The organism is Bifidobacterium sp. B4142 (assembly GCF_026537325.1).
GTDB lineage: Bacteria > Actinomycetota > Actinomycetes > Actinomycetales > Bifidobacteriaceae > Bombiscardovia.
On the sequence record NZ_JAFNMJ010000004.1, the window covers coordinates 115,343 to 159,996 of the forward strand.

Here is a 44,654-nt window from a genome sequence, read left to right on the forward strand (position 1 = left end):
ATTCTGATCTTAAGACAAATGCAGCGATTGCTCATCAGCTCATACGGGACCTGTTTGAGCTATGAAGCAATCGCTCGTCTTATCGGCAGGGTTTGGTTAAGCAACCCCTGCAGTCGCATTCTGAGAATAGGATCAAACCCAGCCTTTATCGCCCGAACGATTGCCATTATTTGGGGATTGATCCTTCTCCAAGAGAATGCCAACAATACGGTCCATATCTTCTGGCGAAGAAAATACGATTTCTATTTTCCCGTGCTTTTTAGTCCCCTTAATAGCCACCTTCGTATCAAAGTGACTTTCCAGGTCCTGGCGTACAGGGCTATCGGCCCAGGCGTTTACTCTAGGCTTTTTTGCTTTCTTCTTCGCCTGTCCGGTCTGCAAGGCGACAAGTTCCTCGGTAGATCTTACTGACAATCCCTCAGCGATGATCTTGTCTGCCAAAGCAGTCATGGACTTTTCATCCGGTAAAGTAAGCAAGGCGCGGGCATGTCCAGCTGACAACACACCTGAGCTGACTTTTTTCTGAACACTGGGGGGTAACTTCAACAAGCGAAGTGTGTTGGTGATCTGAGGTCTGGACTTGGAAATTGACTTAGACAAACCGTCCTGAGTCAAGCCGAACTCATCGATCATTTGCTGATAAGCTGCTGCTTCTTCCAGAGGATTAAGAGCTACTCTATGGAGATTCTCGAGCAAGGCATCACGCAACATGGTGTCATCGCTCGTCGTTTTAACAATTGCAGGTATGGTATCTAGGCCAGCCAACCTAGTAGCACGCCAACGACGCTCACCCATTATGATTTCATAATGAGTTGTTTGCCGCAGATTCACGTCTCTTCGGTTTAAAAGCTGTCCCGATCGCTCTGCACCGGTCTTAGCGTCAACAACTTTTGATTTACTGCCTGCGCTGACAACTGAGGTTGTTTTATCTCCAGTTGTTCTTGGATAGTCTGCAAGAGTCGATCTTCGCACCACTATCGGCTGCAATACACCAACTTCCTTGATGGAGCGGGACAGCTCCAACAGTTCATCTTCATCGAAGATCTGCCTCGGTTGCTGTGCGTTGGGCCTAATATCGTCCACACGCACTTCAGCCAAGTACCCGCCTTGGACGGGTTCCAGCTTCTCTTGGGTATTGCCTTCTGCCTTATTTAGCTCAGTATCATTGCCAACAGGAACTGCACGGTTAACGCTTTGCCGAGCCTCTTTTGTCCTATCGTCGACAGCATCACTCGATTTCATCATCGACGATGTTTCACGTGAAACATTCGTCGTCGTAGGGCCAAAGAATAAATCACTAGGATGTTCCAAGCTGCTGATGGAGGGAACAGACCGACGCTTGGTGGTCCTCTTCGACGTTAATGTTTCACGTGAAACATCGTCGGCGATTGACTTGGAAATACTGACTCGCTTTTGTCCTGCGTTGGTACGTTTACGACCACTCTTAGAGGACTTTGCTGAATCCGCTAGCTCTGAGCCAGCACGATCCGAATGCTGAGTACTTCTTTCTGATTTTGCCTTGCCTTTTGTTGTGTCGTCCTTCTCTAGGCGCTTTTGTCCATTTGATTCCGCACCCAAACCTTGAAAAATCGGCTGCTTATTGCTTGAATTTGGTACTTTGTTATCTTGTCGCCGACTATTATTGTCAGCATTGTTTTCATCATCTTCACCTGGCAAAGCGGGGAATAGAGCCCCCAAGCCCTTGCCTAACCGTGAACGGCTTGTCATGTCCTCACTCCCCCTGTCTTCTATTGGCAATATGTTCCAGTACCTGGTTCGATCTCTGGGCGATTTCTAACGCTGCCTCCTCATAAGCAATAGCACCGGCTCCTTTAGGGTCGTAGGTGACAACGCTTTGCCGGAAGCTGGGAGCTTCAGAGATTTTGACTGAACGCGGAATGGTCGTATTAAGCACTATCTCTGGATAATGTTCCTTGACCTGATCAAACACTTCTTTGCTTAACAGTGTTCGCCTATCGTACATCGTCAACAACATTGTCGAGATTACAAGGTAAGGATTATAGCTTTGCTGAACAAGCCCTATGGTATGCAGTAGCTGTTGCAGTCCTTCAAGCGCATAGTATTCAGCTTGTACTGGGATCAATACCTCATTGACTGAACACATGGCGTTCAGAACTAGCAATCCGAGACTAGGTGGGCAATCAACGAGAACATAGTCATAATGCTGATGGCAGACTTTAAGATAGTCAGCAACTGCTTTTTTCATTAGCTGATTGCGGTTGGGCATATCCGCAACTTCCAGCTCAGCTCCACTTAAGTCAATGGAAGATGGGACAACCTCAAGATTGGGGAATTCAGGGGAAACTACCTTAACGTCGTCAATCCCAAGACGGCCTTCAAGTACATCATACGTTGATGGAGTCCCGGACTCATGAGCTACTCCCAATGCAGTAGAAGCGTTGCCTTGTGGATCCATATCGATGACCAACACACGCTGATTGAATTCAGCAAAGGCGCATGCCAAATTAACTGTAGTTGTGGTCTTCCCTACCCCGCCCTTTTGATTTGCAACGGCAATGAAGCGAGTTTTTGAAGGATGAGGGAATTCAGCCTGGCGTAAAGCCTGATAGCGTGCAGAAAGATCTGCCATTTCCGCACCTGACACCGAACCTGTCCCGTCAGCGAATATTCGATTCAGAATATCCGTTGCCGACTCCATACCTGATGCGTTCGGCGTACCTTGCTCACCGATATCCGAGGTATTTCTCGAAACGGGTTTCACCTTCTTCGATGCGGTCACGAACCATCCTCCTTTTGATAACAAATCAATTTTCCCGTCCTAGTTGGACATGTCAGAACCAATCGCTAGTTACACACAGTCACTGTTCATAACTGTGGATAAGTGTGGATAGGCCCAATAACGGATCTGTCACCGACCCTCCCCTTAAATTATTAGCTTTGCCTTGTGATTATTGGCAATTCTGCCTCTTCCTGCACCACATCATGACTCACCAAGCATAATGTGGATAATTCATTTGTCAGGTCTCAATTGTGCATAACTTTAAAAAACCGCGTATCAATAAATTAACTACGCCTCATCAGCACGAAGCACTATTCATAGTTATTATCAATGATTAGTCCACCTACTGAGAAGTCTTAATAACACTGCTACAAATGTCTAATTAAACTCATAGACAAATTCTTATACAACTGTACTGCAGGATAGTGTTTCACGTGAAACAGCTCAATTGTTCAGGAAGTTCCATCTCATTTTTGCTTGTTAGCTTACACAGTTCGGTGTCTCAGTTCTGCCCACTCTATATTCTAAGGTGGTTTATACGCAAGCAAGGACTACCACGTATTTAGCGGACAGCACTAGTCGCAAAATTATGAATTTAATCTGTTTCATTGTTAAGCAACCGGCATCAGTATACTGATAGGTGTTCCACTATACTTCATGAGAATATGGTTGAAAGAAAATAGCTAAAATAAAGTTCAAGGGCCATTTCTAATCAAAATATAGAGGATATCGTGATTCCCTTTCATTTATACTCAAATACCCGTGATCAAGATTATTGAATTCCATGTCAATGGTTTCACGTGAAACATTGCATCTGATCTCTAGTTAGGAGTCATCCACTCAGAGCAGCAAGGCAGAATAATGTCAGATACAAGATGCTGCAGGATAAAGCCGTCTTGCATGGACTTACTCGCATATAACATACCCTCAGCTCTTTGTGAATGGGTGAATTTGTAACACTATAAGTGGCGAAGTGCGCAACATGCCACACACTAAAACAGATGTTGATTACGCAATGTTTCACGTGAAACTATCTTTAGTGCACGCACTAGAAACTGTGGATGGCCTCTTGTGCTAAATTCAGCTATCCCTCCATACCCGACATCAAAAAGGCATAGTCAGCGTTGAAACCGATTTAGAAATTGCTTCTGGTTGTATTAACCGATTAATCAAGCACTCGCATATACATTTGCAAAGATCGACAGCGCTCTATGAGTATTAATGAAGATACAACGCAGATCAACACACAGGTTAGACAAACCAAACTGCACTTATGCAATGGGAACCTGTAAATAGAAACAGCAGGGCGGGCGTAAATAAGACGAATTAGCACATGAAACAGGTAAATTGCTAGGTCACTGAGTATCAAAGGACGGCATCACCAGAGTTGGCTAATCAAGCATCCTAAAGTTGGCGGTATATCCCGTTCTAAGCTATAACCCTACACAATCGGCACAACAATGTTTGAAAGACAAAACCAGTAGGAAATAAGCCTTATAGCAAAGCAGTCGGAAGAGACGGGGCGATGTGTTTGATCTCAAATGAAACAGCTTTACTATTTCAAATATTATACTCATATGTGACTTATGATGGCTTTGCTCTGCGGACAGATTAGATACTGGAGGATCAAAGTCGTTAAAAGCCTCGGACTGCAAACCATTCTTAAAAAAGTCATATAGGATTTCAAACATACTTTGTACTCTCCTTAACTGAGCATGTCATCCCTTCCGATTAGGTGGCAGACACTTTAGTTGCAGTCCGGCAAATGCAGGTTCGATCTAGTAGACAGAATCAGTCATTTCTGGTCATTTTCGACAAGGCTCTGTTTAGAAATTGATAATTTATTCTCTAATTTAGCAGAGTCTTATCTCGCTGTTGTGCAAAGACGCTGACAACGAAGTTATTAAATTGTGCCCTATCAATATCGTGCTTTAGCTTTTGTCCACAAGAACTACGTGAGTGTCCTCAAGACCGGGTGCAACAGGGGCTTGACGAACCCGTGGATTCGCTCCATGATATTTTTTTATCTCTTTAGCAGCTTTATCAAGCTCATTTTGCGCCGAACGACCTTTAAGAGCAATAAGCTGACCTCCTGACCTCAAGAGAGGTAGAGTCCACCCAGCGAGCTTGGTCATAGGTGCTACAGCCCGACAGGTCACGGCATCAAAATTCTGAGGAACTGAAGGCGCGAAATCCATATTTGCCGGACTTGCTCCGCCCATCACAGCCGAGGATTCGGTCCCATTCGCAACTTGCTGACTGTCACCACTCCTGGTGGTGACCAAAGTCGAAGAACCGTGGCCAGAAACGGAACTAGACACTTCCTCGCTTCGGCGACGACCATGACGGTGGCTATGTGAACCTTTTTTGTTGCGCCGATTTGATGCATGAGAGGATTGCGGAGCCAGATCCTCTGCACGTTTGCGAAGCACTGACACATTAACCAGTTGCAACTCATCAATGACTTCCTGCAACCAGAGCACACGCCGCTCCATTGGCTCGACAAGTACCACAGTGCACTGCGGAAGACACGCAGCCAGTACAATACCAGGGAAGCCCCCACCGGAACCTATATCTACCACTGTCGCTGTCTGACCATCAGTAGTCAATCGTTCACGCACAAAAGGCACAATGGCAGCTGAATTGAGTATATGCCGCTCCCAAATAATGTCTTCATCGCGGGGGCCAATGATTCCTCTCTCCACGCCCTCACGTAGGAGCTTGTCGTGAAAACGCTGCATGGGTACTAAAGCATCGCCGAGAACCTGCCTCAAAAGGGGACTATTGTTCAACTCATCATCCACAACAGCCATTTCAACTCCTCACATCTGCATTCGGCACACAATTAATCACAGCCACAGACCTTGACAGCGTCATACTGTCTTGTATCTCGTATCAAGCGGCATCTCACCCTGTCAGAATCGAAAACCTCTGGACTCCGAAGCCAGCCCATTTACCAACGTATGGTTTTCAACCACAAAAGAGCGTCAAAGGCACACATCAATATCCTAACGGAAACAGCATAGAAGGAAGCCTCTTATAGAGGATCACGAACCAAGAGCATTCCGAATTAAGCAGCATGGCAAACTAAGCACCATCATGAGCCAGACAAGACAACATACCTGCCGAATAGCGCTACACAGACCGATAACAAAACGGACTTACACAGTATGGCCGCACCAAACAATGGAGCAATCCAAAAAGGCCGACATCACAAATACTTCATCGGAGCATAGCTCTACTTGGCTCTACTGTCACTCCCTGTCCGCGTCAGCAGGATCGTCATCAGCCCTGTAGTCAGCCGAATCCTCGACCTGATCAGCGTCATCCGCGTCCCGCGGGACGTCATACCCGACTGGCTCGTCCTCAACGTCGTCAGGCAGGTCCTCGTCTTCGTTCTTGGCCTTCAGGTAGACGGTGACGTACCGGTGAGGCTCCTCACCGTGGGAGCGTGACTTCAGCCCCTCCTCACGAACCATGTCATGGACAATCTTGCGCTCGAAAGAGTTCATAGGCTTCATATTCATGGGATCGCCAGTCTCACGGACCTCGTCAATCACATCCAGAGCCTGCTCGCGAAGATGTTCGCGCTTGCGCCTTAGGAAGCCGTCCACATCCACAATCAGATGGGAGCGCTCCCCTATCTTCTGCTGCACGGCCAGCCGTGTCAGCTGTTGAAGAGCATCAACCACCTCGCCATCCTTGCCGATCAGATGTTTGATGTCCGTATCGTCGTCAGCCACAATCTGCACGGTCGGACGGTGGTTGCGCACCCCCATCTCAATATCGCCCTCGTAATCGACGATGTCCAGCAACCCCTCCAGATAGTCGGCGGCGACATCCGCTTCCTCATTGAGTTGCTCGATGGTCTTTCCCTGGTCCAGAGACTGAGACATCTATGCTCTCCTTACACGCGTTTACATCCGATTCATAACCTCAGACCCACTGGATTCCTGGTCACCAATCGAGTGTCCAGTATTGAGGATACACGGACGTGATGATTGCAGACTACTCCAGTATCCGCCCGACCGAAAGCTGGGTCACCGCGCCAGCCATTACTGCCAATAGCTGCATCAACGACCGCGACGCTTGCGGTGGGGCTGAGAACGCTGGTGGGAGACGTTCTTGTTGTTGCGGGCTTCCTCCTCCAGCCGCTTGGCCTCCATCAGCTGCTCCTCCTCCAAAGAGGGCAGCCCCTGGCGCTTGCGACGAGCGTTCTCATGGCGGTGATCCCGCTCCTCCTTGCTCTCTGCAGCCGGCGAGCCGGGAGTGGGCATATGGTGGACCTGGAAGAGGGTTCGGCCCAGATTCCAAAGGTTGTTGGTCAACCAGTAAATCAGCACGGCGAAGGGGAAGTAAATACCCGAGAAAATATACATGACCGGGAAAATGAAGGCCATCATCTGCTGCATCTTGTACTGCTGTCCCTGCATGGCCGACCTGGGCATGTTCCGTCGGACGTTGTGGAACTGCGAGTAGAACATGGCCAGGCACATAAGCACGATGAAAACCACAATGACTATGCGGCCCGCGCCATGGGCGGACATGAAGTTGTCCGAAATCCGCAGCCCGAAGAAGGTGGTCTCTTCGAATTCTCGCGCCACCTGTCGATTGAAGGCCCCCAGGGGTGCCCGCTTGCCCCGGGCGATGAAGGGCACGGCCGAAAGCACATAGAACATTGTCATGAAGACCGGGCCTTGGACCAGTGCGGGCAGACAGGACCCCATGGGGTTAGCATGGTTGTCCTGATAGACCTTCATGGTCTCCCGGCTCATGGCCTCTCGGCTCGCCGGATCCTTCTTATTGCGGTACTTGTTCTGGATCTTCATCAGCTTGGGCTGCAGGGCCTGCATCTTTTGCATGGATCGCAACTGCTTGATGAAGAGCGGCAGCACGCACAGGTTGACGACCAGCACCAGCATCACTACCGAAAGCGCCCAAGCCACGCCGGGACCCTTGTGGAACCCGATCAGGGTCAGGAACTTGTGACAGTAGGTCATGATGTAGGTCATGAGCCACTCGATGGGATACAGGATCTTGTAGAAGAAGCCGTATATGCCCGTATCGAAAGTGAAAGTGTCGTTGTTCTGGAACATTATCAGGCCGTCTCCTTGTCTGGGGCCATGGGGGTCAGCCGGGCCTCCTCATGGGCCGTGGACCACGAGAACCGATAGAAGATGGAAAATCTTTGGGGCACGTCATCGATTCCGCCGTTGTTGAATGGCGTGCAACGCAATAGCCGCAGAACGGCCAGGATAGTTCCACGCAAGGCCCCGAACCGCCTCAGAGCGGTCAAAGCATACTGGGAGCAGGTCGGGTAGTAACGACAGCTCGGCGGCGAAAGGGGTGAGATGTGGCGCTGATACCAGCGGACTGCACCCTGCAGAGCCCGGGAGGCCAGGCCACTCATGCCCTGCACCCTTCACTGGCTTCCACATGTTGAACGGGTTGACGCTTGGACCCGGCAAGCTGCAGCTCTGACTGTCCCTGTGCATCGAGGCCGCCGGCAGTCTTCCCGGTCTTGCGCATGAGGTCACGGAAAAGCCTGTCGACTTGTTCCTCCAGCTGCTTGTATGTGGCTGTGGCAGCGCTGGGTTTGGCGCGCATGACCAGATCACAGGAGGATGGCAGCAGGTCCTCCTTAGATCCGGCAAGCTGCCTGAATCTGCGTTTGACCTTATTCCTAGTCACGGCCTTGCCCACATTTTTGGATACAGCGAGCCCCATGCGGCGTCTGCCTGCAGGCAGGATGTCATGCCGCCCTTCGCGCTCAGCCGATGTCACCGGCAGCAAGGTTGCTGTTCGGTCAGATCCAGGTATCGAATAATGTATGACCAGATCCCTGCTGCTGACCCAATGGCGTCGCCTGAGCACCGCCGTGAACTCCCGGTGGCTTCTCAGCCGTTCCACCTTCTGAAAAGGGATTGGATCCGACTCAGGCAGAGAGGGTCCGACGGCCCTTGGCCCGGCGCCGGTTGATCAGGGCACGACCGGAGCGGGTGCGCATACGAGCGCGGAATCCGTGCTTCATGTGACGACGGCGATTGTTGGGCTGGAATGTCCTCTTCATAATTCGTTGCTCCCGTGTGTAGACATACTCGAGTACGGCTCGTTATGAGTCAAGCTATATCACGGTACACATGAGCCGAGACGGAGTCAAACAGGCTTCCGCCATCCAGCTGGTGAAGACCGCTCCATACCCTGTGCAAACCCTGTCATAGCAGGAGAATAGGCCTCCTTACTTATCCACAAATTACATCACTGTTATTCACATTCATCGTAGATACAACACGCTATCCTGTGGATAACCGCGCAAAGTCGGTGTAACAATGAGCTACTGTCTACTCTGAGAGAAGCAGGAAGACCGGGAAATCCGTCGTCGAGAAGAGAGGAGCACACTGATGGCGCAGGATCCGCTGGATGCCGCTGCCCAGGCCAAGAGAATCTGGAATTCGGTCCTGCAGGTGCTCCGCTACAGCAGCTCATTGACCTCCAGAGACAAGGGCTGGCTGGAGGACATCACCCCCGAGGCGGTTTTCGGCACCACCATCGTTCTCAGGGTCTCCTCCAAGGCCACTCAGGAGGCTGTGCAGGGACCGCTCAGCCAGCCGCTCCTCAATGCATTGCAGCTGGTCACCAACCAGGAAATGTTCCCGGCCATCAAAATCGTCTACCCAGAGCAAATGGCCAAGCAGAAAGCTGCCGATCAACAGAATGACCAACGCGCGTCCGCCATGGCTGGCTCTGTCCCGGGCAGCGGCGAGTTCCGTCAGGTTCCCGGTCCTGCTCAGGATCCCTATAGCGACTACCAGCGTCAGGCCGGCATCGACCGATCGCCCGGCTCAGAGACCCACTCGGACTGGCGGACCGAGAACGCTGGAACCTCCAAGTCCCCGATTGTTTCCGTCAATGACTTCCACGAGGGCACCTATGTGCCTATGACCCTGGATATGCAGGCCGAACTGTCCGAGCCCTCCCCCACTGTGAGGTCAACGGCAGGCGCTGATGCCGACCAGCAGAGCGAGGCAGAGAGGACCGCATCCCGACCCGCCTTCACCGTGCCCCGCTTCCCCATGAGCCAGAACCGAGTGGAGCGCGACCCGCAGACCCACCTGAACAAGAATGCCACCTTTGATACCTTCGTCCCAGGCGACTCCAACCGCTTTGCGCGAACCGTAGCCTTGGCCGTGGCCGAAGGGTCAGGCCAGGATTTCAATCCTTTATGTATCTACGGCAGCTCAGGCCTGGGCAAGACCCACCTGCTCAACGCCATTGGCAACTATGCCTTGGTCAAGGATCCTTCGCTCAAGGTCCGATACGTCAACTCGGAGGAATTCACCAACGAATTCATCGACGCCTTGCAGAACTCCACCCAAGGGTCGGGCCAGATCGCGGAATTCAACCGCCGCTATCGGCAGGTGGATGTGCTTCTTATCGATGATATCCAGTTTCTGGGGGGCAAGGAAGCCACCCTGGACCAGTTCTTCCACACCTTTAATGCCTTACATGACGCCAACAAGCGCATCGTCATCGCCTCGGACGTGGCCCCCAAGAATCTGAAAGGCTTCGAATCACGACTGATCTCGCGTTTCGATTCGGGTCTGACTGTGGATGTCAAACCTCCGGACCGGGAGACCCGGGTGGCCATCCTCAGAATGATGGCCTCCATGAACGGGGTCAGCATTCCCAACGAGGTTCTGGATCTGATCGCGGAACGCTTCACCGAGAACATCCGAGAGCTTGAGGGGGCCCTGACCCGTGTCACCGCCGTGGCCAGCCTTAACAATCAGCCGGTCACCACAGCCCTGGCCGAACAGACTCTGCAGGACTTCTTCTCTACGGATGTGGAGATCAAGCCCACTGACATCATCTCCCAGGTGGCCAAATACTTCCATCTGACCTTTGACGATATTGTCGGCCGCACGCGCACCAAGAACATCGCCCTAGCCCGACAGATAGCCATGTATCTGGCGCGGGAGATGACCAGCATGTCCTTGGTAGATATCGGCGAGGTCTTCGGCGGCCGCGACCACACCACAGTCATGCACGCCTATACACGTATCTCCAATGAGATGCAGGAAAAACGAGAGATTTACAACTACGTCATGGAGCTGACCGTCCGGCTCAAACAGCCTCAGGAATGATACGACACGCAGACACCACTGTGGATCGGCAGAAAAAGATATCCACCTACTTATCCCCGGATGTGGGCAAACCTTGGGAATAACCCACTGATTTTTCGGGGATAAATGGTGCATCTTCCGCGAACAAATCACATATTTTTGTGGATAACTAAGCAGAACTCCAGACTTGTGGATAAATTGGCTTTTTAATCACATCGATTACACTACTTATCCACAACACTTAAGTGATGCCTATCCACTGCATTGCAAGGATCTGAGAACTTATCCACACCATCCACCAAGCTTATTACGATGACTCAATGTATATTTATGCAATAGTCACCTTCATACTCAAGCACACCTCTCACTCCAACCACATCACCCGACCTATTCGATAGAATGAATCCAGTTCATTCATCGACAAGAAGGCTCCCATGAAAGTAGAAGTGAATTCATCCGCACTCTCGGATGCAGTGGCATGGACCACCCGCATCATCCCCTCCCGGCCGGCTTCGCCGATCCTGGCAGGCATCAGGATGGAAGCCTCTGACGGAACATTGAAGCTCTCTGCTTTCGATTACGAGGTTTCAGCGAGGAACCACATCGAGGCAGGCATCGACGAATCCGGAACAGCCTTGGTGCTGGGTAAACTGCTGGCTGACATCACAAAATCCCTGCCATCAGAGAAGACCTACCTGTCAACCGAGGGATCCAAGATGACCATTACCTCGGGCAAATCCACTTTTTCTCTGCAACTGATGCCTGACAGCGAATACCCCGACCTCCCTGCCGTTCCTGAGCCCATGGGCCAGGTGGATGCTGAGACCTTCATTCAGTCCATCTCCCAGTCCATCGTCGCTGTTTCCCGGGAAGAGAGCCGTCCGGTGCTGACCAGCGTCAAAACCGAGATCACTGGGGACAAGGTGGTCATGACCGCCACCGACCGTTTCAGGCTCTCCCGTTCGAGCTTCACTTGGACTCCTCGCGATGCCAACTTCTCCACCTCCATGCTTATCCGCGGCTCTTTGCTGCGGGACATCGCCCGTTCCCTGGACGAGCACCAGAACGTGACCATGGATTATGAAGCCGACAACCCCACCATCATGGGCGTGGAAAACGCTGGCAAAATATCCACTACCCAGCTGATCGACGGGGAATTCCCTGCAGTAGATCGTCTCTTTTCAGACGAGTACCCCATCCAAGCTGTCATCGCCCGGCAGGATCTGATCGACGCCATCAAGCGTGTGGCCCTAGTAGCCGAGCGCAATGCCCCAATCCGTATGGTTTTCTCCGGCAACGAGGTGACCCTGAGCGCAGGCACGGCTGACGAAGCGCAGGCCCATGAAGTTCTGCAGGCGGATCTGGACGGTGAGGACATCACAGTGGCTTTCAATCCCAACTACCTGATCGACGGGTTGGGCGCCATTGCTGAGCCTTTTGTCCGCATCAAGATGACTTCGGCAGTCAAGGCTGTAGAGTTCAACGGCCAGCAGGAGCAGGATTCCGAAGAGTCCATGGACTACCGTTACCTGCTTGTGCCCATGCGCTTCAACAACTGACACCTGGGCAGGTTCGAGGAACAATCGCCATGCACATCTCCCGTCTGGTTCTGGATCACTTCCGTTCCTGGGAGCATTGCGTCCTCGATTTGGAGCCCGGGGTGACCATTCTCGAAGGACGGAACGGCCTGGGCAAGACCAACCTGGTCGAGGCCATCGAGGTCCTGTCCGCCGGCGGCAGCCATAGGACTTCATCTTCCCTGCCCCTGGTAGAGCGTGGACAGTCCAAGGCCACCATCAGGGCCAGGGTGAAGCAGGACGGTACCGCCACCGACTATGAGCTGACCATTGCCGCCAAGGGATCCAACCGTGGAAGAATCAACGGTGGGCCGTCCCTCTATCAGCGTGATTTGGTAGGCCAGGTGCCCTGCGTGACTTTCAGCCCCGAGGACCAGCTGATGGTCTCAGGAGAGCCGGCAGCCAGGCGGGCCGTGCTGGACCAGGCCGGCAGCCAGCTTGATGCCGACTACTTCCAAGTTCGGCAGGATTTTCGCCATGTGGCCAGGCAGCGCGCTGCACTGCTCAAGCAGCTCTCTCAGGCGGGCCATGACGCCTCAGGTGATGGGCGCGATGCCGCTCTGTCCGGCCTTGAGATCTGGACTGGGCAGTTTATTCGCACCGGGCTAGATCTGAGCCGGCGACGAGCGGCTCTGGTAGAGGTCCTGGACCAGCCCTTCACCGATTTGTATGGTCGGCTGGCAGGACCTGGTCAGGACGCTCGATTGACCTACCGCCCTTCCCTGGAGGAGATCGGACCCGATAGGCAGACCGGTCCCGAGGTTGCCGAGGCTGTCAGTCGTCACTTTCAGCGGATATACCCGGGAGAAGTGGCCCGGGGCACCAATCTGATCGGTCCCCAGCGCGATGATCTGGCCTTCACTCTCAACGGCATGCCTGCCCGGGAGTTTGCCTCCAACGGTGAGATGTGGACCCTGGCCCTGGCTCTGAGACTGGCTCTGCTGCAGGTGGTCAAGGATCGTCGCTCCTTGGAGCCCATCGTCATTCTGGATGATGTCTTTGCCCAGTTGGATCGGGGCCGCAGGGATCAGATTCTCGACTTTGCCCGCCAGCAGGACCAGGTGCTCATCACCGTGGCCGCCGACAGCGATATTCCCTCCCTGCAGGGCGCCAGGTTGGTGGATGTGTCCAGGTTGAGGCCCTTGCAGCCATCCGATCCGGCCGCTCAGGATCCGGCCATCGCCAGTGCCATGCAGGATCTGCGGCGAACCAGGGGAACGGCCGATGGCGGCTCGGATATGCCGGATGGGCCGGAGGGGAACGACCTGTCATGAAGGCACCCATGGTCGAGACCCTGCACCTGGACCAGCGTCGATTGCCAGCCCTGGTCTTCGAAGGCTGCACGAGACGGGCGGCCACTCGTCGGCAGCGAGAGGATGACTCACGTAAGGCTTGGTATGCATTCGGCAAGCCAGGCCGCGACCCAGCCAAACTGGGAGGCGTGGTTACCAGTCTGGCTGCCGGAAGCGGGTGGACCAGCCATCTGAAGGTGGCCCGGCTGCGCAACCAGTGGGACAGTGTGGTGGGACCCGGTATCGCCGCCCATTCGAGAGTGGTCTCCTACCGGGAGGGCGTGCTGATCATCCAGGCGCAGACCACGGTCTGGGCCACCCAGCTGGCCTACTTGGTCCCCCAGCTCAAGGCGACCATTGTCAAGCGTCTGGGCATGCCGGTAAAGCAGATCCGGGTGACCGGCCCCCACAACTACAGTTTCCGCCGTTCGCGGTTCGATCCACCTGGCCGAGGCGTGCGCGACACCTATGGATGAACCCATAATCTACGAATACCGTCTTCCCAGCTTTCTGTAAGCCTAAAGTCCCCTAGAGCTGGTAATCTATAGGTTATAGGGTCAAACGCTTCCAAGGCCCCTTTATGGACGATTTGGAACCTGGTGACCATGACTTGATCCCCTGTTCGACCACGAACGGAAGCTGCTTTGTTGTCAGTGGCCGACGATAGGGGTGCAGAAAGGACTATCCGTGGCAGATCTCAACACTGACCCGTCCCGGACCCCGCAAGAGGGCCGGGAGCATGAGGAGGACAAGCCTCGGGATGACGGCATGACGGGCCAGGATCAGCTGGACGACGCGCAGCTGGATGACTCGCTCTCCCCCGAGCATTATGATGCCAGCGATCTGAAGGTGCTGGAGGGGCTAGAGGCGGTCCGCGTCCGTCCCGGCATGTACATCGGCTCGACGGGCTCCAGGGGCCTGCATCACCTGGTCTACGAGATCGTCGACAACTCGGTCGACGAGGCTCTGGCTGGGTACGCTGACCATATTGAAGTCACCATCCTGCCCGACAACGGCATCCGTGTGGATGACAATGGCCGTGGCATTCCTGTGGACGAGGTGCCAGGCGAGGGCAAGAGCGGCGTCGAGGTGGTCATGACCAAGCTGCATGCCGGCGGCAAGTTCGGTGGTGGCGGTTACGCGGTCTCAGGCGGTCTGCACGGCGTGGGCATCTCCGTGGTCAACGCCCTGTCCACCCGGATCGACGTCCAGGTGCGCCGGCAGGGCTACCACTGGCATCAGAACTTCCGCAACCAAAAGCCCACCGCTCCCCTATCCAAGGATCAGGCCATGGGGCCGGACGAGAGCACCGGCACCTCGGTGACTTTCTGGGCTGACCCCAAAATCTTCGAGACCACGGTCTACGACTTCGAGACCTTGCGCAGCCGCTTCCAGCAGATGGCCTTCCTCAACAAGGGCCTGAGGATCACCTTGACCGATCTGCGCCCCAATGACCAGGCCGGCGACGAGGTGGCGGGCGAGGAGCAGACCCCGGAGCAGAAGGGCCAGTCCGTCAGCTACCAGTACGCCAACGGCATCAAGGACTATGTGGACTACCTGGTCAAGGTCAGGAAGGCCACGCCTGTGGAGGCCGAGGTCATCGACTTCGAAGCCGAGGACCTGAAGCTGGGCATCTCCGCCGAGGTGGCCATGCAGTGGACTACCGCCTACTCGGAGTCCGTCCACACCTTCGCCAACACCATCGCGACCACCGAGGGCGGCACCCATGAAGAGGGGTTCCGTGCTGCCCTGACCAGCATGATCAACCGCTATGCTAGGGATAAGAACATTCTCAAGGACAAGGATGACAACCTCTCGGGCGACGACGTACGCGAGGGGCTGACCGCCGTGGTCTCCGTCAAGCTGACCAACCCCCAGTTCGAGGGCCAGACCAAGACCAAGCTGGGCAACTCCGAAGCCAAGACCTTCGTCCAGCGGGTCATGACCGAGAGGCTGAGCGACTGGTTCGACGCCCATCCCAGCGAGGCTAAGTCCATCATCCAGAAGGCCATGGAGGCCTCCCGGGCCCGGATAGCCGCCAAGAAGGCCCGCGAGAACACCCGTCGCAAGTCCATCTTCGAGACGGCCGGCATGCCTGACAAGCTCAAGGACTGCCAGTCCAGCGACCCCCAGGAGTGCGAGCTCTTTATCGTGGAGGGCGACTCAGCAGGCGGCTCAGCCATCCAAGGCCGCAACCCCATGACCCAGGCCATCCTGCCCCTGCGCGGCAAGATCCTCAACACGGAGCGGGCCAGTCTGGACCGCATGATGAAGTCCGACACCATCGAATCCCTGATCACGGCTGTGGGCGGCGGATACGGCGAGGACTTCAACATCGACAAGGTGCGCTACCACAAGGTCATCATCATGGCCGACGCCGATGTGGACGGCGCCCACATCGCCACCCTGAATCTGACCCTCTTCTTCCGGTACATGCGGCCCATGATCGAGGCCGGCTACGTCTACGTGGCCATGCCTCCGCTATACCGGCTCAAGTGGACCAAGGGGCCCCACAGCTTCGTCTACACCGATGCCGAGCGCGACAGGGTCCTGGCCGAGGGCAAGGCCTCAGGCCGACAGCTGCCCAAGGGCGAAGGGATCCAGCGCTACAAGGGTCTGGGCGAGATGAGCTACCAGGAACTCTGGGAGACCACCATGGACCCGGAACACCGCATCCTCAAGAAGATCCACATCGATGATGCCGAACAGGCCGACGAGACCTTCACCATGCTCATGGGCGACGAGGTCGAACCCCGGCGTCTGTTCATCCAGCGCAACGCCCACGACGCCCGCTTCATCGACGCCTGAGACGGACGCCCCTCCCTTTTCACCATTTGAGCTAAGGATCGATTTTGGCAGACGATAACAACAACGACAACAGCTCGGACCAGGACGGCCTCAACCTGCCCGACGGGTCTCGCGAGCCACTCAGCCCCCAGGAGATGGATAACACCGATTACGGCCTTCTCCAAGGCGAGCGGATACAGCCCATTGACCTCCAGCAGGAGATGCGGGAATCCTACCTGTCCTACGCCCTGTCCGTGATCGTGGAGCGGGCCCTGCCCGATGTCCGCGACGGTATGAAGCCGGTCCACCGCAGGGTCATCTACGCCATGTACGACGGCGGATACCGGCCAGATCGTGGCTACAACAAGTGCTCACGCGTGGTGGGCGACGTCATGGGCAAGTACCACCCCCACGGTGATTCAGCCATCTATGACACCATCGTGCGTCTGGCCCAGTCCTGGTCCATGCGCTACCCGCTGGTGGACGGTCAGGGCAACTTCGGCTCCCCCGGCGACGATCCGGCTGCCGCCATGAGGTACACCGAGTGCCGCATGGCCCCCCTGGCCATGGAGATGGTGCGCGACATCGACAAGGACACGGTTGACTTCATCCCCAACTACGACGGCAAGACCCAGGAGCCCACGGTTCTGCCTTCCCGCTTCCCCAATCTGCTGGTCAACGGATCAGCCGGCATCGCTGTGGGCATGGCTACCAACATTCCTCCGCACAACCTGCGTGAGGTGGCCAAGGGCGTTCACTGGGCCCTGGAGCATCCCGAGGCCTCCAAGGAGGAGCTGCTCAACGCCCTGATCTCCATCATCAAGGGGCCTGACTTCCCCACTGGCGCCACCATTCTGGGCCACAAGGGCATCGAGCAGGCCTACCGGACCGGGCGCGGCCTAATTACCATGCGGGCGGTGGTCAACACCGAGGAGATCCGTGGAAGGATGTGCCTGGTGGTCACCGAGCTGCCCTACCAGGTCAACCCCGACCGGCTGGCCTCCTCTATTCGCGAGGCCGTGCGCGACGGCAAGATCCAGGGCATCGCCGACATGCGTGATGAGACCTCGGGCCGTACCGGCCAGCGCCTGGTCCTGGTGCTCAAGCGCGATGCCGTGCCCAAGGTGGTTCTCAACAACCTCTACAAGCACACCCAGCTGCAGCAAACCTTCGGGGCCAACATGCTGGCCCTGGTGGACGGGGTCCCCAGGACCCTGAGCCTGGATGCCTTCATCCGCCACTGGGTGGACCACCAGCTGGATGTGGTTGAGCGGCGCACCCGCTATCTGAAGCGTGAGGCCGAGGATCGCGACCATATCCTGCAGGGGTATTTGAAGGCCCTGGACATGATCGACCAGGTCATCGCCCTGATCCGCGCCTCCAAGGATGTGGAGACAGCACGCACCGGCCTGATGGAGCTGCTGGATGTGGACGAGGTCCAGGCCGATGCCATCCTGGCCATGCAGCTGCGCCGTCTGGCTGCCTTGGAACGGCAGAAGATCCTGGACGAGCATGAGGAGCTCATGCGCAAGATCGCCGACTACAACGACATCCTGGCCCACCCCGAACGCCAACGCACCATCGTGGGCGACGAGCTGGATGAGATCGTCGACAAGTACGGTGACGAACGGCGCACCCGGATCGTCCCCTACTCGGGTGAGATGAACGTGGAGGATCTGATTGCTGACGAACAGGTGGTGGTCACTGTCACCCACTCCGGCTTCGTCAAGCGGACCAAGGCCGACGAGTACCGGGCCCAGCACCGCGGCGGCAAGGGCATCCGCGGGGCCAGGCTGCGCGAGGACGACGTGGTGGACCACTTCTTCCTGACCAGCACCCACAACTGGTTGCTCTTCTTCACCAACAAGGGCCGGGTGTACCGGCTCAAGGCCTACGAACTGCCTGAGGGCTCCCGCGACTCCAAGGGGCAGCATGTAGCCAACCTGCTCCAGCTGGGCCCGGGCGAGCGGATTGAACAGGTCCTTTCCCTGCACGGCTACGACGATGCCGACTATCTGGTTCTGGCCACCCGGACCGGACGGGTCAAGAAGACCCGCCTGGCTGAATATGATTCGCCTCGCCAGGGTGGCCTGATCGCCGTGCGGCTGATGGAACTGGGCACCGTCGCCGACGAGGAGGGCCAAGAGGCGCCTAAGAGCGATGAGCTGGTGGGTGCCGCCCTCTGCAATGCCGACGATGAAATCATCTTGGTCTCCCGCAAGGGCATGAGCGTGCGCTTCCCGGCTGACGACTCCACCCTAAGGCCCATGGGACGGCAGACTGCAGGCGTCCAGGGTATGCGGTTCCGCCCCGGCGACGAGTTGCTGAGCATGGACGTGATCGCCAGTGAGTCTGGCGATGACCTGCTAGTGGTCACCGACGAGGGCTTCGCCAAGCGGACTGCTCTGAGCGAGTACCGCTTGCAGGGCCGCAACGGTTACGGAGTCAAGGCCATCGCCATGGTCGAGGGCCGTGGTTCCCTGGTCGGCGCCCTGGTGGTGAACGAGGACGACCAGATCATGGCCATCATGAAGTCCGGCAAGGTCATCCGCTCCGATGTGGCCGAGGTCAAGCGAACTGGACGCAACACTCAAGGGGTAACCCTAGCCAAGCCTGACAAGGGTGACGAAATTCTCTCCATCGCCCGCAATGCCGAACGCGACGACCAGGAGGAGAATGACGGTCAGGTTGACGTGGCTTCTGCCGCTCCCCTGGCGGCCAAGGATCAGCCCATCGCCACCACCGGAACCGGCGACGGCCAAGGTCTGGCCCAAGAGGACTGAGCAGGTCCGCTACCAGTCTGACAAGACTGGTAGCCTCGTAAGAAGTCGTCCAGGTCCTGCGGCGGTATGCGCGGACTGATGAATGCAAGGATCAAGGAGTGCCGATGAGCCAGGATGATCAAAAGCAGGCCAAGGCCGGTACCGGTAAGAAGGGTACAGCAAAGCCCAAAACCGGCAAGACCAAGGCTGATGAATCCAAAAAGGGCGAGTCCCGCCAACCCTTATCGGCCACTCCCCCGGCTTCTGCTGCCGGCAGGACGGCATCAGGGCGTTCCGCAAGAACCACAGCTTCGGCTGCCGCTCCGGTCAAAGCCCCTTCGACGACGCGTCCTCACGTGCCTCGGGCCCGGCGCATGCAGCTGTCCTTGACCCGGCTGGAACCTTGGTCTGTGGCCAAGGTCACCTTCCTGCTGTCCATCGCCGGAGCCATCATTCAGGTGGTGGCCGCCGCCCTGCTCTGGATTCTGCTCAATGCTATGGGACTCTTTGACAACCTGACCCAGGTCATCTCCAAGACAGGCCTGGATGCTGGTGGTTTCGACCTAGGCCAGGTGCTGAGCCTGGGGACGGTTCTGAGTTCGGTGACCATTTTCTCTATCTTCGAGATTGTCATAGTAGTGGCTCTGGTTACCATTTTCGCCTTTCTCTACAACCTGGTCAGCTCCCTGGTTGGTGGCATCCACGTAACCCTGGGCGACGACTGACCTCTTCGTCGGCACAGTCAATCGGTCGATAGGCTTAAGCGCGATTTAGACTGGAATTGTGCTCTCGACATACCTGGACTACTTCAGCGGCTCCTTTGGCATATCTCTGGTTTTCTGGCCCTTGGCCTCGCTGATTCTGACCCTGCCCATTCTTGCCCTGATCTACAACCGCTATCACCGGCTCAGGCTGACAGCAGCCATGGCGGCCTACCTGACCGTCTTATATCTGCTGGCCCTGGTCTTCTTCACCCTCTGGCCCATGCCCGACGATCGTGCCGCCTTCTGCGCCACCCATCATCTGACCCCCCAGCTCAATCCCCTGCAGTTCCTGACCGACCTGAGCACAGGCGGCCGGATGGCCATGTTGCAGATCCTGCTCAATGTGGCCTTCTTCCTGCCCCTGGGCTTCATCATGGGGCGGGTCTTCCGCTGGCGCTTCATCCTGGCCCTGCCGGTTGCCTTCCTGGTCTCCCTCTTCATCGAAACGGCCCAGCTGACCGGAGTGTTCGGCATCGTGGGCTGCGCCTACCGTCTCTTCGACGTGGACGACCTGATTTGGAACACCTCAGGCGCTCTGATCGGCTACCTGGTAGCCATGGCGGCCAACAAGCTCGTTCCCACCCGTCAGGCTGACGCTGCCCAGCTGGTCACCAACCCCGGGTTCATACACCGAGCCGTCTCCTTGGCTCTGGATCTGCTTCTGGCCACCATTCTGTCCATGTCTCTGGGAATGGGCGTGACCTATGCGGTCCATCGTCTGGGCGCCTATCAGCTGGATGGTCACTACCGCTTTTGCGGATTGCTGATCGCCCCATCCGCTCTGGATGTATTCGGGACCGTGGTTGATCTTGCCATGCTGCTGATCTTTGAACTGCTCATACCCCTGCCCCGCCGGGGACGGACGCTGGGTGCCACCTTCACCCATATGACCGTCGAGACCAAGCAGCGGCATGGCTGGTCCCGCTTCCTCTTCTATCTGTGCCGGACCGCAGTCATCCTGGCCGTCTTCGGCCCCTGGACCGGCAAGGTTCAGACTGCAACGCGCATCCTGGCCCTGCTCCTGCTGGTCTTCTACCTGATCAAGCGGCAGATGCCCTACGACCTCTTGCCCGGGACAGCCTACCGGGAGGACCCGGCTGCTGAGGAGCCCTTCGATAGCCGGCGGGGATGAAGTCTGACTTCGGATAGGATGATGGCGGCGAAGATGATGGCGAAGCCCAACAGATGGGTGGCTGTCAGCTCCTCGTGCAGGACCAGGACCGAAACCAGCATACCGAACAGGCTCTCCGAGCACAGGATCAGCGAACCCTGGGCGGCGGGGACCCTGGAGAAGGCGATGTTCTGGAAATTCTGGGCCATCAGGGTCGAGATCAGCGTCAGATAAATCATGGAGCCCAGGGTCGAGGGCGTGAAGTCGGCCGCAGTGGGCAAGGGATCGAAGATCAGCGCGCAGACCAGGAAGAGGATGTCACCGAAAAGCAGCTCCAGGTAGGTCAGCGTAGGGGCGTCGAACTTCTTGGTCAGGAAACCGGTGATCACCAGGTTGACCCCGTAGAGCAGGGCACCGGCCAAAGTCAGCAGGTCGCCAGTGCTCAGAGCCAGCCCCTGTCCCCCGCCGTGGGCCGGCAGCGAGATCAGAGCCACGCCCAGGATGCAGATGGCGGCCGCGACGAAGTGCCGCAGGGCCGGCCGTCGGCGGGCCATAATCCAGACCAGGAAGGGCACAAAGATGCAGTAGGTGGCCGTCAGGAAGGAGTTGCGGCCCGGAGCGATGGTGGTCAGCCCCATCATCTGCAGGCTGAAGGCCGCCCAGTAACTGACCCCCAGGATCAGCCCCGGTACCAGGGTATGTATGGCCCCGGTTCTGCGCAGCCGGGGCAGCAAAAAGGGCGTCATGATCACGATGGCGCAGAGGATGCGAATGCCCATCAGCCAGCGCACGGTCAGGGTCTCCATGGCAACCTTTTCGAAGGTGTATCCGGCTCCCCAGGCGGCCGCGGCCATCAGCAGCATCAGACGAGCCAGCCAGGTGGACGGTTTCCAGGACGAGGAGGGTGCGAAGGTAGACATGTTTCGACTCTAATCGTTCCCGTCCACAAGTGAGAATAGATTCGCAAGGTAAAAAATGAGCAGTTCAAACTTATTTGCTTTTTCAAACCAACCCTCCTGCTTGTCAGCGTTCGGCTTCGGGCAAGCGGGGTCTGCCATGCGGATATCTCCGATATCATTGAAGAACGGTGATAACGTCGGCCACAGGTCCTTGGCCGACGGGGTAAGGAGTGTGTGCCAGGATGATCAGAATCGCAGTGGTGGATGATGATTCCATCAGCTGTCGGACCATGGTCAATTACCTGAGCCGTTACCGCAAGGAACGTCAGGAAGAACTGACGGTCAGCGTCTTCACCGATGGCAAGGCTTTTGCGGACGGCTATCGACCCGTGTATGACATCCTCCTTCTGGACATTCAGATGACCCCCATGGACGGAATCGAAGTGGCCCGCCGGGTACGCGATCGTGACGAGTCGGTGGTCATCGTCTTCATCACCTCCGCCCCCCAGTACGCCATCAACGGCTATGAGGTGGGCGCTCTCTCCTACCTGCTCAAGCCCTTGCCCTGGTTCGCTTTCTCCCAGGAACTGGATCGGTCCATCGCCCAGGTGCGCGGCCGCGTGGACCTGTCCATTCTGATCACCGAGGGTGCCCGATCCACCCGGATCCCCCTCAAGGACATTGTCTTTATCGAATCCGTCCGCCACAGCAGTGTCATTCACACCTTGGATTCCTCACTGACTACGAACAGCACGCTGAAAAACCTGGAGGGCCAGCTGGACCAGCGAGGATTCTTCCGTTCCAACTCCTGCTACCTGGTCAATCTGGCCCATGTGACGGGCATGGAGGACCAGGACTGCATCATGTCGACCGGTCAGCGGCTGCGGGTCAGTCGACCACGCAAGAAGTCTTTTATGACGGCTCTTACCGCTTACGTGGCGGGTCGGCCATGACCAGCACCCACATCCTCAATGCCCTGCCCGATATCCCCCGGCTCTATACGGCCATCAGCGAGTGGTTGGGTTGCCTGGTCTATCTGTTGGCCATCGGGGTGAGGACCTCACGCCTAAGAATGACGGTTGTGCTTCTGCCCGGTCTGGCCGTGCTCATCGGGGTCCAGTACTGGGCCGGCACCCTGCCTATCGCCTTCTGGATCATCAGCATGTGCCTGGCCGTGGCCTGCATGTACGCCATCATCATGCTGGCTTCGGGGTTGGGGGCGCTGGATGGGGCCTATCTGCTGGCCCGTGCCTTCGTCCTGGCCGAGCTGGTCGCCTCTCTGCACTGGCAGCTGGACTCCTTCATGCGGCCCTCGAACCACAGCCTGTATGACCCGCCCTCCCTGATTCTGCTGGTGCTGATTTATGGCGGCGTAGGCATGCTGGCCTGGCTGGCGGAGCGGCGCAACTTCGCCAATGCCCAGTCTTCCGTGCCAGGACGCAGCGTTTTCATAGCCGCAGTCATCGCTGTGGTCACCTTCGCCATGTCCAACCTGAGTTTCGTCTCCACCAACACACCCTTCTCCGGCCGGGTTGGCTTGGAGGTCTTCTACATCCGCACCCTGGTGGACCTGTGCGGGTTCGCCACGCTCTATGCCCAGCAGGAACAGTTGCGGGAGAGCCATACCAGTGCCGAGCTGGCCTCCATCAACGCCCGGGCTTACAGCCAGCACAGGGAGTACATACGATCCAAAGAGAATCTGGAGGCCATGGGCAGGCTTGCCCACGACCTCAAGCATCAGATTGCGGCCCTGCGCTCGCAGATGGATCCTGAGCGCAAGTCCCAGGATTTCGAAGAGCTGGAGGCTGCGGTCGGACGGTATGGGTCGCAGCAGCACACCGGCAACCCCATCCTGGACGTGGTCATGTCGACCAAGGAGCGCATCTGTTCCGAAGAAGGGATCACTCTGACCATGGTGGCCGACGGCTCCCTCTTGGAGGGGATGTCGCCCATGGACATCTCCACCCTCTTCGGCAACGCCTTGGACAATGCCATTGAGGCTTTGAGGAAGGTCAAGGAATCCGACCGCCGCCTGATCAAGGTGGCCCTGTACGCCCGTGGACAATTCGTGGTGATCCGCATTGAAAACTACTTCACATCGCCTCTGAATTGGAAGGGCAATGGCGAGCTGGCCACCACCAAGACCAGGACTGAGGATGGCCTGCATGGCTACGGGGTCAAGTCCATTCGACACATAGCCCATCGCTACCAGGGCGAGATAACCCTGCGCACCGAGCATCACTGGTTCAGCCTCTGCGTACTCCTGCCTCGGGTAGGCGATCAATTGAAGCCCATGGCGGCTTCGGCGGCCTTATAACCCAGCCGGATGGCCAAGCGGCCCGGCCTGCCCGGCATGTTGATCATCCTGCAGAGCAGGGTGGAACGCACGTCGGAGGCGATGACGGGGGAGCGGTGCTCCAGCCTTCGCCAGAGCATGTCCTTGTTCCGATAATTGCTTGGATTGCGAGAGAGGATAAGGAAGACCGAGGTCACCACGCAGTTAATGGACAGATAGTGGATCATATAACGATAAAGTCCGCGTGGAACCGTCCCTGGATCAGGTGTCGACTTGGCCATGAGTCCGTTGACCAGCAGCAGTTGTGAGACCCGGGCGATCATGATCGAGGTCTGCACTGACTGGCCCTGACGGCCGGTGTGATAACGGTAGAAATTCGTGTCCAGGTAGAGCAGGGTGTGCACCCAGGGCAGGGGCTGATAAGAGTAGATGAAGTCCACGTAGTAGGTGTGCTCGGGCAGGTGTGTGTGGGCCTGGCGGAGTACCTCGGTGCGCAGGATCAGGGCGTGCATGATCATGTACTGGGACAGCCCGAACCGGCGCAGATGGTTCCAGTCCAGCACCCGTCCCGGGTCCATGACGCTGCGGAAGTTGATGACCCGCTTATGTTTGCGGCCTTCTTTTTCGTAGACGTAATTGGTGACTACCATGTCCACCGGATTCGTACGTCGCGACTGGTCCCGCAGCTGGTTCAGAACCAGACTCAGGGAGGTCGGGTCCACCCAGTCGTCGGCATCGACCACCTTGACGTAGCGACCCCGGGCGGCTGCCAGGCCGGTGTTGACAGCGCCGCCGTGGCCCTTGTTGGTCTGGCTGATCAGACGGACAGTCTGCGGATGACGCTCTTGGTATGACTGCACAACCTGCGCTGTGGCGTCGGTGGACCCGTCATCGACCACGATGACCTCCAGATCGTCCTCCTCCCGGCTCAAGAGGGAATCCAGGCAGGTCGGCAGATGCTGGGCCATATTATAGGCGGGGACGATGAAGGTGAGAACGGGCGGTCTCGTGGAGGCCGGTCGGTCAGCTGTCATGAACGATCACTTCGCAAAAGAATGGGTCGGCGGGTATGTCGGCGGGGTTGCCGTAATCCCGTCGGCGGCCGTTGTATGCGACCACTGTACATGATGGGTTTGAGGAAAAGGCCCCGCCCCTCTGGCTGCCGATGCATGCCGGTTCATTGACAGCCGGGGGAGTGGGGCCGGAATTTTACTGGGCGCTCGCCTGAGATTCGGTGGGCTCCTGACGGAAGATGACCTTGAAGATGGGGAAGAAGACCCAGAAGGAGATGGCCGAGTTGATGATCATGGTGACCAGATCAGCAATGGTGGTCCCTAGGCTGCCCCAGTTCAGGGTGTGCTGGAAGAAGCCGTAGATGGGGTCCTTGTACCAACCCTGCAGCGCTGCCGCGATGATGGTGATGATCACGTAGGCCACTAGGTACCAGAAAGCCGCCTTCCAGACCGAGGAGTTGGACTTGAAGGTGATGTTGCGTTGGAGGAAGAAGTTGATGATCTGGGCGATCAGCAGGGTGATCTCCACCGCAAGGAAGTAGGCCAGGCCGCCCCCGCCGCCGTGGCCGATGGACCCGGCCGCGTAGTCGAACAGGTAGTAGGGCTTGCCGCTGACGGTCCCCATGCGCCAGATCTGGAAGTTGGTGCCCACCAGGGAGGTGCCGTTGAAGATGGCCTTGAGCACGGGCATGAGCACCAGCTGCAGGACGGTGACCCCGTTGGACAGGATGAAGAAGACGATGAACTGGGCCAGGGTGGTGTGTCGGTCGCTGAACCGCCGCCACCAGCGCACAATCGCCCACTGTGAGGCCGTCGTCGCCTTCCCTTGGGCCGGCTGTTCGGCCTGTTGGCTGTGCTGATCACTCATGATTGAGCTCCTTTCCGGTCCTGCGGTTGGCGGACATGTTTCTGAAGAATCCGGCGATGAATCCGCCCAGCCCCCTCCATAGGTGGCCGTTGGGGATGCGGACGATGGCCTCGACCATGGCCGTATCAATCAGCCCGTTGGTCATCTTGGCCATGGCCCTGGGAGGCATGTTGAGAAGGAAGAGGGTGTTTAGGTCGGGGTTGCCGGTCTTGGCCTCGTGGCGGTTCTCGCTCTTGGCGAGGAAGTTGGCCACGAACCTGGCCATGACGCTTCTTGAGTCCTTCCAGGATGAGAGCGGATCGTTGACACCGAAGGTGCTGACGGCGCCCTGTCGGACCACCGGGTGGCCGAAGAGCGCTGTCACAGCGGCATCGTCGACCTCCTTGACCCGGCCGGTCAGGTAAGCGCCCAAGGCAGGGTCTGGACTCTGCGGGTCGACGGTGCCCTGGACGTTCAGATGCTCGCTCAGCTCCATGTTGCGGGCATCGGACCCGATCATGATGGTCCAGTCGCCGGACTCGACCTGCCAGGAGTTGCTGGCCGTGTCGAAGTGCCGGAAGGTCGTCTGATCGAAGTCGATACGGACCTGGGTGGACTGGCCGGCATCCAGGCTGACCTTCTTGAAGCCTTTCAGTTCGCGGACCGGCCTGAGCACGCCACCCTTGGGCGCCTGGACGTAGAGCTGGGGAACAGTGGCCCCCTGCCTGTCCGAATCATTGGTCAGGGTGAAGGTGACTCCCTTGTCGTCCACGGTTAGATCGGAGTAAGCGAAGTGCGCGTAAGACAGACCGTAGCCGAAGGGGAAGCGTTCCTCCACGTCGGCGGTCAGGTAGTAGCGGTAGCCGACGAAGGGGCCCTCCCGGTAGATCGACTCGTGCGCAGGGTCGGGGTACCAGTCGGCGCTGGGGCAGTCGGCATAGGACTTGGGCCAGGTTTCCGCCAGGTGGCCGGAGGGGTCGATCCGGCCGGTCAGGATGTTCAGGGTGGCTGAGGCTCCAGCCTGCCCGGACAGCCCTATGTAGAGGACGGCATCGCACTGGTCGATCCAGTCGGTGGTGACGGGGGAGCCCGCCACCAGGACGACTACTAGGGGTTTGTCCGTCGCGCCCAAGGCCTTGATCAGGTCGACCTGGTTGCTGGGAATGTCCATGTGGGAGCGGTCCAGGCCCTCGGATTCGCTGCGTTCATCCAGGCCCACGCAGGCGACAATCACGTCAGCCTGGCCAGCGGCAGCCACGGCTTGGTCGATCAAAGACTGGTTCTTCTCGCCATGCCGTTCGTAGCCCTGACTGTAAGAGGCCAGCTCCAGGCCGTCGCCGTTGCCCTGCCTGAGCAGATCCAGCATGCTCTCCTGCTTGGCTACGTTGACCTTTGAGGATCCAGATCCTTGGAACCGTGGAGTCTCGGCCATATCCCCGACTAGGGCGATCCGGGTGCCGGCGGCCAGGGGCAGGCGTCCCTCCCGATTGACCAAAAGAACGGCGGATCCCTCGGCGATGCTCCGTGCCACCTGATGGTGATCCCGTATCTGTTCTGCGGTCAGGTTCCCATCAGGATCCATGCCAGAGTGGTAGGTCAGCTTGGCCAGTCGCGCCACCTCTTCGGCTCGGGCATTCAGATCGGCCTCGTCCAGGCGGCCCTCCTGTACGGCCTTGGCGACCTGTCGCACGGAGTCGTATCCGGCCTGAGGCATCTCAAGGGAGGAGCCATTTGCTGCTGCGGCGACCGCACTGTTGGAGCCGCCCCAATCCGAGACCACCATGCCGTCGAAGCCCCACTCTTTGCGCAGGATGTCCTTGAGCAGGTGGGAATTCTCGTTGGCATAGGTGCCGTTAACCATGTTGTATGAGGTCATGATGGCCCAGGGGTGGGCCTGGTGCACGGCGATCTCGAATCCGGTCAGATAGAGTTCGCGCATGGTGCGCTCGTCCACCACGGAGTCGGATGCCTGGCGGCGTAGCTCCTGGCTGTTCATGGCGAAGTGCTTGGGGGTGGCGGCCACGCCCTGGGATTGGATGCCTTCGATCAGGCCGGCAGCCATATGACCGGCCACCTGGGGGTCCTCGGAATAGTATTCAAAGTTTCTGCCGCACAGGGGATTGCGCTTGATGTTCATACCCGGACCCAGGACCATGTTGACGCCCAGGCTTCTGGCCTCGTTGCCCAGCGCCTGGCCCATGGTCTTGGCCAGCTCCGGGTCCCATGAGCAGGCCACAGTGCCGGCTGTGGGGAAGCAGGTAGCGGGCTTGGACTTGCCCATGCCTAGATTGTCCCCTGATCCGGTCTGGCGGCGCAGACCGTGAGGGCCGTCGCTCAGGACCATGCTCGGGATGCCCGCCCTCTTCAGGGCACGGGTCGCCCAGGTGGATTTTCCGGAGAGCAGCGATGCCCGTTCCAGAACTGTCAGATCCTTGACTTCCATAGTGTTCCTTTTCCGTGACGGGGGCTGATCCTGCGGCGGGAACCCTCGTTGCTTCCACGATTGGCCTCGGATTGGTCGTTGAATTCCCGGACTGTCGAGGCCTATACGAGTGGGTTGCATAACCTGTCGTTTTCCTGGCATGAATGTTGCCTATATACCAACAGGTGTGCTGATCCGTTCCCCGGCGGACGGTGCATAAGTCCGTACGCCGGGGAACGGATCAGCTTCAGATGGAGGATCAGGCCGTCGGCCCTTGGTCGGAGCTGTCCTCAGACGGTGTGGTCTCCATGCTGGCCGGATCCTGGGCGCGGGTCTGCCGGGCGTCATCCGCCAGATCGCTCAGAGTGCCCACATCCACAGCGCTGCGACGTGCCTTGAACCTTCTGAAGGCCAGGTACTCCAGAGCCAGGAAGATCAGGGCCAGCACAACCAGTGCCACATAGAGGGCAATTTGCCAGGCAGGGGTCTGCACCTTGGGGTCGCCATTGGCGTACTTGTATCCATGCACGACCGTATAGAGGATGTTGTGGCTGGCTTGGCGCATGGCCTTGACCGAGGTGGCGCTCTTGTCCTTGACGTGGTTGGTCACCTCGGTGGTGGCCAGCATGGCGTCGTTCCCGTTGCGGATCAACTGGTCGGCGTTCTGATAACCATAGACGCCGAAGTAGTCGGTCAGGACCATGCCGCGGAAGCCCCACTCACCGCGCAGCACATCCTGCATCAGCGGCGCATAGGCGGCCACGTAGGTGGTGCCGACGTAGTTGAATGAGCTCATGGCAGCCTGGGCGCCACCCTTGACCACAGCAGCCTGGAATGGCTTCAGGTAGATCTCGCGGATGGTCTGCTCGTTGGCCCAGGTAGCCAGCATGTTGGTACGGTTGGTCTCCTGGTCGTTCATGGCGAAGTGCTTCATGAAGGCGTAGACGCCCTTGGACCGGGCCGCTGCGACCTCGTTGGACCCCATGACCGCATTGATCTCGGGGTCTTCGGAGAAGTACTCGAAGTTACGTCCGGAGAAGGCACTGCGGTGGATGTTGAAGGCCGGCGCGTACCAGCCGGAGACATCCATGTCATGGGCCATGGTGCCGATCATCTCGCCGTAGCGGGTGGCTAGACCGGGGTTCCAGGTGCAGGCTATGGAGGTGGATGAGGGGAAGCCCAGGGAACCAACCTTGGTGAAGTTGTTGTTCAGGGCAGCGGGGCCATCGGCATCGGTGAGTTCGATCTTGCCGATGCCCTTGACAGCCTGGGTGCCATAGCCACTCATGGCGATCAGGCTGTCCATGTCCTTGACGCTGAGCTGATCCAGCAGCTTGTCCCACATGGGGTCGTCGTACTTCTTGTCGCGCAGCTGGTAGAGCCTGACATTGTTCTTGGCACCTGTCGTGGGCATCTTGTCGCTGTCTTTGTCAAACTTCTTGGGATCATAGTTGTCGTTGTTATAGAAGTGGGCCTTGGCCTCCTCGGGCATCTCGGTGCTCTTGGGTGCCGCCACAGCATCCGCATAGTTGGCGAAGTGGTTGGCCCGGGACAGATAGGTCACCGTGCCCTTGGCATCGTCGAACCTGTTGGTGGCCGCGACCTTGTCGACGGAGCGGGGATTGCTCTTGTCATAGGTGACCGTATGGGCAATGTTGACCGTGTCGGATTGGATCGGACGGTGGGAGTCGGAACGAATGGAGATGCCGTAGTCGCCCTGATCCAGCACGTAGGCCTTGGCATGGTCGGCATCATAGGAGGCCATGTCCTCGTCCTTGAAGCTCACGGGGATGGTCTGGCTCTTGCCGGGATCCAGGATATTGGTCTTCTTGAAGGAGACCAGGTTGGCGCTGGCCTTCTCTATGCCCCCATTGGTATAGGGGGGATCGAAGTAGGTCTGGACCGTGTCGCGGCCGGCCTTGGCGCCGGTGTTGGTGACGGTCACATCAAAGGAGATCTTCCCATCAGCATGATGGATCGGTCCCATCTTCTGGCTGAAGGTGGTGTATGACAGGCCGTATCCGAAGGGGTATTGGACCATCTGGTTGTAGTTGATCAGGCCTTCCTTGGCCGCAGTCTCCCAGAAGCGGTAGCCCACGTAAATGCCCTCGTTGTAGTCCACGAAGGTAGGCGTACTGGTTTCGGGCTTGCCGGTGAATCCGGTGAAGGTGGCCTTGTGGTCGTCCATATTGGTGTAGGTGAATGAGCCGAAGTTGTTGTAGGTCGGCGTCTTGGTCAGGTCGCGCACGAAGGTGTCAGAGGTCTTGCCCGAAGGGTTGACCTTGCCTTTCAGGACCTCGCCCAGGGCGGTGAAACCGGCCTGCCCCGGGGGCGGGCACCAGAGGACGGACTTGATCTGCGGATATTGACCCACGAAGTTCAGGTTGAAGGTGTTGGCGCCGTTGTAGACCAGGACCACCTTGTCGAAGGAGCTGGTGACCTTGGCGATCATGTCGCTCTCGGGCTTGGACAGCTCCAGGAAGCTCTGGCCCTGCTTGAAGTCCGGATTGGCCTTGTCATTGTCGTGATAGGTGATGTCCTTGGCCTTCATGTCCTTCGGCAGGTCGGCGCCCTCGCCGCCCACTCGACCGATGACCACCACAGCGGTGTCGGAGAACTGCTTGGCGTCATCCATGAGCTTGCTGGTGTACTTGTCTGCCGTGGGCTCGGGCAGGGTCCAGTCCTGGGCGAACATTTCGACCTTGGGGCGGTCTGCACGGTACTTGGTATAGAAGTCGCTCAGCTCTTTGTTGGTCTTTAGACCGGCTGAGGAGATGCCGTCAAGCAGGCTGGTTGTAGGGTTGTCTGCCGACATGGAGCCGGAACCTGTGCCGCCGTAGACGGGGTTGGTCGAGGCCCAGCCGAAGACATTGACCTTGTCGGACTTCAGGGGGAGTGTCCCATCCGAATTCTGCAGCATGGTGACGGACTCACGCTGGATGTCCTTGGCCAGGTTCCGGGCTGCGGTAACGGTCGCTGGCTGCAGCTCGTGCTTGCTGGTGGACTTGGTGATCAGGTTGGACAAGGGTCCCAGGAGCATGGTTGCCAGGGCTGCGACGACAGCCACGAAGGCCACCAGCCAGGACTGGGAGTGGATCATCTTTCGGTTGGCTACGTTTTTGACTGTGTGCTTGTTCACGGCGATCGTGATCAGCAGGGCCAGTACCAGAAAGACGCCGATGACCACCAGCTGGGGTATCAGCGACTTGAGTACGGCGACCACATCGCTCAGATTGACACTGAACATGTTCGCTACTTTCCTCTGTTCTCTGCCGAAGCTTCACCCGGTCACGACTATGGGCCGGTCACGAAGTAGACGGAGCGCTTGAACTGTGATCCGCCTCCTGGGTGGGCGAGCGACCTTCAGCTGCATCGACACGCCTTTATGCCACGATTTCAGTTAATCATTTATGACGTGTTTCTGTGGCTGTACATGCGCGAACTGTCGAATTTGCCGCATAACCTGACTTGTTTTGCGGCGTGTATTTGCAGGTGGTATGGGAACGGATTCCCATACCTCGTGTTACTACGATCTAGGAACTCCGGTCGACTCTCGTTCGATCAGGTGGCCTGGCAGCTCCACCAGCTTGTTCCAGTCATCGGTCCTGCCCCGCCCTTGATCGATGTCATCAATTTCTGTTTTCAATAGGTCGAAGGCCTTTTCTCCGGCCTTGAAGAAATCCTGATGGATCGTCGTCAGTGAGGGATTCCAGATCTTGGCAATGGGGTGATCGTCAAAGCCTGCTACTGATACATCTTCGGGCACTCTTCGGCCCACATCGTTGAGGCCTCGGATGATGCCCATGCCGATCTCGTCATTGCCGGCGAAAATGGCGGTGACCTCAGGTTTTCGTCCCAAGGCTGACCCTATGCGCTTGCCGGACTCAGGATCCCAATCAGCCTTTATGGGTGCTGGCGCCGGCACCCCGGCATCTTCACAGGCGGATCTCCAACCGGCTAGGCGGCTGTACCCGCCAGCACCGCCGGGAATGCTGACGTGATACACGGTTTTATGTCCCAACCCCAACAGATAGGAGGTTACCGCATACCCTCCGTCGCGCTCCTGCATGGAAATTTGAGTGACATCCGATTTCCGGTTGCCGGCAATGAGGATGATGGGCAGATCCTTGTTCACGTAGGCGAAGGCATCGTCGCTAACCTGATCGTAATCAAGGAGCACGATGCCTGCCGGATTCTGATCCAGAATCGATTGGATGCGCTGGCGCGACTGCTCGCCCGCCTCTGGGCTCAGAACTCCGATATTCAGTGTGTATCCAGCCTTTTGCGCTCTTTCCTCAATGCCGAAAATGGTCTGCGATTGACCGAACAGAGTGGTATTCGTCGATAGAACAGCGATGGTTTTGGTCCGTTCCTTGACCAAGGCTCTAGCAATGGGGTTGGGGCGGTAGCGCAGGAGCTTCACTGCCTTGGCGATTCTGTCGCGTTTTTCCTTGCTGACCCGTTCTGGGCTGTTGAGGTACCGGGACACAGTAGGAACCGAAACCTGGGCCAGGACAGCAACATCTTTGATTGATGCCGGTTTATTGTGATCGACTGTCCTAGCCATAGCAACTCCCATACCCATATGCCGCCTTATGCCTGACCATCGGATGGGATTAATACATACCCGCAGAATCAGACTGACGGACCGGCATCTGTTCGTCCGTCCTTTTGGCCGACCTCCACTGCCGAGCAGTTTCCGGCCACTTCATAGTACATGAGGAGGTCGAACGCAGACGGCGTCATGCTGATGCCTTGCCGCCAGTGTCCGACCTCTTGTTTTGGACTACTTTACTGCTCCACCAGTGATGCCCGAGATGATCTTACGCTGTGCCAGTGCGAAGATGATCAACAGCGGCAGGCTCATCAGAATGATGTAGGCGAAGATCAGATGCCAGTTGTTCAAGTACAGACCTGCAGAGGCAACGTTGTAAAGGTTCAGCGGCAGCAGATCCATCTTGCCGGACAGTATGAAGAGCGAGTAGAAGACGTCGTTCCAGATGTAGAGGGTGACCAGAATGGTTGCCGTGGCGAGCGTCGGTCCCAGGAGGGGGAGGATGATCGTGAAGAATATCCGCATAGGACTGGCCCCGTCCATGCGTGCGGCCTCTTCAAGAGAGATCGGTATCGTCCGGATGAATCCAGTGACGAAGAAGATGACCGTAGACAGGTAGATTCCGACGTAGACTCCGATCATTCCCAGAGCTGTTCCTGATAGGCCGATGATCTTGAGCAGCATCATAACGGTCACCACTGCCGGCGGCAGGACAAGGCCAGAGATGGAAAGGGCATACACCACCGTCATTGGCTTGGTGGCTCGACGGGCAAGTACCCAGGATGCCATGGAGCCCAGCAAGAGAGCCAGGAAGACCGAGGGCACCGTTACGATCACCGATCCGAAGAAAGCCTTGATCATTTTGCCATCGGTGATGACAGTCGAGAAGTTCTGCAAAAGCTGCCAATGGCTGGGCAGGCTCATCGTGGGGCGGATCGCCTCGGCCTGGCTTTTGCCGGCTGTAACAATGAGAAGCCAGAAAGGGACACCCAAGAGTATCAGCATGACCAGAACCACCAGTACTGCATGGACGATGGTGCCGGCTTTGGATCGCTTGTTCATGGTTGTGTTGCTTTGGGCCTGGGTGGCCGTATCCGGCGTGTAGGTTGCCGATGTCATAGGATCTTTGCCTCTCTTCTCCGCAGGTAGATGATCAGGGGGATGGCGATGATCATCACCATGACAAACAGAACCAGGCTCATGGTTGTCGACTGCGAGTAGAGTCCCTGACCGAAGGTTCTCCAAATAAAGATGTTCAGTATTTCCGTAGATCCGCCAGGTCCTCCTGCTGTAGTCGCTTGGACAATGTCAAAGCCGTTCATGGAGCCCAGGAGTGATGTGGCGACATTGAAAGTAAATGCCGGAGCCAGCAGCGGGAACTTGATCTTCCAGAATATCTGGCTTTTGCTGGCGCCATCAATGCTTGCAGCTTCCAGAACGTCCGAATCGATGGTCTTGAGTCCGGCCAGGAAGATCAGCATGGACAAGCCCATCCATTTCCATCCGTGGATTGCTGCGACAAGAATGATGGTCCATGTGGTGTTACCCAGCCAAGCCAGGTCGATTGTCCGTCCCAGGAAGAAGGAGAGTATCTGATTGAGGGCGCCGTCAGATTTGAGCACTGCCTGCCATATGTAGCCGACCGCCAGGGCCGACATGATGACTGGAACGAAGAACATGACACGAGCAAACCTGTTGAGGCGGGTGTCTTCTTCGAGAAAGACCGCCAGGATCAACCCGAAGGTGTTCTGGAATATAGCTACGAGAATGGCGTAGACCAGGGTGATGCGCAGGTCTCGCATCAAGGTGCCCGAGCGGAACAGATCGACGAAATTACGTACCCCGTTGAAATCAATCGTCTTGCCAAAGGCCGACCAGTTGGTGAAGGCGTAGATGAAATTCATGATCGTCGGAATGAAGAAGAAGATCAGCAGAACCACAAATGCCGGAATGACGAATTGCAGCGGGTAGTTCTGCTTCATAAGCGTTTTGATGGGATTGACGGGGGTGATCGATCTGTTCCTTCTTCGCCCTCCGTGAGGTGTGACCCCCTCGGTTGCATGGTTTACCATACTTATCTGCTTTTCCTTCCATGAGATGGGCATCAGGATCAGGAGCGCCGGCCCTGATGCCCATCCGATGTCGTGCATGATGACCGCTTCCGGCTGTTGCCTTGGTGCTGGCAGCTGCCGGAAGCAGGATAAAGACAGGAGCCTTTAGAAGTTCTTGGCCCCCTGTGCTTTAGCCAATTGAGCGAACTGGTCCTGGGTCGCCTTGGTCACATCCTGGGGCGACTTCGTGCCGTTGACCATATCGGCCAAATTGATGTAAAGGTCAGGATTGGCTATGGCCAGAGACTGCATGGAGCCTACGCCGGTCTTGATCGCAGCTGCGGAATCAATCAAGGCTTGAGGAACCGAATTAGGAGACTTAACCCCCTTCAGTACGGAGATGATCTTCTGGTCTTTGACGAAGTCTGCGTATCCGGTGCTCATCCAGTAATTAATGAACTGACGAGCGGCGGCCTCCTTCTTGCTGTCTTTGCTCTTGAAGGCCACCAGCGCGTTGTTCTGTTCGGGGATGATGGTTCCGACATTCCCATCCTTGGAAATGGGGAAGAATCCGATTCTTTCGTCCAAGGCCTGTTTATCATTCTTGGCCAGAGCAGCCACGGCGTTGAACAGCGAATTGACCTGGATGATCATTCCGGTCTTGCCGTCCCAGAGCGCTGCAGCCTGGTCGGTGTCCTTGGCTGATCCTGCGTCCTTGTTATAGAGGCCCTCATCGAAGAGCTGCTTGTAGTTGTCGACTGCGGTCTGAACAGTCTTGTCGGTGAACTTCTCTTTTCCGGTATTGATGCGGTCCCAGAGGCCGTTCTGAGCCGCCTCGGCCAGTTGGACGGATACCGCGTACTGGGTACCCCATTGTGAGCCTGCCATTTCGAACAGGGGGGAGTTCACGCCGGGGACATTGGCCGCTTTGATCTTCTTGGCAGTCTCGACTAGATCGTTCCAGTTTTTAGGTGTCTCGGTGATGCCGGCCTTCTTGAAGACTTCCTTGTTGTAGAAGACGCCCTCAACCGGTGGGGTGGAGAAAAGAGCCGCATAACGAGTGCCGTCCACCACGCCACCTGCATCGGCGATGCCTTGGGTGTAGTTCTTCACCCAAGGTGCATTATCGAGCTTTTGCAGCTTATCTTGGGCGATAAAACCAGCCAGCATGGACTTGGTGGGCTGCCAGAAGGCCAGGTCGGGTGTATCTCCAGTCGTGATCTTCGTCTGGACATTCTGCTCGTACGGATCAGGGATGGTCTGGACATCGATTTTGGCACCCGTAGCCTTCTCGAAGTTCGAGACCACCTTCAGCGGAATCTTGTTGGAGTTCTGAGCCACCCACATTTTCAGCTGAACCCCGTCGAGTTTCTGCGTTGCCGATGGCCAGTAATCCTTAGAGCTTGTATCGGCACTGTCACTGCTGCCAGTCGAGGGATTCGAGCACCCGACCAGAGAGAAAACCATCGCACCCGTCAGGGCGATGGCCGCTCCGACTCGTGTTGTGTTGAATATCTTCATTGAAATTCCTTTCCTATGTTCCACGATCCTTCGTAGAACCTTCTGCCCATCATGAATGGCTACTCGGAACCCCCCGGTTTGTAGGTGTTGACGCCTGCCGGTAATTCCTTAAAGACGACTTTGACCTTGGGCCTCCTTTCTCGTGATCAATATGGTTCGGGACGTGAATCGACGCTCTGGCGCTTGCAAACGCAGCTTGGCATTGTTCGGGTCCCAAAGGATTTTCCATGGTGCGAAGCGTTCGCCTGTGGGGAAGATGGTATGAACATCAACGGCTGAGTCGGCGAAATCAGGCAAGGATAGAACCACATTGCTTTCTTTGCCGGCGGGGTCTCGAGCCCACACCGTCACCAGTGCGCTCTGGTCATAGCGAAGACCGAGGGCCAATGCCTTGTCTGTCCATCCGGGCAGTCCCATGGGCCAAAAAGGAACAGCTCTGGAAACGATGGGCTGTATATGAAGCTTGTAGGTCTGTACGGCCTGGGCGATCAGGTTGCGCTGGTCCTCACCCATGGCATTGAGAAAGCCCGAAATGAACAATCTGCCCAGCATGCTGGTGTTCAGGTTGAAGGTGATCTCCTCCAGACTCATGGAAGCTTGTGGATAGGCCCAGTTGGCCGTTTGCTCCGGCACGGTCATCATGGGTGAGGATGCCGCGATCGGTGGATAGAGACGATAATCCTGCTGATCCGAAGTTGATTGGACGCGGAAGTGACTGGTCTGCATGAAGTCTTCGCGCATGCCGCCCGAGGAGCAGTTCTCAAGAATCAGGTCTGGGTAACGCTTATGTAAGGCATCCAACCAGTCACAGTAGGCCCGGTTGTGGCCTAGAAGTCCATCTCCCAGGCTATCGGCTTGATTGTCGGTGCCTGCTCCGGGAGAGACGTTGTAGTCGAACTTAAAGTAGCCGATGCCAAATTCGCCGATAAGCCTGTCAATTACCGAGTCCATGTACTTGCGAGCCTCATCAGCTCGAAAGTCGAGTAGATAACGGTCCTGTTCGACCACACGTCGACCATTGCGTTGGAAGAAGGCCGCGTTTGGCAGTGCGGCGGCGATAGGGCTACGCACGCCCACGACCTCGGGTTCCATCCACAGGCCGGGAACCATGCCGCGCGAGACGATGGCATCAATCACCTCGGCGAATCCCCCTGGAAAGCGCGTCGTGGAGGGTTTCCATTCGCCCACCGAAGGCCACCAATCGCCGGAATCGTCATACCAGCCGCAGTCGATGCAGAAGACTTGGGCGCCCACTTCAGCTGCGCTGTCGATCAGTGGAAGCAGCTTCTCTGTGGTCGGGTCACCGTTGATGGTATTCATGTAGTCGTTGAAAACCACTAGTGGATGTTGGTCCTTGGCCACGTGCGTGCCGAAAGTCCGCCGATAAGCGATCAGGGAATCGTAGGCCGATTGAAAGGAAGAGGCCAGAGTGACCGATGCCGGCACGGACGTAAAACTTTGTCCCGGCGCAAGGCATTTTGACCAGGAGTGATCTTCGTTTGTGGGTCCGGATAAAGCCATGTATCCATCGACGGTATAGTCGCCGACCTCCCATCGCCAAGCTCCGTTGTGCTCGACTTGGAAAATCCAAGTGGCTGTATGGCTCTTGTTGCATAGGACCGCGAGCGGAGCCTGGCGACCAGTTGACCAGGTGCCTGTGGAGATTGCTTTGTACTCGTTGCGTGGATTGTTTCCGGTCAGCTCCTGAGAGAGCTGAGGGAAGAGATCCTCGGTATTTTCAGAGCGCCAGCGGTTTTCGCCCAACCAGGCGAAAGCGCCGTGAAGAAGTTTCCAGCCGCTTGCATCTTGCTGCCCTCCGGGCGTGGATCCGAACAGACTGACCCAGCTGGTGACTGATTCGAGGCTGATCGGGCGGTTTCCGATGTTGGTCACTGTTACAAAGGTCCGGAACATGGTCTGATTCGTAGGAAGTTGATAGGTCACGTCAGCTTGAAGACCGGCGGTACAGTTCTTCATTCGTACGTGTAACGAATTGATACCGTTTTCAGATTTGTCAGAATGATGAGAAACGTATCGCATGCCAGCCCCGATTGAAGTGCTGACCAGCCTTTCGCAGGCAATCCAATGACCGAAGCCAGCGGCCATGATCTCCACAAGGGGCAGATTGTCGTCGATCCTCATGTCCACATCATCCGACGTAATCCGACCTATGCTGACTGGAGCGTCGTCATCCCAATGGAAAAACAAGGATAGACGATTATTGCCCCATTGAAAGTCATGTGTCATGATGTCCTCTGCCATATGATTACAGCCAAGTCGGGTGTCGGTGGAGATCGTGGTGACCGATAACCGCAAACAACCTTCCCTGCTTATTTGCTGATCGCCTCTCTGCGGTCTTGGAGAATGTTCATATCCCTATGGCCACGAAGGTCAATCCCTAAAAACACAGAGTAATTTGAAAACGTTATCGAGTCAATTAAGCGTGTCGTTTCTGTCGGGTTGTAAGTGTGTCTGCCGGCGATGCCGGTCTTCCTGTGGCTATCGCACTGGGGAATGGCCACAGGAAAGCCGTTAATTCGACCAAGCCTCACAGTATGCACAGTATGTCATGACTGTTTGCCGTGAGAATGCTGGATCATCATGAAGGTCAGAACGGAAGTTCCTACAAGCACGATGGTTGTAAGGAGGATGAGCGTAACTGCAGACCCTGTGGATGAAAGTCGGAATTCCTGACCTTTTTGTCCTGCTGCTTTCGCGCTCGACCTAGGCTTAGCTTTTGAATCGTTCGCGGTCGACGCATCTGCGGATGTCGCCGGAATCACCTGAAGACGGAAGGACGAGCTGGCACTTCCGGAACTTGCTGTGATCGTGCAGTTGCCAACCTCAAGGGCAGACAGCATGCCTTGGGGGTCTACCGTTGCTATGCGTGGATCCGATGTGGACCAGGTGATGGCGGCATCAGATGAACTCTGCGAATCTGTGGCGGTCAACTGCAATTTCTGGCCCTTACGCAGTGTCATTCGGCCCTGAGCCAGGCCGGGGGCATGGATGGTGACTGAACCTGGTTCTGATGGGTGGGACTCTAGGTCTTCGGATGCCGGCGTCCCGATGATTTCAGGGTAGAAAATCAGGGAGTCGATATTCGGTGCCACTCCCCAGGAGACAGCGCCTCTGCCCGTTCCAGCCGGATCCCAGTTCCCCAGTGATAGGGCCCCTCCATTCGTGGATACCTGCAGCGAGCGGTTCAAGAAGCTTCTGTCGGAATAGGTATACCTAAACGAACCTCTGGCAAGTTCGGGGCCGTGGCCATCCCCCTGGCGGATTTGCAGTCCGAGGTCCACGATTTGCGGGTTGTAGTCGTGCCTGCCGATGAAGGCATCGTTGGAGAATCTGACGGCCACCATATAGTCCCCACGAGGAACCGTGCCTGCCGGAATGGTCATGATGCCGGGATTGTGCGTATTCACCTTTGGTCTGTTGTTGCTATTCTCAACCACTACACGGGTGCGATCGCCGTATCCGGCTGGGCCGCTTTCAGCAGTGGTGAACTGATTCCCCAGGCCGATCACGTATTGGTGGTTTTCGGCATTGGACGAATTCTCAGTGATCGCGCTCGCCCCGCCGTTCAATTGTTGATCCTCTGCCTGAAGGGAGATGGCAGAGTGACGCAGATCCTTGGATGCGGCGACCTGAACATCGCGTAGACTCACGCCTGTTCCCGAAAGGTCCAGACTGTTGATGCCTTCACTCAGTGCCACCTCAAGACTGGTCGATTGCAGACCTGAGTAGGCGGCAGTGATTCCCGGGAGGATTTTTCCATTCATGTTCAGGGCAATCGGTGTTCCTTTGGCGGCCCGATAGACGAGTTTGATCGTGTGGTATCCCTGGGACCAGCCGTGGATGAAGGCATGAGCATGGCCTGATCGAAGTTCGGCGAACCCGCGACTGCCTTCATTGGAGAAATCGAGCGAGGCTCCGCCGGCAAGGCGAAATTGCGTAGCTGGGTAGTCTACGGCATCACTGGTTCCATCGCGATCCTCGGGAATCCTGTAAAGGAGGAACTTGTCAAGGGTGTTATCCAAGGCCGTCGATCCATGGATACTGATGATGTGTCGTCCTTGAGTAAGGTTCATCTCCAGCTGAGAGCTTCCCCTATACAGCCATTTCGCAGCATCTTTCATGGCAAGTTCGGCGTGATAGTCTAATTCACCAACGGCTTTGGAGTCCACGCTGACCTTATTAGTCCCTGGGAATCCAGTGTTTCCGCTGATTACCTGCAGCCTGTATTTGCCGTCAGCAGGGGTTTGGACTTCCCAGTCAGCTGTGGCCCCATCCTTGAAGTTGCCGACATCACCGTTGCCGGACGTCATGAAGTAGCTCCACCCATTGCCCGAAGGTGTTTTGTCGTAAGCACGGGCGCCGCCGGATAATTTGGTCCGTTCAGCTTCTGTGACTTGGAGATTTCGACCCAATTGGTCATCTGTGCGAAGTGACCGGTCCTGGTGTGGCGTGACGACGAGTTGATATGAGGCATACCGGTCCACACTGGTCGTGGTGACATCGAGTGTGCCATTGCGTACCTGAGCATTTGAGAGCGCATTGACCACGCGGGGGGTTGCAGCGATGCCGTCTGGTCCCGTAAAAGCATTCTCGCGCACTTCGACATCCACTGTGGAGCCAAACCCTGCCTTGTCTAATCCCGTCAGTTGCACGGTCACTGGAATGTTGGCTCCGGTATTCTTCACCTGATCGGCGTTCTCGTCGTTGGCGCCTCCGTATAAGACTGTTCCCTTATGGTTGGCGGTATCCAATGCCCCGATGCCTTGGAGCGAGTCGATTTTGTCGCGGTGATCGGAATCCACCTGAACAGTTTGATCTCCTCTCAGGTCTCCATACCATTTGAACTGCCACCAGCCTGCATTGGCAGCATTGGCATTGGCCATATTGTCTGATAGGTTGCCTGCATAGTTCCAGTAGGCGGTCTCGGCTTGGACTTTGGTGTCCTCGAACATGCTCATCCATTGCACAAGTTGACCAGGTACGGACATGTCGCGTAGCTCTCCGTACTCGGTGATGTTGATCTTTCTGGCGGGCACGCCGATGTCGTGTTCCAAAGCACGGTAATTCGCGTAGTGGGTCCGATAGTTCTGCAGGCTTTCTTTGCCCAGCTCATGCCAGACGAAGATATCCGGTAGGGTTCCCACTTCCTTGGTGTGGCGCAGAAAAGCTTCTGATCTATTCTGCCTGAAGGATGAGTCCCCAGGGCCGGCTATGCGGGCGTGCGCTGCTGTGGGGTGCACCTTGCTTGGTTTTTCGCCGGTTTTGTATTGTTGCCAGATGGTTTGTATCAGTTGGCAGTCTGCGTCCCAGTCGTTCAGGAAAGTTGTTTTGAACAGCGGGTTCTGGGCATCATCGCCCGTGTAGTACCAGTTGCCTCCGTCTGGCTCGTTGAAGGGGATGAAGGTGTATTGGTCAGGATGCTCTGATTGGGACAATATCTTATTGACGACGATTTCGATGACTTCGCTATAATCCCAACGTCCATTGGACTGATCGCTGTAGGTGCCATATCTGGGATCGCTGACAGGCACATTGGTTACATATGATCGGTCATCTCCCGGGCGTGAACCATGGTTATAGGACCAATCTGGGTAATAATCCTGCATGTATACGGCCAGTTCTCGTCCTCCATTGGCAAAGAACTGGCGCTCCAAGGCCAGGGCGTCCCCGCTGGGGTGTTGGGAGCCCGTTGGCGGTTTCTGTGAAGAATTTTCCACACGGGCGCCGTCGAGAATGGCATCTGTCGGCGATCCTTCGTCGCCTAAACCGTACAGGGTTCCTGAGGCTCCGCCGAGGAAGTCCCCGGTTGTCTTGCCCATATCGACTTTGAGGACTTGTGCTGGTTTGGCTTCATCGGCGTAGGCCGCTGGCAGAACGCATGTTCCGATCAGCAGGCTCGCGCTCGCCGCTAATGCTATAAGTGTCTGATATTTTCCCATGATGCGTTTCTTTCATCGGAATGCGAAGCAATCGCTCGATTCGGATTGTTCAGGACCCGATTGAGTGATGCCGAGAACTACATTGTTCACGCGTTGGCCGTCTGATTCTCAAGAGCAAGGTCATAATCGGCTGGGGTGCGCTGATATGTACAAGGCTCCTTTCGTTTTATTACTGGTCCCTCTTGTTGAATTCTTGCCGGTGACATCATCGACACGACATAAAACAGTATATTATGAAAACGTTCTATCGTCAAACACTGGTAGATCATAAAGCTCTATATTGCCTAAAACATATCCTATTTGATATTGTGCTCTTGATACCTAGATAACGTTCTCACTATTTGGATGCAGCTAGCTATTTGCAAGACCATCGGATAGGGAAAGAAGATTAGGCAATTTCAGGGAAGAAAAGCCAGCTCTGTTTCTGCGATGATTGATTCGCCGGTTTACAGATATGCTTAAGCAGCAGTCAATTATATTGATACACGAGTCAAGAAATATGCGAACCGTGCATATACTTATACGCCGGGTTTTATCTCATTAAAGGTGATTTCAGCGCACGCTGGATGAGATATGGATAAAATGATTCCATGACTGGTCGCACCGTGGTAGTTCCCAGCCGCTCCCGCCTGTATAGGACGCAGATCAATGGCACGCACCTGGTATTCTCGATGAATCCGGCACCGCGTCGTGCTCCTATCATTCTTTATTTGCATGGTGGCCCAGGCGATGCTTGCATTCCGTTGACCATGCGGTACAACGCGGCATTGGAACGCGATTTCCGTTTCATCAACCTGGACCAGCGCGGCAGTGGGTTGTCCTACCATCCTTTTATCCCAGGCGAAGCAGTAACCATCGATTCTATAGTCGAAGATGTTCACCAGTTCGTGCTAAAGCTTCTTCGCGCCTATGGGCAGGATTCCCTGATCCTCATCGGTCATTCCTGGGGCAGCGTCCTGGGGCTGGAAATGGTGAAGCGCTATCCCTCGCTTGTCCGCTGCTACATCGGCCTCGGACAGGTTGTCAGTATGCATGCCGCTCTTCGGTTAAGACAAAATTGGGCCCAACAGCATTTAGGCCACCGGCTCAGTTCGATTGTCAGCGGGGAGAGCGGGATTGCCGACTTGGTGCTGATGATTGATGAGTTGCTGTCTCGCGGCGGGGCTGCCATGCTGTTCGGATTCCTGGGACGGATCATGACCTACCTGCGCTCGCCGTACTACAACTGGTCGCGTCTGCTTAACCAAGCCAAGGGGGTGGCTCAATCCCGGGCGCGCTTGGATGCTGAGCTGGAGCAGGTCGATTTCAGCGGGCGGACCTCTTTCGGGGCGCCCGTCTATTTCATTAGCGGCAGGTATGACCGTCATCTGCCGGGTAGTCTGGTTGAGCAGTTCGCCGATGGGTTGGAGAGCCCGCATCGGTTCATCTGCTTTGACCAGTCAGGGCATTGCCCGCAATGGGATGAGCCTGAACGGTTCGCGGCGACTGTTAAATCCCTCTGCCTGTAGCACGCTATTGATAAGCAATGGTTGCCTCGTCGCACGCGCTCATCCGCATGGTGGAAATACTTCCTGCGAACGACTAAATCTACTAACATTAGGCCTTGAAGATATTGGTATGAGCCTCGCTGAAGAGTGCACGGGGCTCCTGGATAGGCGAAGGCCGATGAAACGGGGAACATGTCGATGAAAGTCGACACGCCGTAAAAGCCCCGGAATCATTGGGTTCCTCCGATATTTTTGTATACCAATTTGCGGGACAACCTAAGTTCGTGTAGGTTTACTTCTTGCTGCCCGGCAGTGTTGAGTTCTCTTCGGAGGGCTTGGAATTGTTGGTGTGGTGGTGGTTTGAGAACTCAAGAGCGTGTTTGTGCTACTTATAGCTTTTTGATTGCCAGTCCGATGCCCGCCCGG

At 56.6% G+C, this 44,654-nt stretch carries 29 protein-coding genes and 2 pseudogenes; 12 read left to right on the plus strand and 19 right to left on the minus strand.

Annotated features, from left to right (window positions below; all coding sequences use genetic code 11):
• Positions 1-132 precede the first annotated feature (132 nt).
• The 8 genes and pseudogenes from J3U06_RS07445 to rpmH all read right to left on the minus strand — a co-directional run bounded on the left by J3U06_RS07445 (position 133) and on the right by rpmH (position 8,831).
• Entirely contained in the window at positions 133-1,728 is a 1,596-nt protein-coding gene (locus tag J3U06_RS07445; RefSeq protein ID WP_267444786.1) for a ParB/RepB/Spo0J family partition protein, read from the minus strand.
• 4 nt (positions 1,729-1,732) lie between these two features.
• The gene (locus J3U06_RS07450) at positions 1,733-2,680 is read right to left on the minus strand and encodes a ParA family protein (protein WP_029676100.1); all 948 of its coding nucleotides are present in this window, start codon (positions 2,678-2,680) and stop codon (positions 1,733-1,735) included.
• Between the two features lie 2,012 nt (positions 2,681-4,692).
• Complete coding sequence (locus tag J3U06_RS07455; protein ID WP_267444787.1) at positions 4,693-5,574, minus strand: 16S rRNA (guanine(527)-N(7))-methyltransferase RsmG; 882 nt, start codon at positions 5,572-5,574, stop codon at positions 4,693-4,695.
• Positions 5,575-6,120: 546 nt separating this feature from the next.
• Positions 6,121-6,657, minus strand: a pseudogene (locus J3U06_RS07460) (protein jag); the annotation flags it as partial.
• 177 nt (positions 6,658-6,834) lie between these two features.
• On the minus strand, positions 6,835-7,857 hold the full coding sequence (yidC, locus tag J3U06_RS07465) for a membrane protein insertase YidC (RefSeq protein ID WP_220236562.1): 1,023 nt from the start codon (positions 7,855-7,857) through the stop codon (positions 6,835-6,837).
• 2 nt (positions 7,858-7,859) lie between these two features.
• A complete protein-coding gene (gene yidD, locus J3U06_RS07470; protein ID WP_267444789.1) occupies positions 7,860-8,171 on the minus strand; it encodes a membrane protein insertion efficiency factor YidD in 312 nt (103 codons plus the stop codon).
• A gap of 107 nt (positions 8,172-8,278) precedes the next feature.
• Positions 8,279-8,671 (minus strand): annotated as a pseudogene (gene rnpA, locus J3U06_RS07475) (ribonuclease P protein component); the annotation flags it as partial.
• Between the two features lie 25 nt (positions 8,672-8,696).
• The gene (gene rpmH, locus J3U06_RS07480; protein ID WP_015022700.1) at positions 8,697-8,831 is read right to left on the minus strand and encodes a 50S ribosomal protein L34; all 135 of its coding nucleotides are present in this window, start codon (positions 8,829-8,831) and stop codon (positions 8,697-8,699) included.
• A 331-nt stretch (positions 8,832-9,162) separates the two neighbouring features.
• Here rpmH and dnaA point away from each other — a divergent pair, with 331 nt between their 5' ends.
• From dnaA to J3U06_RS07520, 8 genes are all read left to right on the plus strand, one after another.
• On the plus strand, positions 9,163-10,905 hold the full coding sequence (gene dnaA / locus J3U06_RS07485) for a chromosomal replication initiator protein DnaA (RefSeq protein WP_267444790.1): 1,743 nt from the start codon (positions 9,163-9,165) through the stop codon (positions 10,903-10,905).
• A gap of 413 nt (positions 10,906-11,318) precedes the next feature.
• Positions 11,319-12,443 carry a DNA polymerase III subunit beta gene (gene dnaN / locus J3U06_RS07490; RefSeq protein WP_220236566.1) on the plus strand — a complete coding sequence of 375 codons (1,125 nt, stop codon included), beginning with the start codon at positions 11,319-11,321 and terminating at the stop codon, positions 12,441-12,443.
• 29 nt (positions 12,444-12,472) lie between these two features.
• On the plus strand, positions 12,473-13,735 hold the full coding sequence (gene recF / locus J3U06_RS07495) for a DNA replication/repair protein RecF (RefSeq protein WP_267400905.1): 1,263 nt from the start codon (positions 12,473-12,475) through the stop codon (positions 13,733-13,735).
• Complete coding sequence (locus J3U06_RS07500) at positions 13,732-14,229, plus strand: DUF721 domain-containing protein (protein ID WP_267400908.1); 498 nt, start codon at positions 13,732-13,734, stop codon at positions 14,227-14,229. Before recF ends, J3U06_RS07500 begins: the two co-directional genes overlap by 4 nt.
• A gap of 292 nt (positions 14,230-14,521) precedes the next feature.
• A complete protein-coding gene (gene gyrB / locus J3U06_RS07505) occupies positions 14,522-16,561 on the plus strand; it encodes a DNA topoisomerase (ATP-hydrolyzing) subunit B (protein ID WP_267400933.1) in 2,040 nt (679 codons plus the stop codon).
• 134 nt (positions 16,562-16,695) lie between these two features.
• Positions 16,696-19,323: a DNA gyrase subunit A gene (gene gyrA, locus J3U06_RS07510; protein ID WP_416378951.1), complete on the plus strand. Its 2,628-nt coding sequence runs from the start codon at positions 16,696-16,698 to the stop codon at positions 19,321-19,323.
• 104 nt (positions 19,324-19,427) lie between these two features.
• A complete protein-coding gene (locus tag J3U06_RS07515; protein WP_267400912.1) occupies positions 19,428-20,027 on the plus strand; it encodes a DUF3566 domain-containing protein in 600 nt (199 codons plus the stop codon).
• 58 nt (positions 20,028-20,085) lie between these two features.
• On the plus strand, positions 20,086-21,198 hold the full coding sequence (locus tag J3U06_RS07520; RefSeq protein WP_267444792.1) for a VanZ family protein: 1,113 nt from the start codon (positions 20,086-20,088) through the stop codon (positions 21,196-21,198).
• Here the strand turns inward: J3U06_RS07520 and J3U06_RS07525 are convergent.
• Complete coding sequence (locus J3U06_RS07525) at positions 21,147-22,097, minus strand: DMT family transporter (RefSeq protein WP_267430946.1); 951 nt, start codon at positions 22,095-22,097, stop codon at positions 21,147-21,149. The genes J3U06_RS07520 and J3U06_RS07525 overlap by 52 nt on opposite strands.
• A gap of 221 nt (positions 22,098-22,318) precedes the next feature.
• On the opposite strand from J3U06_RS07525, the gene J3U06_RS07530 reads away from it, so the two are divergent.
• On the plus strand, positions 22,319-23,029 hold the full coding sequence (locus J3U06_RS07530; RefSeq protein ID WP_267400915.1) for a LytR/AlgR family response regulator transcription factor: 711 nt from the start codon (positions 22,319-22,321) through the stop codon (positions 23,027-23,029).
• Positions 23,026-24,393 (plus strand): sensor histidine kinase, encoded by a 1,368-nt coding sequence (locus J3U06_RS07535; RefSeq protein WP_267430944.1) that lies wholly within the window; start codon positions 23,026-23,028, stop codon positions 24,391-24,393. The genes J3U06_RS07530 and J3U06_RS07535 overlap by 4 nt, the downstream gene beginning before the upstream one ends.
• Here the strand turns inward: J3U06_RS07535 and J3U06_RS07540 are convergent.
• The 9 genes from J3U06_RS07540 to J3U06_RS07580 all read right to left on the minus strand — a co-directional run bounded on the left by J3U06_RS07540 (position 24,357) and on the right by J3U06_RS07580 (position 38,725).
• Positions 24,357-25,406: a glycosyltransferase family 2 protein gene (locus J3U06_RS07540; RefSeq protein ID WP_267444793.1), complete on the minus strand. Its 1,050-nt coding sequence runs from the start codon at positions 25,404-25,406 to the stop codon at positions 24,357-24,359. The two genes, J3U06_RS07535 and J3U06_RS07540, sit on opposite strands and share 37 nt — an antisense overlap.
• 175 nt (positions 25,407-25,581) lie before the next feature.
• The gene (locus J3U06_RS07545; RefSeq protein ID WP_267400918.1) at positions 25,582-26,253 is read right to left on the minus strand and encodes a hypothetical protein; all 672 of its coding nucleotides are present in this window, start codon (positions 26,251-26,253) and stop codon (positions 25,582-25,584) included.
• Complete coding sequence (locus J3U06_RS07550) at positions 26,246-28,675, minus strand: glycoside hydrolase family 3 C-terminal domain-containing protein (protein WP_267444794.1); 2,430 nt, start codon at positions 28,673-28,675, stop codon at positions 26,246-26,248. The genes J3U06_RS07545 and J3U06_RS07550 overlap by 8 nt, the downstream gene beginning before the upstream one ends.
• Before the next feature lie 238 nt (positions 28,676-28,913).
• Entirely contained in the window at positions 28,914-31,901 is a 2,988-nt protein-coding gene (locus J3U06_RS07555; RefSeq protein ID WP_267430942.1) for a glycoside hydrolase family 3 C-terminal domain-containing protein, read from the minus strand.
• Between the two features lie 279 nt (positions 31,902-32,180).
• Entirely contained in the window at positions 32,181-33,221 is a 1,041-nt protein-coding gene (locus J3U06_RS07560) for a LacI family DNA-binding transcriptional regulator (protein WP_267400921.1), read from the minus strand.
• A 219-nt stretch (positions 33,222-33,440) separates the two neighbouring features.
• A complete protein-coding gene (locus tag J3U06_RS07565; RefSeq protein ID WP_051354109.1) occupies positions 33,441-34,328 on the minus strand; it encodes a carbohydrate ABC transporter permease in 888 nt (295 codons plus the stop codon).
• Positions 34,325-35,281, minus strand: coding sequence for a carbohydrate ABC transporter permease (locus J3U06_RS07570; protein WP_267444795.1), 957 nt, complete (start codon positions 35,279-35,281; stop codon positions 34,325-34,327). The genes J3U06_RS07565 and J3U06_RS07570 overlap by 4 nt, the downstream gene beginning before the upstream one ends.
• A gap of 144 nt (positions 35,282-35,425) precedes the next feature.
• Positions 35,426-36,781 (minus strand): ABC transporter substrate-binding protein, encoded by a 1,356-nt coding sequence (locus J3U06_RS07575; protein ID WP_121914843.1) that lies wholly within the window; start codon positions 36,779-36,781, stop codon positions 35,426-35,428.
• Between the two features lie 108 nt (positions 36,782-36,889).
• Positions 36,890-38,725, minus strand: a complete 1,836-nt coding sequence (locus J3U06_RS07580; RefSeq protein ID WP_267442705.1) for a glycoside hydrolase family 36 protein — start codon at positions 38,723-38,725, stop codon at positions 36,890-36,892.
• Positions 38,726-38,866: 141 nt separating this feature from the next.
• Between J3U06_RS07580 and J3U06_RS07585 the strand changes: the two genes are divergently transcribed.
• The gene (locus J3U06_RS07585) at positions 38,867-38,995 is read left to right on the plus strand and encodes a hypothetical protein (RefSeq protein ID WP_267444796.1); all 129 of its coding nucleotides are present in this window, start codon (positions 38,867-38,869) and stop codon (positions 38,993-38,995) included.
• Positions 38,996-39,348: 353 nt separating this feature from the next.
• On the opposite strand, the gene J3U06_RS07590 is transcribed toward J3U06_RS07585, so the two are convergent.
• Entirely contained in the window at positions 39,349-41,685 is a 2,337-nt protein-coding gene (locus tag J3U06_RS07590; protein WP_267444797.1) for an Ig-like domain-containing protein, read from the minus strand.
• A gap of 1,646 nt (positions 41,686-43,331) precedes the next feature.
• On the opposite strand from J3U06_RS07590, the gene J3U06_RS07595 reads away from it, so the two are divergent.
• The gene (locus tag J3U06_RS07595) at positions 43,332-44,249 is read left to right on the plus strand and encodes an alpha/beta fold hydrolase (protein ID WP_267444798.1); all 918 of its coding nucleotides are present in this window, start codon (positions 43,332-43,334) and stop codon (positions 44,247-44,249) included.
• The last annotated feature ends 405 nt before the right edge of the window (positions 44,250-44,654 follow it).

What these genes read in the sequence shown, in the direction of transcription:
- J3U06_RS07560 (WP_267400921.1), bottom strand. Translation starts at nt 33,221, where the DNA reads ATGGCTAGGACAGTCGATCACAATAAACCGGCATCAATCAAAGATGTT.
- J3U06_RS07595 (WP_267444798.1), top strand. Translation starts at nt 43,332, where the DNA reads ATGACTGGTCGCACCGTGGTAGTTCCCAGCCGCTCCCGCCTGTATAGG.
- J3U06_RS07455 (WP_267444787.1), bottom strand. Translation starts at nt 5,574, where the DNA reads ATGGCTGTTGTGGATGATGAGTTGAACAATAGTCCCCTTTTGAGGCAG.
- J3U06_RS07590 (WP_267444797.1), bottom strand. Translation starts at nt 41,685, where the DNA reads ATGGCCAATGCCAATGCTGCCAATGCAGGCTGGTGGCAGTTCAAATGG.
- recF (WP_267400905.1), top strand. Translation starts at nt 12,473, where the DNA reads ATGCACATCTCCCGTCTGGTTCTGGATCACTTCCGTTCCTGGGAGCAT.
- yidC (WP_220236562.1), bottom strand. Translation starts at nt 7,857, where the DNA reads ATGTTCCAGAACAACGACACTTTCACTTTCGATACGGGCATATACGGC.
- J3U06_RS07550 (WP_267444794.1), bottom strand. Translation starts at nt 28,675, where the DNA reads ATGGAAGTCAAGGATCTGACAGTTCTGGAACGGGCATCGCTGCTCTCC.
- J3U06_RS07570 (WP_267444795.1), bottom strand. Translation starts at nt 35,281, where the DNA reads ATGGTAAACCATGCAACCGAGGGGGTCACACCTCACGGAGGGCGAAGA.
- J3U06_RS07515 (WP_267400912.1), top strand. Translation starts at nt 19,428, where the DNA reads ATGAGCCAGGATGATCAAAAGCAGGCCAAGGCCGGTACCGGTAAGAAG.
- gyrB (WP_267400933.1), top strand. Translation starts at nt 14,522, where the DNA reads ATGACGGGCCAGGATCAGCTGGACGACGCGCAGCTGGATGACTCGCTC.
- dnaN (WP_220236566.1), top strand. Translation starts at nt 11,319, where the DNA reads ATGAAAGTAGAAGTGAATTCATCCGCACTCTCGGATGCAGTGGCATGG.
- J3U06_RS07540 (WP_267444793.1), bottom strand. Translation starts at nt 25,406, where the DNA reads ATGACAGCTGACCGACCGGCCTCCACGAGACCGCCCGTTCTCACCTTC.
- J3U06_RS07500 (WP_267400908.1), top strand. Translation starts at nt 13,732, where the DNA reads ATGAAGGCACCCATGGTCGAGACCCTGCACCTGGACCAGCGTCGATTG.
- J3U06_RS07545 (WP_267400918.1), bottom strand. Translation starts at nt 26,253, where the DNA reads ATGAGTGATCAGCACAGCCAACAGGCCGAACAGCCGGCCCAAGGGAAG.
- J3U06_RS07585 (WP_267444796.1), top strand. Translation starts at nt 38,867, where the DNA reads ATGACCGAAGCCAGCGGCCATGATCTCCACAAGGGGCAGATTGTCGTC.
- J3U06_RS07575 (WP_121914843.1), bottom strand. Translation starts at nt 36,781, where the DNA reads ATGAAGATATTCAACACAACACGAGTCGGAGCGGCCATCGCCCTGACG.
- yidD (WP_267444789.1), bottom strand. Translation starts at nt 8,171, where the DNA reads ATGAGTGGCCTGGCCTCCCGGGCTCTGCAGGGTGCAGTCCGCTGGTAT.
- J3U06_RS07555 (WP_267430942.1), bottom strand. Translation starts at nt 31,901, where the DNA reads ATGTTCAGTGTCAATCTGAGCGATGTGGTCGCCGTACTCAAGTCGCTG.
- J3U06_RS07525 (WP_267430946.1), bottom strand. Translation starts at nt 22,097, where the DNA reads ATGTCTACCTTCGCACCCTCCTCGTCCTGGAAACCGTCCACCTGGCTG.
- J3U06_RS07565 (WP_051354109.1), bottom strand. Translation starts at nt 34,328, where the DNA reads ATGACATCGGCAACCTACACGCCGGATACGGCCACCCAGGCCCAAAGC.
- J3U06_RS07535 (WP_267430944.1), top strand. Translation starts at nt 23,026, where the DNA reads ATGACCAGCACCCACATCCTCAATGCCCTGCCCGATATCCCCCGGCTC.
- gyrA (WP_416378951.1), top strand. Translation starts at nt 16,696, where the DNA reads ATGGATAACACCGATTACGGCCTTCTCCAAGGCGAGCGGATACAGCCC.
- rpmH (WP_015022700.1), bottom strand. Translation starts at nt 8,831, where the DNA reads ATGAAGAGGACATTCCAGCCCAACAATCGCCGTCGTCACATGAAGCAC.
- dnaA (WP_267444790.1), top strand. Translation starts at nt 9,163, where the DNA reads ATGGCGCAGGATCCGCTGGATGCCGCTGCCCAGGCCAAGAGAATCTGG.
- J3U06_RS07445 (WP_267444786.1), bottom strand. Translation starts at nt 1,728, where the DNA reads ATGACAAGCCGTTCACGGTTAGGCAAGGGCTTGGGGGCTCTATTCCCC.
- J3U06_RS07450 (WP_029676100.1), bottom strand. Translation starts at nt 2,680, where the DNA reads ATGGAGTCGGCAACGGATATTCTGAATCGAATATTCGCTGACGGGACA.
- J3U06_RS07530 (WP_267400915.1), top strand. Translation starts at nt 22,319, where the DNA reads ATGATCAGAATCGCAGTGGTGGATGATGATTCCATCAGCTGTCGGACC.